Origin of the sequence: Bartonella sp. AP30XZML (assembly GCF_042195945.1) — a bacterium.
Taxonomy (GTDB): Bacteria; Pseudomonadota; Alphaproteobacteria; order Rhizobiales; family Rhizobiaceae; genus Bartonella.
In genome coordinates this window covers 1-57,671 of the sequence record NZ_JBHIPJ010000120.1, presented here as the reverse complement: position 1 = coordinate 57,671, position 57,671 = coordinate 1, and the positions used below count along the sequence as shown (strand labels likewise).

47 protein-coding genes, 1 tRNA gene and 3 pseudogenes (1 of these 51 running past the window's edge) are annotated in these 57,671 nt (G+C 36.5%); 21 read left to right on the top strand and 30 right to left on the bottom strand.

The features are described 5' to 3' along the window. Positions 1-756, top strand: the 3' portion of a protein-coding gene (locus ACFIL2_RS10495; protein ID WP_375680223.1) for a tyrosine-type recombinase/integrase. It extends 282 nt beyond the left edge of the window; 756 of the gene's 1,038 nt are visible here — the last part of the coding sequence; its start codon lies beyond the left edge, outside the window; the stop codon is at positions 754-756. Positions 757-838: 82 nt separating this feature from the next. Here ACFIL2_RS10495 and ACFIL2_RS10490 read toward each other — a convergent pair. Next, a tRNA-Gln gene (locus ACFIL2_RS10490) sits at positions 839-913 on the bottom strand. Between the two features lie 877 nt (positions 914-1,790). Here ACFIL2_RS10490 and ACFIL2_RS10485 point away from each other — a divergent pair. Next, positions 1,791-2,393 carry a superoxide dismutase gene (locus ACFIL2_RS10485; protein WP_375655268.1) on the top strand — a complete coding sequence of 201 codons (603 nt, stop codon included), beginning with the start codon at positions 1,791-1,793 and terminating at the stop codon, positions 2,391-2,393. Between the two features lie 82 nt (positions 2,394-2,475). Here ACFIL2_RS10485 and ACFIL2_RS10480 read toward each other — a convergent pair whose 3' ends face one another. After that, the gene (locus tag ACFIL2_RS10480) at positions 2,476-4,569 is read right to left on the bottom strand and encodes a S9 family peptidase (RefSeq protein WP_375680222.1); all 2,094 of its coding nucleotides are present in this window, start codon (positions 4,567-4,569) and stop codon (positions 2,476-2,478) included. An 855-nt stretch (positions 4,570-5,424) separates the two neighbouring features. Here ACFIL2_RS10480 and ACFIL2_RS10475 point away from each other — a divergent pair. Then, positions 5,425-5,862 (top strand): MucR family transcriptional regulator, encoded by a 438-nt coding sequence (locus ACFIL2_RS10475; protein WP_012754848.1) that lies wholly within the window; start codon positions 5,425-5,427, stop codon positions 5,860-5,862. A gap of 98 nt (positions 5,863-5,960) precedes the next feature. On the opposite strand, the gene ACFIL2_RS10470 is transcribed toward ACFIL2_RS10475, so the two are convergent. Next, the gene (locus ACFIL2_RS10470) at positions 5,961-6,371 is read right to left on the bottom strand and encodes a SufE family protein (RefSeq protein ID WP_375611146.1); all 411 of its coding nucleotides are present in this window, start codon (positions 6,369-6,371) and stop codon (positions 5,961-5,963) included. 108 nt (positions 6,372-6,479) lie between these two features. Next, positions 6,480-6,855 (bottom strand): annotated as a pseudogene (locus tag ACFIL2_RS10465) (DUF5330 domain-containing protein). A 1,055-nt stretch (positions 6,856-7,910) separates the two neighbouring features. Here ACFIL2_RS10465 and ACFIL2_RS10460 point away from each other — a divergent pair. Then, positions 7,911-8,744 carry a peptidoglycan-binding protein gene (locus ACFIL2_RS10460; protein WP_375655270.1) on the top strand — a complete coding sequence of 278 codons (834 nt, stop codon included), beginning with the start codon at positions 7,911-7,913 and terminating at the stop codon, positions 8,742-8,744. A gap of 918 nt (positions 8,745-9,662) precedes the next feature. On the opposite strand, the gene ACFIL2_RS10455 is transcribed toward ACFIL2_RS10460, so the two are convergent. The 4 genes from ACFIL2_RS10455 to ACFIL2_RS10440 form a co-directional block, all read right to left on the bottom strand. Then, a complete protein-coding gene (locus ACFIL2_RS10455; RefSeq protein WP_375655271.1) occupies positions 9,663-9,788 on the bottom strand; it encodes a hypothetical protein in 126 nt (41 codons plus the stop codon). 718 nt (positions 9,789-10,506) lie between these two features. After that, positions 10,507-13,173 carry a pyruvate, phosphate dikinase gene (gene ppdK / locus ACFIL2_RS10450; protein ID WP_375634250.1) on the bottom strand — a complete coding sequence of 889 codons (2,667 nt, stop codon included), beginning with the start codon at positions 13,171-13,173 and terminating at the stop codon, positions 10,507-10,509. A gap of 172 nt (positions 13,174-13,345) precedes the next feature. Continuing rightward, on the bottom strand, positions 13,346-14,002 hold the full coding sequence (locus tag ACFIL2_RS10445) for a DsbA family protein (protein WP_375611143.1): 657 nt from the start codon (positions 14,000-14,002) through the stop codon (positions 13,346-13,348). Positions 14,003-14,084: 82 nt separating this feature from the next. Continuing rightward, positions 14,085-14,585 (bottom strand): DUF721 domain-containing protein, encoded by a 501-nt coding sequence (locus ACFIL2_RS10440; protein ID WP_375631604.1) that lies wholly within the window; start codon positions 14,583-14,585, stop codon positions 14,085-14,087. A gap of 142 nt (positions 14,586-14,727) precedes the next feature. Here ACFIL2_RS10440 and mutY point away from each other — a divergent pair, with 142 nt between their 5' ends. Then, on the top strand, positions 14,728-15,786 hold the full coding sequence (gene mutY / locus ACFIL2_RS10435) for an A/G-specific adenine glycosylase (RefSeq protein WP_375634248.1): 1,059 nt from the start codon (positions 14,728-14,730) through the stop codon (positions 15,784-15,786). 757 nt (positions 15,787-16,543) lie between these two features. On the opposite strand, the gene ACFIL2_RS10430 is transcribed toward mutY, so the two are convergent. Next, positions 16,544-17,632, bottom strand: coding sequence for a site-specific DNA-methyltransferase (locus ACFIL2_RS10430; protein WP_375613050.1), 1,089 nt, complete (start codon positions 17,630-17,632; stop codon positions 16,544-16,546). Between the two features lie 371 nt (positions 17,633-18,003). Between ACFIL2_RS10430 and ACFIL2_RS10425 the strand changes: the two genes are divergently transcribed. From ACFIL2_RS10425 to ACFIL2_RS10395, 7 genes are all read left to right on the top strand, one after another. Next, positions 18,004-18,699 (top strand): HAD family hydrolase, encoded by a 696-nt coding sequence (locus ACFIL2_RS10425; protein ID WP_375634246.1) that lies wholly within the window; start codon positions 18,004-18,006, stop codon positions 18,697-18,699. A gap of 2,000 nt (positions 18,700-20,699) precedes the next feature. Then, complete coding sequence (locus ACFIL2_RS10420; protein ID WP_375634244.1) at positions 20,700-21,056, top strand: hypothetical protein; 357 nt, start codon at positions 20,700-20,702, stop codon at positions 21,054-21,056. A 178-nt stretch (positions 21,057-21,234) separates the two neighbouring features. Beyond that, positions 21,235-21,597, top strand: coding sequence for a hypothetical protein (locus ACFIL2_RS10415; RefSeq protein ID WP_375634242.1), 363 nt, complete (start codon positions 21,235-21,237; stop codon positions 21,595-21,597). A gap of 209 nt (positions 21,598-21,806) precedes the next feature. Beyond that, on the top strand, positions 21,807-22,169 hold the full coding sequence (locus ACFIL2_RS10410; protein ID WP_375634240.1) for a hypothetical protein: 363 nt from the start codon (positions 21,807-21,809) through the stop codon (positions 22,167-22,169). A gap of 637 nt (positions 22,170-22,806) precedes the next feature. Next, a complete protein-coding gene (gene thrC, locus ACFIL2_RS10405; protein ID WP_375634239.1) occupies positions 22,807-24,204 on the top strand; it encodes a threonine synthase in 1,398 nt (465 codons plus the stop codon). An 83-nt stretch (positions 24,205-24,287) separates the two neighbouring features. Further along, positions 24,288-25,562 carry a M16 family metallopeptidase gene (locus ACFIL2_RS10400; protein WP_375680221.1) on the top strand — a complete coding sequence of 425 codons (1,275 nt, stop codon included), beginning with the start codon at positions 24,288-24,290 and terminating at the stop codon, positions 25,560-25,562. Between the two features lie 398 nt (positions 25,563-25,960). Further along, entirely contained in the window at positions 25,961-28,846 is a 2,886-nt protein-coding gene (locus ACFIL2_RS10395) for an EAL domain-containing protein (RefSeq protein WP_375680220.1), read from the top strand. A gap of 35 nt (positions 28,847-28,881) precedes the next feature. Here the strand turns inward: ACFIL2_RS10395 and ACFIL2_RS10390 are convergent, their stop codons facing one another. After that, the gene (locus tag ACFIL2_RS10390; RefSeq protein WP_375672015.1) at positions 28,882-29,466 is read right to left on the bottom strand and encodes a YqgE/AlgH family protein; all 585 of its coding nucleotides are present in this window, start codon (positions 29,464-29,466) and stop codon (positions 28,882-28,884) included. 71 nt (positions 29,467-29,537) lie between these two features. On the opposite strand from ACFIL2_RS10390, the gene ACFIL2_RS10385 reads away from it, so the two are divergent. Then, the gene (locus tag ACFIL2_RS10385; protein WP_375661881.1) at positions 29,538-30,416 is read left to right on the top strand and encodes a protein-disulfide reductase DsbD domain-containing protein; all 879 of its coding nucleotides are present in this window, start codon (positions 29,538-29,540) and stop codon (positions 30,414-30,416) included. 26 nt (positions 30,417-30,442) lie between these two features. Here the strand turns inward: ACFIL2_RS10385 and rnhA are convergent, their stop codons facing one another. From rnhA to cyoE, 4 genes are all read right to left on the bottom strand, one after another. Further along, positions 30,443-30,910, bottom strand: coding sequence for a ribonuclease HI (rnhA, locus tag ACFIL2_RS10380; protein WP_375634233.1), 468 nt, complete (start codon positions 30,908-30,910; stop codon positions 30,443-30,445). 5 nt (positions 30,911-30,915) lie between these two features. Next, entirely contained in the window at positions 30,916-31,875 is a 960-nt protein-coding gene (locus tag ACFIL2_RS10375; RefSeq protein ID WP_375672016.1) for a homoserine kinase, read from the bottom strand. Beyond that, the gene (ispH, locus tag ACFIL2_RS10370; protein WP_375636191.1) at positions 31,875-32,930 is read right to left on the bottom strand and encodes a 4-hydroxy-3-methylbut-2-enyl diphosphate reductase; all 1,056 of its coding nucleotides are present in this window, start codon (positions 32,928-32,930) and stop codon (positions 31,875-31,877) included. Before ispH ends, ACFIL2_RS10375 begins: the two co-directional genes overlap by 1 nt. A 178-nt stretch (positions 32,931-33,108) precedes the next feature. After that, positions 33,109-34,044, bottom strand: a complete 936-nt coding sequence (cyoE, locus tag ACFIL2_RS10365; RefSeq protein ID WP_375634227.1) for a heme o synthase — start codon at positions 34,042-34,044, stop codon at positions 33,109-33,111. Positions 34,045-34,388: 344 nt separating this feature from the next. Between cyoE and ACFIL2_RS10360 the strand changes: the two genes are divergently transcribed. Both ACFIL2_RS10360 and tldD read left to right on the top strand, forming a co-directional pair. Further along, positions 34,389-34,928, top strand: coding sequence for an invasion associated locus B family protein (locus tag ACFIL2_RS10360; protein WP_375611128.1), 540 nt, complete (start codon positions 34,389-34,391; stop codon positions 34,926-34,928). Positions 34,929-35,038: 110 nt separating this feature from the next. Beyond that, the gene (gene tldD / locus ACFIL2_RS10355) at positions 35,039-36,463 is read left to right on the top strand and encodes a metalloprotease TldD (protein ID WP_375634225.1); all 1,425 of its coding nucleotides are present in this window, start codon (positions 35,039-35,041) and stop codon (positions 36,461-36,463) included. 556 nt (positions 36,464-37,019) lie between these two features. Here tldD and ACFIL2_RS10350 read toward each other — a convergent pair. From ACFIL2_RS10350 to ACFIL2_RS10315, 8 genes are all read right to left on the bottom strand, one after another. Further along, a complete protein-coding gene (locus tag ACFIL2_RS10350; protein WP_375634223.1) occupies positions 37,020-38,273 on the bottom strand; it encodes a class I SAM-dependent RNA methyltransferase in 1,254 nt (417 codons plus the stop codon). Next, a complete protein-coding gene (locus tag ACFIL2_RS10345) occupies positions 38,270-39,013 on the bottom strand; it encodes a TlyA family RNA methyltransferase (protein ID WP_375655278.1) in 744 nt (247 codons plus the stop codon). The genes ACFIL2_RS10350 and ACFIL2_RS10345 overlap by 4 nt, the downstream gene beginning before the upstream one ends. Positions 39,014-39,029: 16 nt before the next feature. Next, positions 39,030-40,937: a 1-deoxy-D-xylulose-5-phosphate synthase gene (gene dxs / locus ACFIL2_RS10340; protein WP_375634219.1), complete on the bottom strand. Its 1,908-nt coding sequence runs from the start codon at positions 40,935-40,937 to the stop codon at positions 39,030-39,032. A 241-nt stretch (positions 40,938-41,178) separates the two neighbouring features. After that, positions 41,179-41,433, bottom strand: coding sequence for an exodeoxyribonuclease VII small subunit (locus ACFIL2_RS10335; protein ID WP_375618413.1), 255 nt, complete (start codon positions 41,431-41,433; stop codon positions 41,179-41,181). 7 nt (positions 41,434-41,440) lie between these two features. Beyond that, positions 41,441-42,544 carry a 3,4-dihydroxy-2-butanone-4-phosphate synthase gene (gene ribB / locus ACFIL2_RS10330; protein WP_375634292.1) on the bottom strand — a complete coding sequence of 368 codons (1,104 nt, stop codon included), beginning with the start codon at positions 42,542-42,544 and terminating at the stop codon, positions 41,441-41,443. 15 nt (positions 42,545-42,559) lie between these two features. Beyond that, entirely contained in the window at positions 42,560-43,648 is a 1,089-nt protein-coding gene (gene aroC, locus ACFIL2_RS10325) for a chorismate synthase (protein ID WP_375634294.1), read from the bottom strand. 148 nt (positions 43,649-43,796) lie between these two features. Beyond that, entirely contained in the window at positions 43,797-44,615 is an 819-nt protein-coding gene (fabI, locus tag ACFIL2_RS10320) for an enoyl-ACP reductase FabI (RefSeq protein WP_273787904.1), read from the bottom strand. A 127-nt stretch (positions 44,616-44,742) separates the two neighbouring features. Beyond that, positions 44,743-45,648 (bottom strand): DnaJ C-terminal domain-containing protein, encoded by a 906-nt coding sequence (locus tag ACFIL2_RS10315; protein ID WP_375634213.1) that lies wholly within the window; start codon positions 45,646-45,648, stop codon positions 44,743-44,745. Between the two features lie 326 nt (positions 45,649-45,974). Here ACFIL2_RS10315 and pdxH point away from each other — a divergent pair, with 326 nt between their 5' ends. After that, positions 45,975-46,598, top strand: coding sequence for a pyridoxamine 5'-phosphate oxidase (gene pdxH / locus ACFIL2_RS10310; RefSeq protein ID WP_375680219.1), 624 nt, complete (start codon positions 45,975-45,977; stop codon positions 46,596-46,598). 236 nt (positions 46,599-46,834) lie between these two features. On the opposite strand, the gene ubiA is transcribed toward pdxH, so the two are convergent. Beyond that, positions 46,835-47,839: a 4-hydroxybenzoate octaprenyltransferase gene (gene ubiA / locus ACFIL2_RS10305; RefSeq protein ID WP_375680218.1), complete on the bottom strand. Its 1,005-nt coding sequence runs from the start codon at positions 47,837-47,839 to the stop codon at positions 46,835-46,837. A 90-nt stretch (positions 47,840-47,929) separates the two neighbouring features. Here ubiA and purD point away from each other — a divergent pair, with 90 nt between their 5' ends. Next, positions 47,930-49,204, top strand: coding sequence for a phosphoribosylamine--glycine ligase (purD, locus tag ACFIL2_RS10300; RefSeq protein ID WP_375680217.1), 1,275 nt, complete (start codon positions 47,930-47,932; stop codon positions 49,202-49,204). Positions 49,205-50,287: 1,083 nt separating this feature from the next. Here purD and ACFIL2_RS10295 read toward each other — a convergent pair. From ACFIL2_RS10295 to ACFIL2_RS10285, 3 genes are all read right to left on the bottom strand, one after another. Next, a complete protein-coding gene (locus ACFIL2_RS10295; RefSeq protein WP_375680216.1) occupies positions 50,288-50,815 on the bottom strand; it encodes a DUF6101 family protein in 528 nt (175 codons plus the stop codon). A 144-nt stretch (positions 50,816-50,959) separates the two neighbouring features. Further along, the gene (locus tag ACFIL2_RS10290; protein ID WP_375640655.1) at positions 50,960-52,369 is read right to left on the bottom strand and encodes an FAD-binding oxidoreductase; all 1,410 of its coding nucleotides are present in this window, start codon (positions 52,367-52,369) and stop codon (positions 50,960-50,962) included. 2 nt (positions 52,370-52,371) lie between these two features. After that, entirely contained in the window at positions 52,372-53,334 is a 963-nt protein-coding gene (locus ACFIL2_RS10285; RefSeq protein ID WP_375620641.1) for an L-threonylcarbamoyladenylate synthase, read from the bottom strand. 277 nt (positions 53,335-53,611) lie between these two features. On the opposite strand from ACFIL2_RS10285, the pseudogene ACFIL2_RS10280 reads away from it, so the two are divergent. Both ACFIL2_RS10280 and ACFIL2_RS10275 read left to right on the top strand, forming a co-directional pair. Next, positions 53,612-53,892, top strand: a pseudogene (locus ACFIL2_RS10280) (type II toxin-antitoxin system RelB/DinJ family antitoxin). Between the two features lie 9 nt (positions 53,893-53,901). Next, positions 53,902-54,174 (top strand): type II toxin-antitoxin system YafQ family toxin, encoded by a 273-nt coding sequence (locus tag ACFIL2_RS10275; protein WP_375640660.1) that lies wholly within the window; start codon positions 53,902-53,904, stop codon positions 54,172-54,174. A gap of 61 nt (positions 54,175-54,235) precedes the next feature. On the opposite strand, the gene ACFIL2_RS10270 is transcribed toward ACFIL2_RS10275, so the two are convergent. Further along, on the bottom strand, positions 54,236-54,454 hold the full coding sequence (locus ACFIL2_RS10270; protein ID WP_375634205.1) for a hypothetical protein: 219 nt from the start codon (positions 54,452-54,454) through the stop codon (positions 54,236-54,238). Between the two features lie 328 nt (positions 54,455-54,782). Here ACFIL2_RS10270 and ACFIL2_RS10265 point away from each other — a divergent pair, with 328 nt between their 5' ends. Both ACFIL2_RS10265 and ACFIL2_RS10260 read left to right on the top strand, forming a co-directional pair. Continuing rightward, positions 54,783-55,949 (top strand): tyrosine-type recombinase/integrase, encoded by a 1,167-nt coding sequence (locus tag ACFIL2_RS10265; RefSeq protein WP_375680215.1) that lies wholly within the window; start codon positions 54,783-54,785, stop codon positions 55,947-55,949. Between the two features lie 201 nt (positions 55,950-56,150). Then, positions 56,151-56,351, top strand: coding sequence for an AlpA family transcriptional regulator (locus ACFIL2_RS10260; RefSeq protein ID WP_004860538.1), 201 nt, complete (start codon positions 56,151-56,153; stop codon positions 56,349-56,351). Positions 56,352-56,503: 152 nt separating this feature from the next. Here ACFIL2_RS10260 and ACFIL2_RS10255 read toward each other — a convergent pair whose 3' ends face one another. The 3 genes and pseudogenes from ACFIL2_RS10255 to ACFIL2_RS10245 all read right to left on the bottom strand — a co-directional run. Then, positions 56,504-56,896, bottom strand: coding sequence for a hypothetical protein (locus ACFIL2_RS10255; RefSeq protein ID WP_375681734.1), 393 nt, complete (start codon positions 56,894-56,896; stop codon positions 56,504-56,506). 169 nt (positions 56,897-57,065) lie between these two features. Continuing rightward, the gene (locus tag ACFIL2_RS10250; RefSeq protein ID WP_375639609.1) at positions 57,066-57,467 is read right to left on the bottom strand and encodes a hypothetical protein; all 402 of its coding nucleotides are present in this window, start codon (positions 57,465-57,467) and stop codon (positions 57,066-57,068) included. Further along, a pseudogene (locus ACFIL2_RS10245) lies at positions 57,464-57,671 on the bottom strand (hypothetical protein); the annotation flags it as partial. The gene ACFIL2_RS10250 and the pseudogene ACFIL2_RS10245, both read right to left, overlap by 4 nt.

Genomic DNA, 57,671 nt, shown 5'->3' with positions numbered 1-57,671 from the left:
AAATATCGAATTCTGAATAATGTTTCTAAACATATCGGTGATCGTGCATATAAAAGCATAAACAAACAACACATGCTTGAAGCCGTAGACAGAAGGCGAGAGACCCCCGCAGCTGCAAAACATTTTTTGACCTCTTTAAACGGTCTCTTTAATTGGGCGGTTGATAATGCCCTTTTAAATAGAAATCCTGCCTTTAATATAAAAGCACCAAAATCTTTAAACAGTGATGGATTACTGCCATGGCTAGAAGAGGACATAGACAAATATTATCACCGTTGGTCACATGGTACACATGAACGCGTCTGGATTGATGTTCTTCTTTATACAGGCTTGCGTCGTGGTGATGCCGTTCGTATCGGCTGGAAAGACGTCAAAGATAATATCATTTATCTCAAAACAGAAAAGAGCCAATTTAAAACAGATGTTTTTCTTCCTATTTTACCAGAACTAGAGGAAACCCTTAAAATTGGTCCCATAGGTAATGAAACATTTATTTGTGGTAAAGGTGGAAATAAGCTTGTCAAAGAAAGTTTTGGCAACCTCTTTCGTGAAGCATGTAATGCGGCGGGTATTAAAAAATCAGCGCACGGATTGCGAAAATTAGCAGCAACACGTGCAGCCAATGCTGGTGCGACAGTTTCGCAAATGAAAGCGCTTTTTGGCTGGACAGAAGATAACATGGCATCCCTCTATACCAAAACAGCCGATAGAAAACGACTTGCAATAGAAGCAATCAAAAAACTTCAAAAAAGTTAGGGATAGGTGGAAAATAAGTTAAAAGAATCAACGGAATCAAAATTCCCGAACTTTTATATAACCCATTGATTTAATTAAATATTGGCTGGGGTACCTGGATTCGAACCAGGGAATGCCGGTACCAAAAACCGGTGCCTTACCACTTGGCTATACCCCAAAAAAACACGCTTTATAGCGACGTCTTGCACTTTATAGCGATTCCTGTGATTGGACGCAATATCTGAAAATCAAAGACTTTACTTTTTTATCATAAAATTTCTGAGTTTTGTATGGCATTGCCATCGATACAAATTCGTAGCAGAAACTGATATACAGTTGTGATTTTAACATAAGAAAAAACCATTTATCCATCAATTATTTTGCTCTTTGTATTGATTTTCTAGGAACAGAAAATGAAAATCTTGCAGTTTACTCATGTATCTAATAAATTTGCATATGATTTACTTTTCTTGATATATTAAAATCCCATCTTGCTCAATTTAAGAAAAAAGCTGTCACCACATTGGCAATCGGTAAGTGTATAATAGTGCTGCTGTGCTCTTGCATTAAGCATAAAGATGGTAATGTCCACTAATTTTTACATTATATTATTCATGGGTAGCACCATAAAATAAAATCAAGCACATTGAAAAATATTTCCTAAAAAATAACACTTAATATTCTGTTGAAAACATTATGATACACCAATAAACTGGAAGAGTTTTGCAAAAATTAAAAACATTTTATATGGTATTTGAAAAAATAGAGATACAAAAACAAGGAATAATAACTATTTCCATTTACTTTTTATTCAAAAGATAATGATATTTATTACCCACTCATAGATGTAAAAAAATCTTCAGAAGCAATCTTTATGTAGACCAATACCCTTTTTGATTGATGAATATACATTTCCTAAAAGCTTCTTTTACAAAAAGAGAAACATTAAAACTATTTCATACAAACTAGGTATTCAACATTTGCTTTTAAATGCGGTAAATGGCAAATTAGGCTTATGAAATAAGCTTAACAATTAGAATCGAGGAGATTTTTAAATGGCTTTTGAATTGCCCCCGTTGCCTTATGATTACGATGCCCTTTCGCCTTATATGTCACGCGAAACGCTTGAATATCATCATGATAAGCATCACCTTGCTTATCTTACCAACACCAATAATTTTGTGAAAGAGTTAGGCTTAGAAAATGAAAGCCTTGAAGATATTGTTAAAAAAAGTTTTGGAAAAAATATTGGTTTGTTTAATAATGCAGCGCAGTATTACAATCATAACCACTTTTGGCTTTGGATGAAAAAAAATGGTGGTGGCCAAAAACTTCCTGAAAAGTTAGCAAAAGCTATTGACGCTGATCTAGGTGGTTACGACAAATTCCGCGCTGATTTTATTGCTGCTGCTAGTGCCCAATTTGGTTCTGGATGGACATGGGTTGCTATTAAAGATGGCAAGCTTGAAATTATGAAAACGCCTAATGGTGAAAATCCCTTAGTGCACAATGCTCGCCCTATTTTGGGTGTCGATGTGTGGGAACATTCCTATTACATTGATTATCGCAATGCTCGACCGAAGTACCTCGAATCCTTTGTAGACCATTTAATTAATTGGGACTATGTTTTGGAACTTTATGAAGCATGTGAATTTTAAACTATCTAGATAATTTTTTAGTGTATGAAAGTCTCTATAATCCAATAAATTATCGGAGACTTTCATACAGAAGTATTATGGATTAGCAAAAGTCTTTTCCTGCTATCTTTAGAATATATGCATAGATATAGGCAACTTCTTCTAGCTTTGAAAAACGTCCAGCTGCACCAGCGTGCCCTGAATCCATATTAATACGTAATAAAACTGCATTATCGTCTGTTTTTAGGTCTCGTAATTTTGCCACCCATTTTGCAGGCTCCCAGTAAGTTACACGAGGATCTGTTAATCCTGCCATCACAAGTATAGGGGGATAGTTTTGAGCTTTGACATTATCGTAAGGGGAATAGGAAGCAATAAGCTTATAATCTTCTTCTGATTCAAGAGGATTCCCCCATTCGGCCCATTCTGGAGGTGTGAGTGGCAATGAAGCATCTAACATTGTCGCTAAGACATCAACAAAAGGCACATTCGCTACGATCCCAGCAAAATCCTGGGGAGCTATATTGGCAATGGCTCCCATCAACATCCCCCCTGCTGAACCACCATGAGCAATCAGCCGGTCGTGAGAAGTGAATTTATTGTTTACAAGGTAACGCCCACAAGCAATAAAATCTGTAAATGTATTGTGCTTAAAGAGATGCTTTCCTTTCTCATACCACTCTACTCCCTTTTCTTTTCCTCCACGAATATGAGCAATCGCGTAAATAAAACCTCTGTTTACTAAAGAAAGTACATTACTATTGAAACTGGCAGGAATAGAGATCCCATAAGCACCATAACCGTAAAGCAGACAAGGCGCACCACCATCAAGGAGAGTGTTTTTGTGGTAAAAAAGTGAAATAGGAATCTTCTCACCATCGTCTGCTATTGCTGTAATCCGTCGTGTTACATATGCATCTTTATTATGCCCAGAGGAAATTATTTGCGTTTTTAAAAGCATTCGTTTACAATTTTTCATCTCATAATCAAACACTTGATCAGGTGTTGTCATAGATGAATAGGAAAAACGAATAGTTGGACTGTTATATTCTGCAACTCCTTGCAAACTTAAAGAATAAGCCTCTTCAGTAAAAGCAATGGAATTCACTTGTTTAGTGGTACGTTCCATCATTTTTATACGTGGAAGCCCCTCAAAACGTTCGATCCAGACAAGAAAATCTTGATAAGCATCATGGGATAATATTAGGCACCCAAGCTGATGTGGGACAAACTCAGACCAATTTTCTGATTGTGGAGATGTATATGGCGCTACCATAATTTTGAAATCTTTTGCATTATCTAAATTGGTCAGAATATAAAAGACATCACCACCCTCTGTAAGTGAATATTCAATACCTTTTTGTCGTTTCCGTACACATTGGGGAACAGTAAAAGGCGCCTCAGCAGGAATTAACCAGATCTCGGATGTTTCATGATCATGAATATTAATATAAATAACATCATTAAGCTTAGAACCGCTTACATCTAAGAAAAAACCTGGATTGTCTTCACGAAAAATAAGCTTATCTTGTGATTGATCTGTGTTTAATTGGTGATAATAGAGCTCTGAAGGTCGGTGGTTTTTATCCATCTTAGTATAGAAAAAACCTTCAGACCTAGCATCCCATACAATTTGACCAGATGTATCAGTAATTGTGTCCGTACAGTCAGACAATGTCTCAAAATTACGAATTTTAGCTGTATAGAATTCTGATCCTTTGTCATCATAGGTCCATACCACATGTGTATGGTCAGGAGATTCTTGAACTGAACCAAATTTGAAATATTCTTTGCCTTCTGCCAAGACATCACCATTAAGGTACACGTTTTTTTCTCCGCCATTCCTTGGTGTCTGAAAATAATGTGGTTGTTGGCCTCCGGTAACATAAGAGAATCCGTAAGCAAAAGGACCATGTTTTATAGGAACAGAACTATCATTCTCTTGGATCCTGTTTTTCATTTCGGTAAAAAGCAAATCTCGTAATGGTTTTGTATCAGCCATTTGAGCTGATTGATAAGCATTTTCTTTTTCAAGATAATGTCGAATATTGGGATCAAGACAGTTAGGATCTTTAAAAACATCTTGCCAGTTAGACGCACGTAGCCAATGATAGGGATCATCACGAAAAATACCATGATATATTTCCTTATGAGTGATTCTAGATGCTTTGGGAGGAATTGCAAAAGTGCGAGTCATACACAATCCTATATTAAAATATGTTAATAGCTTCGTTTATATGTTAGAATCACAGTGATTGATGCAAGTGTAAAAGTCTATAAGTTCTATTCACTTGCAAAAATAGCACCATGATAATTTTTAAAACTAATACCTTTCTGTTCATTACATATCACAGCTATTGTTTTCTAGGGATATAACACCACTTTTATAATGAAAGTGACTGGTAAAACAATTAAACTATGAGAAAAAGAAGTGATTTTTTTTGAAACAGTATAATCGCATAATTTTACAGAAAGGAATAAATATATCTAAAATATTATTATTACTGTATAAAAATAAAAATGTCATATCTCCTTTTAATGAATAGTTTTATATTATAAATAAATATTATTATGTCATATTTATAATATATAATGTTTTTTATTATTAAATTTTATAAATATAAATAATAAAAATTAATTTAAAACTTATTAAACATAAACTTACTAAACTATAAGTATTCAAAACAAAATATAATAATTTATATATTATATTTTTATAATTAGTAATTTTATTTTTACGTTCTCAAAAAAAATAAATAAATTTTATCATATATTTTTTTATATTTGTGATGTATTATATATTATGTATGATATGTTATAGGGTAAAAATATATTTTAGCATGTAATAATTTCGTTTTTCTTATTGTATATTATGACAAAAAATGGGTATTTATTTGATTTTTTTGTGTTTTGGCAATTTTATAGAATAATTGAATTGACAAAAAAGATTTTTGTACAATATGAAGCTCATGTGCATGAGATCTTTATATCATGAGTATATGCACTATATCTCGATTTTGAATTACTCAATTTTAAATTAAAGGAAACAAGAATGGAACATCGTGCAGTCTTAGAGACTGAAAGCAATTTAGTTATTACATTGGTTGCTGATATTGTTGCTGCCTACGTGAGTAATAATTCTATTCGACCGACTGAAGTGCCAAGTTTAATTGCTGATGTCCATGCTGCTTTTCGTAAAGCAGGGAATCTAGAGTTAACAGAAGTCGAAGTTGAAAAACAAAGGCCTGCCGTTAATCCGAAGCGTTCAGTATTTCCTGATTATCTCATTTGCCTTGAAGATGGAAAGAAGTTTAAATCTCTAAAGCGTCATCTCATGACACATTATGGAATGTTGCCAGAGGAATATCGTGAAAAATGGCAGTTAGATAGTTCTTATCCTATGGTGGCGCCTAATTATGCAAAAACACGATCAGCTTTGGCCAAAGAAATGGGGCTTGGACGCAAAAGCAAACGGAAAAAAACTAAATAATCTTATTTTGCGAAAAAATGGTTTCATGTATAAAGTTGATTTTAGTATACATGTTTTGTGTGAAGCTTTTGTATATATAGCAATTTCTACCAAGGGGATTACATATAGCTTTCGTTACGAATCCGTTTAATCATTGATTTCAGACCATTTGATCGTTGTGGTGTAAGATTTTCATTTAAACCAAGTTTTTCAAAGAGCTCTTGAGCATCAGAATTGCGAATTTCAGAAGCTTTTTTGCCTGAATAAAAAGCAAGAAGTATGTAAATGAGTCCACGCACAATATGAGCATCGGAATCACCTTGAAACGTCAATATTGGATCTTTTGAGTTATTACGTGAAGATAAAAGCCACACTTGGCTAACACAACCAGGAACTTTGTGAGCATCGTTTCGAGCGCTTTCTGGAAAAGGTGGCAATTCATAGCCAAGCTCGATGACATAACGATAACGATCTTCCCAATTATCCAAAAGCGAAAAGTTTTCTATAATATTACCGATTGTTTCCGCCATTATTTTAGTCCTGTTTCGTTTGAATAATCATTCTTGAATACACTTATAAAAAATAAATATTTATTCTTCCTAACATAAATAACACGAAGAACGTTAAAAATCCTTATTTCAAGATAACATTGCATGGTTTTGTAAGAACTCTTGTATTTCGATTTTGTAAGAAACATTAGGGGAAGTCTCTGATATCATTTTTGTTTCCTAATATGTTCCCTAAATATTCATAAGCAGCTCTTGCACCGTAATATGCGCGCTCGCCAAGTGAACTTAAAAAGGATTTTCCTACTTTGCAGGTTTTTATATTACGGTCACAAAATGCGCCTAAGTCATTTAAGGCTTCCTTAAAAGCAATAATCACATCGCTCGTTGTTGTCTCATTATTTTGGGGGCTAGAAGAATGGTTACTGCTTGGATCTGCTACAAAAAATGAAATAATGACAAAAATAAAAAATAAAAAAAATGATAATTTGATTAAAAAACGTATCATGGATAATCAATGTACCGCAGTGGTAAATACAATAAAAGAAACATTTTATACACTGTTGCTTTATAAACAATTTATAAAATGTGCTTTTTATAAAATTGAGTATTCATGTATTGGATCTATATCATTGGCTTTTTTATAAATATGGCACAATTCCGCTGTATAAAATGGGATACATTGTCTATTCAGTAAAAAATTAACATCAAAATTATACACTTACAAGCTGGTCATGTTAATGAACATACTATGATAAAAAATGAGAGAGATAATCATGTTGTGTACATAATTATTTTAAATAATAGTCCACCATATTAGCTTAGTTGAAAAGGCTAAAAAGAGTAAAATTCTGTTATTCTGACTCTAGTGTCGATAAAATATTTATATTATCTATAAAATTTTTACTGGAATGTTATGAAAATGGTCAACATGTCGATAAAAACATCAAAAAAATAACTGCATCTCTTATGATTACATCTCAAGCCAGTTTTTTTTCTATAACATTGTAAACATCAATTTAATTGATAATTATGAAAATTATTTAATAGAAGGAATTTATACCAAAATATAATAATATTAAGAGATAATTATTCTTACCAAACCGTTTATGGATCAGTAACCATCTATATGTAAATTATAAAGAATAGATAACGATTGTCATCTTTTTAGCGTTATAGGCAAATATTTTCAATTTTATTTTAAATAATAGGCAAACATATGCCACAAAATGAAGAATAACGTGGCATTATTGTTTAGATAATTATATGTGATAATGCAGTTTGCAAACACCAAAATGATCTTGAATGCTAATCATTTGGTACTCTCTTTATACACATTAAAGATTTGTAAAAAAATGAAATGAATAAAAGTTGGTAAGAACTCTTGTTGATTTATCAACTTATAAATTGATATAATGAAGCTGCTCATTCTAGGAGTTTGAAAGGAAAAATCAATAATGTCAATGCACTTCTCTCTGGCTGGAAGTAAGAACTGATTCATATTCGTTTCCTAATTTATATTTGTTTCTTTGTAAAAAATAAACGCAACTGAAAATAAAAGTAATGGCAACAAAACGAAAGACATACCGAAAAAAAACTGTAAAACACCGTAAATACTACAGTAGTATTGTTATAACACTTCTTCTTATAACTTTTCATTTTATTTTTTGGAGTGCAAAAACTCTTTATTTCTATACACGAAAAAATACTTTATTTTTTGTTGGATTTCTTCTTTTTAGCATTAGTTTTTTATTTATTTCATTTAATGCTTTATTTTCGCAAATGACAACGCATCAAAATATTTTAACTCAAATGAAATTTTCCTCTGTTCAAAGTATAGGTAAGAGCTCTACTTTATCGGAAAAAGAAGAAAAATCACAAGAACTCTTCCGTGTAGCTTCTGTACATTCTCAAAGTCATAACCACACAAATTCACCTTTACCCTCTCAATCAGCAAGCATGCTGGAAAAGCAAAAAGAACTAGCAAAATTAGGATTTTATGATGGTCCATTAGATGGACTGGAAGGACCTAAAACACGCCGAGCCATCACTTTATGGAAACAGCAAACTGCTCAGAGAATGCAAAAGAATGTTCTATCTAATCCCGCAGCAGATGAAATCGCGATATTAATTAAGCAAAGCGAAATAGAAACAAACAATACAAAAAATATGACACACTTAAAAGAAGCTATTTTAGAGCCTTCTGTTGAAGATATTATACAAGTGCAAAAAGCTTTACATATTTTTGGGAATGAGGAGGTTATTGTCACAGGAATAGAAGATCAAAAGACGATAGAAGCCTTAAAACAGTTTCAAAAAATATTTGATCTTCCTGTAACAGGTAAAATTAATCACACAATTTTAATGAAAATGCGTGAAATTGGTTTATTAAATTGAAGCTAATCATAATAATCTCTTAATTTATAATGATAATTCATCTTTCGTTTGTTTAATGCTCCCCTCAAACATTCCTTCATCTCAAGCCCTCTTATATTCAATCAATCAGAATGGTTTTCTTACACATTACATATTGAGCCGTATAATTTGCTTCAAAAAAACCACAACCGATTGCAGAAAAAAGAATATTGCAAAATAGCAAACGCGCTTGTTCTAGCATTTTTATTGCCTCTGATGATAAAAGGACACGAAATTTTTGTAGTATCACGTAAACCTTTCATATTATCGAACCACGAATTGTCCATATATTATCGTCAATTTGATCTTTATAAATATGATGCAAAGAATTTGTGCAAACACCTGTAAGGATAAGTAGACATAAAGCTAGTTGTGTTATGGTTGTTGTTTTGCAAAGTGTCTGATAAAAAACCGGCACTTCTCTCTAATCTACTGCTGGAAAGTTATGTGTTTTATGACATTGTCTTCTTAAGAGAGCGTGTGCGTTTAGTATTGCCTATAAATCAACATCCAAACCTAACGCAGCAGTATGTTTGAAACAAATGTTAAGACAGTTTAGTACTTCTCTCAGCTGTTATAGCTTTTGTATGCCAAATGGAAGCAAGAATATTGCGCATCTCTGTTTGTATAATCTCTTAAAACAGGAAAACAGCCTAATTTGGGAAGAATATGAAAATTTAAGGTAAAAACCAGTTTTCATCTTTGCCATTTCCTTTTAATTCAGCTTTACGCCTTTCAAAGACATCTAAAGCAATATCTTTAAAATAACGGAGATTACCTATTGCCTCATGCTCTTATTTATCACATGTCTTTTTAGTCTCACTCCCCCTCACCTAAAACAAAATGTCCCAAACGGAATATACTTGGATTGCCATTCACGGGCTTTCTTAAAAAACATCTCTAAAGCACCCAAAACCACTTCGCAACAACGCCCGTGAATAATAATAGCAGCCCCCCCACAACAACTGCGCGACAGCGCACATCATCTTTACGCTTGTGAAGAAGCAAGCCGGCACCATTACACACTGTACCTACCTTCAATTTGTGATAGCTCTCACTTGAGATGATTCATAAGAGGCATATCCTTGCTTTATTTTTTTATCCACAGACGCTCATCCCGCCTGTAACATACAAAAAACATGGTTTTGATTGATTCATTATAAAAGAAGTTGAAATAAGAAGATCTTATGATATTTACAGCTTTCATTCAATATGAGAAATAAAAAATTATCTTTATAAATCAATAGATTGTGTAACTTTGATATTCCTTTATAAATGTAAAGATGGGAGTGCATAATGGAGTTTATAAATTTTGGGAAGATTTTTATAAACTTACGGGGAGTTTTACATAATCCCCATTCCACGAATATCAATGTGAAATGGAGCATCCACTGAGAAATGTCTATCTCAAACAGCATGATGTGCAAAAAAAAATGCATTTGTTTGGAGCATTCTATTTTGCGTGAGGAGCTCATTCCCCTATAAAAAAGCAAACGCATAAATTGACTGCACAATAACACGTTTCTCTCTATCAAGAGGTTCGCCAATAGAAAGTAGTATTAATAATACATCTTTGTCTATCCTGCTTTATATTTTCTCTCATAAACCTCTAAAAAAACACTTTCTCGCGTAACACAACTTATCGTGCATTTTAGAAGCATTTTTATTCCCTTTATTAAAGAAAATAAAAGAATATATAAAAATTTATTTCAGTAATAACGATACAACAAAAAATATTAACCCATTACATCCTTTTTGCTATTGCGGCCTGAGCTGCTGCTAAACGAGCAATTGGCACCCGAAAAGGAGAACACGAAACATAATCTAGGTTATTTTCTTCGCATAAAGCAATAGAGGCAGGATCGCCTCCATGTTCACCGCAAATTCCCAATTTTATTTTTGCACACTTTGAGCGTCCACGCTGTGCAGCAATGGTAATAAGTTCCCCTACTCCATCACGATCAATAGACACAAAAGGATCTTGCTCTAAAAGACCTTTTTGAAAATAGGTTGCCAAAAAAGGAGCTGCATCATCACGGGAAATCCCAAAAGTAGTTTGTGTCAAATCGTTTGTTCCAAATGAAAAAAATTCAGCAGTTTCAGCAATTTCATCTGCTCGAAGCGCCGCTCTTGGAAGTTCAATCATCGTCCCAACCATATATTGAATAGTGCTTCCCTTTTCTTTCATCACTTCCTCAGCAACCTGATCAATACGCGCTTTCACAAAATCGAGTTCAGATTTAAGCGCAACCAGTGGCACCATAATTTCAAGCATAACAGGAGATCCAGATTTTTGGGCAGCTTCTGCTGCTGCTTCAAAAATCGCCCGCGCTTGCATTTCTGCAATTTCAGGATAAGTAATAGCTAAACGGCATCCTCGTAATCCAAGCATAGGATTAAATTCGTGCAACTGCTGAGTGCGTTCAGCAAGCACTTCAGCAGAAACCCCCATAGCTGTTGCAACATCAAGAATTTCTGCTTTCGTTTTAGGCAAAAATTCATGTAATGGTGGATCTAGCAAGCGGATAGTAACAGGTAAACCACACATAATTTCAAATAATTCACTAAAATCTGAACGCTGCATTGGCAAAAGCTTATCTAGTGCTTTACGACGACCACTTTCATCATGACTTAAAATCATTTCACGCATGGCAACGATACGTTCATCAGAAAAAAACATATGCTCCGTACGGCAAAGACCTATACCTTCAGCCCCAAAAGAGCGTCCCATACGGGCATCAGATGGTGTATCAGCATTAGCGCGAACTCTTATACGTCGCATCCCATCAGCCCATTCCATTAATTTTGCAAAGTCTCCGCAAAGCTGAGGCTGCAACATTGCAACTTTCCCTTTGAAAATTTCTCCACTTCCACCATCAATTGTGATAACATCACCTTTTTTTAGGCTTTCTCCTGAGGCAAACAACGTATTTGTGTTATAATCAATCCGCACACTGCCAGCACCAGAAATACATGGTTTTCCCATCCCCCGCGCAACAACAGCAGCGTGACTTGTCATACCGCCACGCGTTGTTAAAATTCCTTCTGCAGCATGCATACCATGAATATCTTCTGGGCTTGTTTCTACCCGGACCAAAATAACTTTGCGACCTTCCGCCGACACAGTTTCTGCCTCTTCTGAAGTAAAAACAATTTCACCAGTTGCGGCTCCAGGAGAAGCAGGTAAACCACGTCCTATAACAAAACGTTCTGCTTTGGGATCAAGTGTTGGATGCAAAAGTTGGTCAAGCGACTTTGCATCAATACGCATCACAGCCTCTTCACGGTTTATTAACCCCTCCTCAACCATTTCAATTGCCATCTTGAGAGCCGCACGAGCCGTGCGTTTTCCTGAACGAGTCTGAAGCATCCATAATTTACCTTTTTCAATGGTAAATTCGAGATCTTGCATATCCCGATAATGCTGCTCAAGATTCTGCGCAATCTGACATAATTTCAAAAAAGCCTCAGGCATAATTTTTTCTAACGACGGTCTATTTGAACCAGAAACAATACGCGCATTTTCTGTAATATTTTGAGGCGTTCGAATGCCCGCCACAACATCTTCCCCTTGCGCATTAACTAAAAACTCACCATAAAGTTCTTTTTTCCCTGTCGATGGATTGCGTGTAAAAGCAACGCCCGTTGCCGAATCTTCTCCCATGTTACCAAAAACCATAGCTTGCACATTAACTGCCGTTCCCCAACTTTCAGGAATGCTATGTAAACGGCGATAAGTAACTGCACGTGCTGTCATCCAACTTGAAAAAACGGCTCCAATCGCCCCCCATAACTGTTGTTCAGGATCTTGTGGAAAAGGGGTTCCTAATTTTTCTTCAACATAGGCTTTATAAGAAATAATAACATTCTTCCAATCATCTGCTGTCATTTCTGTATCAATAGTGTAACCATTGCATGCTTTTACTTCATCAAGAATCTCTTCAAAATACGAATGGTCTAGCCCCAAAACAACGTTAGAATACATTTGGATAAAACGCCGATAACTATCATAAGCAAAACGTTCATTATTGGCTTGTAAAGCAATTGCTTTTACAGTTTTATCATTCATGCCAAGGTTCAGCACTGTATCCATCATCCCTGGCATAGAAGCCCTAGCCCCTGAACGAACAGACAGCAAAAGTGGTCTTTGTTCATTCCCAAATTCACGTCCTGTTTGTTCAGCAACGTATCTTAGTGCTTGCTTAACAGATTCCTGTAGCTCTTCTGGATATGATTTGTCATGGGCATAATAAAAATTACAAACTTCTGTTGTCAGCGTAAATCCGGGTGGTACGGGCAAACCAAGATTACTCATTTCTGCCAAATTAGCCCCTTTACCTCCGAGAAGGTTACGCTCACTTGCACTTCCTTCTGCCTTTCCATCTCCAAAACTATAAACCCATTTTTTCACTGTACAAATCCTCCCATATCAGCTTCAAAACATCATTCAACCCAGGCTCACTTAAAAGCAATGATTTGATTCAAAATTGGCTCAACGATATCGCTTCATAAATGCATAATATTAATCCTTCCAAAAGAGATAATGACCAAAAATCACTATCCATCTTCTGGAAGATTAAGATTCAGTTTTTTAGAAAACTATCAATCACCGAAAAAAATTCTTCTACTTTCATGGCACCTTCATATTTACTACCATTAATAAAGAAAGTAGGTGTTGCTGTGACACCAAGCTCTTTACCGCGTTCAAAAGATGCATTTACTTCATCTAAAATGGACTGATTTTTCAAACACGCAGTAAAACTTTCATCTGTAAAACCAGCCATTAAGCCAATTTTCTTCAATGGTGTTAGAGCATTTTTTCCGAAAGCCCATTCATTTTGTTTTTGAAATAAAACTTCTATCAAAGGAAAATAGCGATCTTCCGGTGCACACCGTGCCAACATAAAACCTGCTGTTGCCCGAGGATCAAAAGCATATTCTCGGAAAATAAGTTTTACTTTTCCTGTTTTGATATATTTTTTACGAATTTGGGGAAGTATATCATTATAAAAATGCGCACAATGGGTACATGTCAACGAAGCATACTCAACAATGACGACTGGTGCATCCGCCTCTCCCTCAAAGCGATCCTTTACTTTACCCGATTGAAGAAGCTCTGCCATATCAACAGTTGCCACTGATTTGGGATCACGCGCTAAAGCAACTGTTACACTGTTTTGTACAATCGTTATGAAGAGAAAAATTATCCCGAAAGATAAAAAAGAACGATATTTTACCATAAATAATACTTTTCTGTTGTTATTAACGAATAGGAATCCAATGCTTTCTCATATATTAAAGAAAAATATATAAAATATCTTTCTATTTATTATTTTTTTCCAAAAAAATGCAACAGCCAAGTTGATAAAGTGCTTGGTGCAAACTTTTATCTTCAATTCCTTCAAGCATTTTTTCCACGCATTTTTTGTCTTGTTCACTCAAAGGCGGTTTTAGAGGCAAGTGATTCATAAAAACCGACATACTCCTTTGCTCAATCTTGATGCGATCAATAGCAATATAGCCAAAAAATCCGTTAATTCTATGAAGTAATTCCTCTGTTTCATGCATCAATTTTAACGCAGCAAATCCTTCACATGCGACAACAAGTGTTGCTGGCTGAAAAACTTCATCTTGATCTGCACGACGTTTCCAAATAATTTTAAGCGGCATTGTATGTTCACTGATATCATAGCCCGCAATTTGTGGCCAATGTTCTATAAGCGCTACATTAAGCCCTGTCCGTTTGCGTAAAACTGGATCAAGTATTTTGTATACCGTCTCAGAAAGAGAATAAAAGATACGTTTTTTAAGTTGTTTTCTCATTTTTAGATCATTGTTCAACCGCTTACTAAATTAAAATCATTTGTTTCATCTAAAAATTGTTGCCTCCTCAATTTATGAAATATCAACAAAATAAATAATTTTTTCTTTTGCATTTTATATCTCCCTATGCTTGAAAGCAATCATGTATGAAATTTCTTCGCACCTCCTTGCTTGGTACGATCAAAATCACAGACATCTTCCGTGGCGGATTACCCCAGAAAAGCAAAAACAAGGTATCCGTCCTGATCCTTATCAAGTTTGGCTTTCTGAAATCATGCTTCAACAAACAACCGTTGAAACAGTTAAGCCTTATTTTAAAAAGTTTCTAAAACTATGGCCTGATCTTTCCTCTTTAGCAAAAGCCTCACAAGATGATATCATGAAAGCATGGGCTGGACTTGGTTATTATTCACGCGCACGTAATCTTAAAAAATGTGCGCGACAGCTTGTTGAAAACTACGCGGGACAATTTCCACAATCTGTAAAAGAATTGCGAACTCTAGCCGGTATTGGAGATTATACTGCCGCAGCCATTGCTGCGATTGCTTTTAACCACCCTGTAGCAGTGGTTGATGGTAATGTCGAACGTGTGGTAGCGCGACTTTTTGCTATCACTTCAATATTGCAAAAAGCAAAAGTTGAAATTAAAGAAAAAACACAAAAAATTACTGCTTTAAATCGTCCTGGTGACTTTGCTCAAGCAATGATGGATTTGGGAGCAACAATTTGTACTCCACGCAAACCATCTTGTTATACCTGCCCTCTTCAATGTTTATGCAAAGCAGAAAAGATGCAACAAACGGAGTCTTTTCCAGTTAAAGCCCCTAAAAAAGAACGCCCTTCAAAAACAGGTATTGCTTTTGTGGTCCTTAATAAAAAGAAACAAATTTATTTGGAAAAACGACAGACGCAAAAGCTCCTTGGTGGAATGACCCAAATTCCTAACAATATTGGCATAAACAACGAAAATGGGCTCCAAAATGCACCCTTTACTGCCAATTGGCAATTCAAAGGACAAATTACGCATGTTTTTACTCACTTTTCTCTAAAACTCGATGTTTACTATACTGAGAATGTTCATGAAATGAATTATGAAAATGGTTGGTGGTGTAACATTCAACATCTTGCCGAAGAAGCACTACCTACTGTTATGAAAAAAGCCATTTCCGTAGCACTTCCCAATTCTTTCAGATTTAAATAACCTTCCCTATTCATAAAAATGTTTTCTAATGGAGACTTTTGTATCTCTAGCGATCATTTATTAATCTGTAAAAGAAAAATTTTAAAAAATGAAATAACCAATTTTTTCTACAGACAAAAATTAAGGAGGGATAGAAACGCTTAGAAGCTTTAGATTTAAATTTCAGGATCTATCCTTTTTTGCTTATGAAGGAGCAAGTCAGCACCATCATTATATTTACCAGCCTCCTACAACAACCCTTGGCACTTGAAACGGTTCATAAAAGGTACTTTTTAATTCTTTCTTTAATAATTTTATTCACACGCCACCCCCGCTTATGACATGCAAGCAAGTAAATTTTATTGATTCAATATGAAACAGGTCTGAAATAAGAAAATTTGACGATATTCGGGGAGGACGTCAATATGAATAACGCTAAATTAGCTTGATAAACCAATACATCTTACGCACTTTACAGATGTACGTATTCAAAAACGCACTTAATTTTGAACTTCTGAATGAACCTTTTAATTCTGATATTTCATTTTTATAAGCTTATATTGAAATTTTACTGTTTTGGAACTAAAATCAGAACATAGAGTGAAAATTTCTCATTTTAATTTCTTCTAAAAGAAGCATAAAAATACTCGCTTGCCGCTTATAAGCGGATTAGTGTTTTAATAAAAAACATCTAAGAAAGGCAAAAACACCCTCCCGTCCATCTCAATCAAGATCAGGTACATTGATGATCACTCTAGAATGAAGCGATCAGCTTAGTTCATAAAACACCCGTTTTTAACATTTGTGAACGTATGATCATTCTTAAATGATCTATGGACTTCAACCGTCCATTTTCCTCATAATACCAAAAGGTCCAACCATTACAACTCTGCGAATCTTGAGCCTTTCTTCCCATTGCGTGAATTGAGCCCGCTTCACCACCATGCATAATCGTACCATCAGCTCTTACAATAGCAGATACTTGCTTCTTACGATCATACAGAACTTCTCCAGGATAGAGTAAACCTGCTTCAAGCAAACTGTTGAATGCTACGCGTGGTTCTGCTTTTTTTCTATCCAAAATCGCTAGTTCTGGTTGCGCTAAAGGTTGAACCGCTGCAATTCTCTCACATGCTGCATCGATGTAATCTTGCTCGCGTTCAATCCCAACAAAATCACGCCCTAAAAGCTTGGCAACAGCACCTGTTGTTCCCGAACCAAAAAACGGATCGAGAATAACATCTCCAGGTTTACTAGAAGCCATAATAATACGCGCTAATAACGCTTGCGGTTTTTGTGTTGGATGTAATTTACGCCCTGAATCATCCTTTAAACGTTCAGCTCCAGTGCAGAGAGGGAAAAGCCAATCTGAACGCATTTGTAGATCTTCATTTGCCGCTTTTAAGGCATCATAATTAAATGTGTACTTTTTATCTTTTTGATCTCGCACAGCCCAAATAAGCGTCTCATGAGCATTTTGAAAACGGCGCCCTCGAAAATTAGGCATCGGATTATTCTTGCGCCAAATAATATCATTAAGCATCCAAAAACCTAAATCTTGTAATGCCGTCCCAACTCGAAAAATATTATGGTAAGATCCGATAACCCAAAGTGTTCCGTTGGGTTTTAATACACGACGACAAGCAAGCAACCATGCACGAGTAAAAGCATCATAAGCAGCAAAACTCTCAAACTGATCCCATGCATCATCAACCGCATCAACAAGCGAATGATCTGGACGATATAAAGCTCCGTCCAATTGCAAATTATAGGGTGGATCCGCAAAAATCATATCAACGGAATGTTTTGGAAGTTTTTCTAGAACGGAAACACAATCTCCTTTAAAAATTTTATTGCGCCATGGCATCTGTGAGGGAGTACGAAGAAAATCTTTTTGAAGCTGAATAACTGTCATGAAAAACCCAACAAAATTAACTGAATTTGCCCTATAATCAACCAAAATAGTTTATAGGCCCGCATTACCAATCCATATTTACAAAATAGCGTAAACGTATCGTTAAAGTTCTACAAAATTGATAATTGTTTTTGTTTTTTTAAGTAAAAAAACTTTCATATGAATGAAACCTTATTTTTCTTTTTTTCAATGTACTGTTCCCATATCTTTTATTTCGTAAAAGAATTAAGAATCATTTTCAAAGCGTATTTTTATGAAATAAGATCCTCTCAATATCGTTTTCATGAAAGTTGTCCATCTCGTAACATGTAAAGGAATATCTTATGCCTCAGATAGATCTTATTATTTTTGATTGTGACGGAGTTCTCGTCGACTCTGAATATCTTGCAGCAAAAATTGGATCTCAATTGCTCAAACAAACAGGATATGAAATATCACCCGAAGAATTGAGTGAGCGTTTTGCAGGGCTTATTTTTCGCGATATTCTTAAACACGTTGAACAGGAAACAGAAAAACCAATTTCCGCTCATCTCATAGATCAGATGACTAATATTTTTCGTACACAAATAAAAACTAAATTACGGGCTATTGATGATGTAAGAGAAGCCATAGAAATTATTCAAACACGCTATCCCTACTGTATCTGCTCTAATGCAAAAAGCGTAGATATAAAAGAGATGCTCACCACGGTTGATCTCTATGACCTTTTTGAAGGTAAAATATTTTCAGCACCTGAAGTTGGAACAAAAAGAACGAAACCGGCCCCTGATGTTTTCCTTTTTGCCGCACAACAATTACAGGCAGAGCCCCAAAACACTATCGTTATAGAAGATTCCCTTCATGGTGTACACGCAGCCACAGCAGCAGGCATGCGTGTCATCGGCTTTACGGGAGGATCACATAGCTATCTTGGCCACTCTAATGCACTTGCAGAAGCTGGTGCAGAAACAGTTATCGCAAAACATGCTCATTTAGGAGAAGTCTTAGAAGCAATGGCAGTATGGAGGGATCTATTATAAAAAATCTCTTGAATATATTAGTTTGTAAACTCTTATGTAAGAAGCATTTTTACTCAAATGCCCTTCTCTTCTCGTTGCTTCTTTTATAATAACTTCAATAAATGCGTAATTCACGATACGGGTGAATTGCATTTCAATGTGAAGGAAAAAATATAGCACCTCGTTGAGCAATCAATAAGTCAGTTAACCATTGCACGCGCTTTAAAAAAGCAAACAACAGGGAGGAAAACTCATAAAAATCAAACCCTGCTTATCTATCTCAAATCCGATATCTCACTCCCAACCTCAGCAGCCCATCCTGATAAGTTATTATATTTTTCAAAAAAGGAATATGACGATGCCCTGCTCGATAAGATGTGAAAATTGCTAGCCTCTTCCATCTGATCAAAAAAATCACACACTATGGTAAAATTTTAGAGTATGTGCGTATTGGTCATGGAAAGCATATTAAAATTCGCGGAATCTATGGAATACAAGAGTTTATTGAAAACAACAAAAGCGTCCTTGTTGAGTTAGAAGAACTTATATTTACTCAATCCAAATCTCATAAACTTGTTGAAGGCTTATTTACTTTGCTGCTTAAACAGTATTTTAACAGCTTCAATCGGTACAACCTCCCTAAGATTACAAAAAACAAAAAGAATACATTCTTATAAAGATTTGCATTTTATAAAAAACATTTCATACCAAGTAATTTACAGACAATATATTGATTTATAATCATAATTTATCATTATTCAAATTAAGCAAAAAAAACGAATATTGTAAGATTCTCTCATTTCAAATCTGGATATGCTGAATTAAATAAATAAAGAAATAAAAATGCCTTTTAATGAATCATCTCAAAAGGCAAAAATTATAGCAACATTAGGAGCGAGAAAAGTGTATGGCAATGCCATCTTTCTTCTTTATAAACGTCAAAAATTCTGATGCCCTAAGAATTTTATATTATGGGGGCTTTATCATCATATCTATCATTGCAAAATAGGCTTGAGTACCTTGAGAACGGTTTCTTTAAAAAAGCACATAAATATGAAACATATAATCATGTTAAACAAGCGACAGAGATACCAATAGTTGCTTAAAATTTTCCGAAAGCACTTAATAGCCTTTTTAAATAAGCAATGAAATCAGATCTTTTCAAAAGTAATCCACTTTCTAAAAATAAAAGCGGCTTTTCAGTTTGGAAAAAAGAAAGTGTTGAAAATATTATCTAATGCTGATCTTTCGGCACTCATAAATATGTCTAAATTATATTCTTCTATACACCGCCTTCCATCATAGTAATATGCTGTTCACATTGGCGAGAAAAAGATAATATCATTTATCTCTATCCAATTCGAGCTCTACTTTATACTATGAGAAAATTGTACATTTTTTAGTATCTATAACATATTATTATCTATAAGATAAATGTATATATTTAATAGTAAATTAAGAATTATTATTCTGCTATCACGATGCACTTAAATAACCATTGAATAATAACTTAAATAATATCTATATAACACACATTATACAATAATGACTATCTATAATAAATACTATAAATAATAAAATTTTATCGTATCCTTTCATATTTTAATTGTTAATAATATTTTTATAACTACATCATAATTTTCATGTTTTCTATTATACTATCGATAATAAATAAATTTTTATATATTTAATATGTAAAAATTTTGATCACTTTTATTATCTATAAATGTATTTAAAAAATATATTAATATCGTTTTATAAAAATTATACGATAACCATATGTTGTTTTATATATAACACATAATAAAATATTGTATAAAGTTTTTAAAAAATATAATTTGTAATTATTACTGTTACTTTTTTACAATAACGTTTATAAAAATTATAGTTATATTTTTATATGTATTTTTATTATTGACTAAAAATACATATTGAACTATATGGCTTGTATATAGTGTGATATACATAAACATTATGTATATTTATTACATATATAACTTAAAAATATTTGAGGTAAATTTATGGTAAAAATATTTAAAAATTATATTTTAAGCATTTTTATAGCGAGCACTTTTTTTATTTCACAAACTGTAAATGTTAATGCAAACTATTTGAAAAACGATACTCCAAAAGAGGAACTTTCTGTTTTCCCAATGGAACAAGTAAAATATGCGAAATCCGATGTAGTTTCTACGACTGCTTTCTATGCTCCGTCTGTAAATTATCAAACAGAACATGGAACAATAGGTGAAGGAAAATTTGAAAAGGTCGTTGGGCCTATGACTATAGGAATGGGACTATTGTACGCTGGATATGCACTGAGTTTTATAGGATCGATAATAAGTTGGATAAAGGACATAGTATTGATGTTCAAATAATTCAACCTCGTCTATAACTCTAGAATAATAGCTTCATTATGAGTCAATAATTAATTGTAAATAATTACATAATAAAGCTTATTTTTCCATGAAATATAAATTTCGTAGATTACATCCAAATATCCAAAGTATAAATTTACGCATATATATTGAATATTATAAATATTTGAGGTAAATTATGATTAAATTATTTAAAAATCATATATTAAGTATTTTCATTATGTCTGCCTTTTCTCTTTCTCAGGTTGTAAATGTGCATGCAAACTCTTTACAAAATAGTACTCATCGTGAGAATATTTTTGTTTCTGCAATAGAGCAGAAAAGAAAGGATGTAGTCCATACTGTTTCTCTCTATAGACCTAGTCTAAATCGTGGAGTGGGTAATGAAGCTACTATTGAAGGAAAATTTGAAAAGGTTGTTGAACCTCTTACACTCGGGGCTTTTGGTATGGGGATGGCACTTGGATATGCATCAAGTACGATAGGCATGTTTTTAGGATGGATAATAAGTAAAATAATATTGTATTTTAAATCTCGTTAAAATTGAAATTTCATCAGAATAAGACCTTCTCATATGAAATATAAACTATGAACATATTCTGTGTTTATCCATTGTTGATGACAAAAACTAATGAATTACCACACTAAGAGTGAAAAAAGCTTTAAATGCTTCTGTTTCTCTCAATGTGCACTAATTCTGCCGATGCATCTATTCAATTCAGATTAAAATAAAAGTATTGGTGGTAAACTATGATTAAAGTATTGAAAACTTACGTATTAAATATTTTTATAGCAGTTGCTTTTTTGCTTTCACAAGTTATAAATGTTCATGCCAATCATTTGAAAAATGATACTCAATGGGAAACTGTCTCTCTAATAGAACAAGGAAAGAAAAAAACTATCGATATAGCTGCTCTTTATGTCCCAAGTTTCACTCATAGAGCAAAAAGTGAATCTGCCTTTGAAGGAAAATTTGAGAAAGTATTTGAACCCATTACGCTAGGAGTTTTTTCTACAATGGGAGCTTTAGGTTTTGGATTTTTAACCGGATCTGTTATGGCCATATTTAGTGCGATAATCGGATGGGCAATAGGAAAAATTAAAGGCAAATAATTCAAAGATACTTAGTTATTTTTTTCTATTTAAAATGAAAATACTTTACAGCCTGCTTCCCATCATTTAGCAGGCTGTTGTATGTTTTCTATGGATAAACTTTAGGTTACCATACTGTATAGCACAAATATAATATCTATTATTATACAAAGTGATAAATTAAGCTAAAAAAGATTATTCAAAGTATAGATTTGCGCACGAAATGCCATAAATTTACCTTATAAATCTTCCAATGTGAGTTCTGAGGTGTATCATTTTAACATTCAGTTCAGCAGATTTAATTGTTACAAAGTATTAAGAGCATAAAATAACTATAAATGATTGAGTTTTATACAAAAGTTCTTCAGTAAATGCCATTCTATCTATTTAATTGTATTATTTAAGAAGGTGTACAAATGAAGATACGTTGTAAAATTTAAGTGAATGAATAATAGAGAGAAAATTTTCGACTGTAAAAGATTTTCTGTGAACATTTGGCGTTTATATCTCAAAAATAAAAATGCTTAAGGCTATTTCCTTTCATTATTGAGTTAAAAAGAAGAAAAGAAGCTCTATCCATTTAATAATTTAAATATTATGAAAAACGTGAAATAAATAACTTCACCAATTTGCCAGAAATAAAAAAAGGATAAGACTTATGGAATATATCAGCACGAGAGGTGAAGCTCCTGCTTTAAGCTTTACTGAAACAATCATGACAGGGTTGGCGAGTGATGGTGGGCTTTATCTTCCAGATAAATTTCCGCAATTATCATTTGATGCGTTACGAGCACTTCGTGGTCAGTCCTATACAACAATTGCTAAAACTATTCTGTGGCCCTTTGTGAATAACGAAATCGAATATACAGCTTTTGAAAATATGATCGCTGAATCTTATGCAACCTTTCACCATCCAGCAATCTGTCCGTTACGACAAACTGGAGCAGATGAATTTATCCTTGAACTCTTTCATGGTCCTACTTTAGCTTTTAAAGATGTAGCAATGCAGTTTCTTTCTCGACTGATGGATTATGTTTTGACTAAAAAAAATAGATGTGCAACGATTATTGCTGCAACATCAGGTGATACAGGAGGAGCTGCGATACAAGCTTTTGCTGGAAAAGAACACTCAGATATTTTTATTTTATTTCCTAAAGGACGTGTATCACCTGTTCAACAACGGCAAATGACAACCAATCAATGTTCCAATGTTCATCCCATTGCCATTGAAGGAAATTTTGATGATTGCCAAGCTCTTGTCAAAGCAATGTTTAATGATCATAATTTTCGTAAAAAAACAGCGCTTTCAGGTGTTAATTCTATAAATTGGGCGCGTATCATGGCGCAAATTGTTTACTATTTTTCATCTGCACTTTCTTTAGGAGCACCTGATAGAGCTGTTTCATTCACTGTTCCTACTGGAAATTTTGGTGATATTTTTGCAGGTTATGTCGCAGCCCGTATGGGATTACCCATTGCTCAACTGGTCATCGCAACGAATGATAACGACATCCTTGTACGTACATTGACCAGTGGTACTTACGAAACAAAACCAATAGTCCATACAACATCACCTTCTATGGATATTCAGGTCTCTTCTAATTTTGAACGTTTGCTCTTTGAAAGTGGCAATCGTGATCCAATGTGGATTCGCAATGCAATGGAAAACTTGAAAAAAACGGGTCTCTTTACTCTTGATGAAAAGCAACTCAAAAATATTCGTTCGCTATTTTCCGCTGGGAAAAGCAACATGGCTGCAACAGCTCAAAAAATTGATAGTGTCTATAAGGAAAGTGGCTATCTTGTTGATCCACATACAGCGGTCGCTCTTCAAGTAGCGCGTGAAAACAAAAAACCGCATATTCCAATGATCGTTCTTGCCACGGCTCATCCAGCTAAATTTCCTGATACTATTAAAAGCGCTTGTGGCCTTCATGCTCCATGGCCATCTCATCTCAATGATGTAATGAAACACGAAGAACATTTTATAAATCTTGCTAATGATGAAAAAATAGTAAAAGATTATATTTCTTTAAAATCGCGTGCATCTTATTAAAGTTAGCTGCATTAATTTAAATCAAGAAGATTCTGATACCCTTACAATGAGGTATTTAGCTTATTTAATGGAGTTGTAAATACATGGATGTAGATATCTGTCGCCTAAATAATGGTTTGACTATCGCCACACATACAATGCAACAAATTGATAGTGTTGCCCTCGGAATATGGGTTAAAGTGGGCTCACGCAATGAAACCTCCACACAGCATGGTATTGCTCATCTTCTTGAGCATATGGCTTTTAAAGGAACCGAAAACCGTACTGCTTTTCAAATTGCAACCGATATTGAAGATGTTGGCGGTGAAATCAATGCTACAACCAGTATTGAAACAACAGCTTACTTTGCACGTGTACTTAAAAGCGATATCCCACTTGCTATAGACATTTTAGCCGATATTTTAATGCATTCAAAATTTGACGACGATGAACTAGAACGAGAAAAACAAGTAATCTTTCAGGAAATTGGTGCTGCCCATGACACTCCTGATGATATTGTTTTTGATCACTTTACAGAAACAGCCTTTCGTCATCAATCCCTTGGACGCTCTATTTTAGGAACAGCTAAAACTATTCAATCATTTACATCTACTGATCTCCATGATTTCATCAATAAACAATATAGTGCAGATCGTATGATTGTCGTTGCTGCAGGAGCTGTAAAGCACGAAAGTTTCTTGCGAGAAGTTGAAAGTCGTCTTGGTACTTTTCGCTCCCATTCAACCGCACCTCTTACTAATCTTGCAAATTATGTCGGTGGCGACTTTCGTGAATATCGCGATTTAATGGATACACAAGTTGTTCTAGGGTTTGAAGGGCGTGCTTATCACGCGCGTGATTTTTATGCGGCCCAAATTCTTTCAATCATTCTTGGTGCTGGTATGTCTTCACGTCTTTTTCAAGAGGTAAGAGAGAAACGTGGATTATGCTATTCTATTTATGCTTTTCATTGGGGATTTTCAGATACTGGGCTTTTTGGTGTTCACGCAGCTACCGGACAAGAAGGGCTCAAAGAACTTATTCCTGTGATTCTTGATGAACTTTCCAAGGTCAGCAAAAATATTCACGCCAACGAACTGCAACGAGCACAAACGCAATATCGTGCAAATCTGACAATGTCACAAGAAAATCCCTCTAGTCAAGCACATCTCATTGCTCGCCAAATACTCCTTTATGGTCGACCAATTCCAATATCGGAAACAATTGAACGCCTCAATCTCATCACTCCTAAAAGATTAACTGATTTAGCACATCGTCTTTTTACAAACTCCACTCCAACACTAACTGCTGTCGGACCTGTAGGCCCCCTCATAAATTTTGATGATTTAACGTCAACTCTTTCATACAAGCTAAAGTAAAAACTTCTTTTTAAAGCAGCATCACAATAACGTCACATATTTTATCATAAAATTTACCACAAAAGCTCTCCTCATTAAATAAGTTTTGGAAATATTGGGCAAAGAGGTGTACAAAACTACCCAATTCATACTTCATGTGATAAAGATTCTAATAAGTGAAGGTATATCCGTGAAATCTGAAAATTCATGGTTTAACTTTGCCCTTTTAAAATATAAAACTTCATTCGCTTCAGGTTCCATTGAAGCAAATGGGTGTGTGGTCTATTTGTATATAAAATCACATAACTTAAGAAAAAGTGATAACAATTTATTATGTAAATAAATTATAAAAGGTGGACGTTTTTTCTCAAAAGTCGAAATGAAAATTAAACATCCTAAAATATTGAGAGTGGGACATTGTGAAGAGTTTGCGTAAAATAATTGACATCATTTTCATTGTAGTCGTTAGTTCTCTTGTCCATCTTACATCAGCACAAGCAATTGAACCAGTTAAAATTTCTTCTCAAGATGCTGCTCTTGATCTCTCAAAAGCAATTGAAATTCACCATACAAACAACTCTATTTTTCAAACAAGTACAGCACCAGGACCAGATGGTATTGTATGGCGTATTGAAGTGCAGGCAAAAAATGAAAAATTTTCCGGAAATTGGGCAGTTTTTTCTCTTGCAAATCCAACAGATGAACAAGTTGATCGTCTCATCGTTGCCCCCCATTACCGCATGGCACGTTCTGGATTTTTTTGGCCAGACCTTGGATCATCAAGGATTCAATCCATAACGCCAAGCGAAGGTTTTTCCCTCGATCGTCAACTTAGTGCAAACTCTGATATCTTTCGTATTACCCTTAACCCTGGTGCTGTTATTACATTTGTGGCCGAACTTAACTCTGCAAATCTACCGCAAATCTATTTATGGCAACCTGAAGCTTATAAAGATGCAATTAATTCTTATACGCTTTATCATGGTATTCTTCTTGGGATATCAGGTCTCTTAGCGCTTTTGTTAACTGTTCTCTTCGTCGTCCGTGGAACAGGGCTGTTTCCTGCAACAGCGGCAGTTGCTTGGGCAGTGCTTTTTTATATTGGTATTGACTTCAACTTTTTAAATAAATTCTTTGCAGTTACACTCACAACCCAACCAATCTGGCGTGCTGGTACAGAAGTAGCACTTACTGCTACACTCTTCATTTTTCTTTTTACCTATCTCAGCCTTAACCGCTGGCATTATCATTTTAGTTACGGTGCTATCGCTTGGACCATTGCGTTTTGCAGTCTAGGAGCCTTTGCTATTTATGATCCCATCAGAGCAGCTGGAATTGCGCGTTTGTCTTTTGGCCTTACCGCTGTGCTTGGTATAATATTAATCATCTATTTCTCAATCAGAAGCTATGACCGCGCCATTATGCTTATTCCAACATGGTTGCTCATTAGCTTTTGGTGCGTTGGAGCCTATGCCTGCATAGCTGGACATTTAAACAATGATATTATCCAGCCAGCATTAGCGGGGGGATTAGTGCTCATTGTTCTTCTCATAAGCTTTACTGTCCTGCAACAAACTTTTTCTAATGACGCTTTCCATGAAGGAATATTTTCCGACCTTGAACAACAAGTACTCGCAGCAAAGGGAGCTGGAAATATTATTTGGGATTGGAATATTGAGCGTGACCGTATTGTTGTACATCCAAACATGGCAACCCTTTTTGGTACTGAAATTCATAACCTCAATGGACCTATGCGCAACTGGATTTCAGCCTTGCACCATGATGATCGTGAACGCTTTCAAGCCGTATTGGATATCATTCTTAAAAATAAAAAAGGGCGCATTGATCAAATTTTTCGGCTTTCTTCCGGTGGTGGTTATTATCATTGGTTTTCTCTTCGTGCACGTCCGGCTATGCAAAAAGATGGAAAAATCACACGTGTCATTGGAACCATTGTCAATATTACTAACCATAAAAAATCCGAAGAACGCTTATTGCATGATGCAATCCACGACAGCTTAACCGGACTTCCTAACCAACAAATTTTCTTTGATAGACTACAAAATTATACCTCTTTAGCGAAAGCAAATATCAAAATTAGACCGACTGTCTTTATGATTGATTTTGACAATTTTCGCCAAATTAATCGCAAATTAGGCATAGCAGTTGGGGATACTGTACTGCTTATAATCGCACGTCGTTTAAATCGTCTTATTAACTTTCAAGACACCTTATCGCGTCTTTCAGCAGACCGCTTTGCAATTATTTTACTCAGTGAAACCGAACCACAAAAAATTGCAGCATTTGCAGATCATTTGCACAAAACAATTTCAGCACCTATTTCACTTTCAGAAAATAAAATAATCCTTTCAACCTCTATCGGATTGGTTACATGGAGTGAAAGCCGATCGACGGCTAAAGATATTTTTAATGATAGTGAGTTAGCGATGATTCGCGCAAAACAAATGGGTGGGAACCATATTGAACCTTTTCGTCCTAATTTTCGCACTTTGGGTCTCGAACATAATACTCTGGAGAAAGATGTTCATTATGCCATAAAACGTAATGAGATGAAAATCCTCTACCATCCTATTCTTAATTTATCAGACGGACATATTATTGGTTTTGAAACAATTGTAGAATGGCATCATCCCACTTATGGAAATTTAAATGTCTCTGATTTCATAAAAATCGTAGAAAATGAACAAATTGTTATGGATTTGTCACAATTTATCATCGATAATGCCATTATTGATCTTATAAATGTACAAGAAAAGTTTTCCCAACAATCTTTCTTTATTTCAATTAATTTACCAAGCGCAGAAATGATTCATCCTCGTTTTATCAGTCAATTGCGTGCCGCTTTGCTTCGCCATCCGCTCCACAAAGGGCGTCTGATGATTGAAATATCTGAATTTGTCTTAAGAAATAATCCTGAACAATCAGCGCACTTTCTTGAACAAATTAAAACACTTGGAATGAATCTCGCACTCGATAATTTTGGAACAGGTTATTCGTCTCTGACCTATCTCGTACGTTATCCATTTGATATGGTTAAACTTGATCGTTCACTTATCTCAATCGACTCTCTTAAGAAGAAAATTGTTCTAAAGTCTATCATTAATATGGCAACAGATCTTAATTTGCAAATTATCGCAGAAGGTGTTGAAAATGAAAAAGAAGCAATCTTCCTCCGTCAAGAAGGCTGTAAATATGTTCAAAGTACACTTGTGACAAAACCGATTGCCATAGAAGAATTAATTACGCTCGTTCAGAGCCATTTCCCTTATAAAATAAAAACATAAGGGATAAAATAAAGTTAAAAAGCTTAGAAAAAACTCTACGCGTGTCCCATTTCAGAAGCAAGATAAGTTGGATCGATACCCATGCGTGTTAAACTTTTATCATATTTGCAGCTTAAATCGCTTTCAAAAAGAAAACTAGGTGATGTAGAACTGATTAGCCACCCATTTGTAGAAATTTCTGCCTCAAGTTGCCCCGCTTTCCATCCAGCATAGCCTAATGCGACCAGTGCATGTTGCGGACCTTGTTCGCAACTGATCGCTTTTAATATATCAATTGTCGTAGTAAAACAGATCTTATCTGCAATAAAAACAGTTTCTTCACAAGCATAATCATCTGAATGAAGAACAAAACCACGCGAAGGATCAACAGGACCACCATAGCGAACTGGAAACTGTTTTATTGGTTCAGAAAGACTTTTTTTTTGGCCACTGTCTATGATTCCTAAGTGAAGCAAAAGCTCCGGAAAATCAATATGATGCAATTGATTGAGAATGATGCCCATCGCACCGGCATCAGAATGCGCACAAATATAAATAACAGAACGAATAAAGCGTTTGTCATTCATCCCAGGCATTGCTATGAGTAATTGTCCACCTAAAAAGCCATTACACCGCTTCATTAATCTGTTATTCTCCATAATTTACATGATAAAAGTTTGTTCATTTAGCACACTAGGAAAATAAAACTCCAATGAAAAAAAGTTATATATTTACAAATTTACAAAATATCGCAACTTTCTTTTATAAAAAGCTTTTAGTTACTTTAAGCCTAACATTCATAGTTTTAGAATTACTTAACATTCCTGTAAATGCTCAAACAGAACAAAAACTCCAGCTTTTCGCAACATCTTGGTATGAATCAGATGGTGGTCGTATCCGATTAGCGATCACTGAACCTTCTCTTTCTGGAATAAGAGAAGGCATTATTGAAATTGAGCTTAAACCAGGATGGAAAACTTACTGGCGTAATCCAGGTAATTCTGGCATGGCACCATTTTTTAATTTCAACCAACAGATTTCTTATGAAATCTTTTATCCTACTCCACAGCTTTTTGAAACAGAAAATGATTGGTCATTAGGTTATAAAGATAAAGTAATATTGCCCTTCAATCTTTCTAGTTCAAGCAAAAATTTAAGTGGTGCTTTCACTCTTGGATTATGTCACAAAATCTGTCTTCCATTTACTGTTAACTTTGATTTTTCGCCATCTGCTCTTAAAAATAAACAGCTTCCTGCTTCCTTCTTAAAAAAGGCGCAAGATTCTTTGCCACGCATGGCGCAGAATGCACTAAAAATAAGTGCCGAAAAAAATAACAGTACCCTTCTTATAAAAATACAAAATAATAACAAAACCACTCCTTCCTCTCTCTTTTTAGATGGAGGAGAAATGCAAATTGGAGCAGCAAGAAAAGTCAGTGATAACGCAGAATATACACTCTTTAATGCTCCACTCTATTTCGCACCAGAAGAAATAAACCAAAAAATTTTTTATACAGTTTCTTTTAAAGATCACGCCTTAAGTGGAACATTCATATTCCATACGCAGCCAACCCCTCTTGCGTCTCCGTGATAAAAGAAAAAGCTCTCAAACAGCAATTATGCTGGAAAACGTCCATTTTCACGATATTGAGTAATTGCTTTGCGAGCAAGGGCATCTGCGCGTTCATTTTCTGGATGTCCCGCATGCCCTTTTACCCAGTGCCATCTAACTGTATGACAAGAACTAGCATCCTCAAGAGCTTGCCATAGCTCCATATTTTTAACAGGATTTTTTGATGCGGTGCGCCAATTATTCTTTTTCCAATCTTCAATCCACTTAGATATACCGTTACGTACATAAACTGAGTCTGTATAAAGATCGACCAAACAGGGCTCTTTAAGCACCTTTAATGCACAAATTGCCGCCATGAGTTCCATTTGATTGTTTGTCGTATGGACCTTACCGCCATAAAGCTCCCGTTCATGACCATTCCAGCGTAAAATTGCCCCCCACCCTCCAATTCCAGGATTCCCTGAGCAAGCACCATCTGTATAAATTTCAACGACTTTTTGTTGAGTTGCCATAAAATTTAAAAACCTAATTCACTTAGCGAATTTACATTACTGAAAAAACAAAGCTTGTGCCAATACTCCCATGGATCTTTCTTAATAACAAAGCTATTAGGCGGTGTATTAAACCAATCATATAGACGTGTGAGTAAGAAACGTAGAGACGCACCACGAGCTAATAAAACCATCTTGTCCAATTCTAAAGGGATCAATGGTCTTATTTTTTGATAATTTTCCAATAACTTACGTGCTTTGGTAAGATTATAGGAATGATCAGGCTCAAAGCACCAAGCATTTAAACAGATCGCTAAATCATAAGCAAAAAAGTCATTACAAGCAAAATAGAAATCTATCATCCCAGAAAGACGATGATTCACAAAAAAAACGTTATCATTAAATAAATCTGCATGAATAATGCCTATTGGTAAATTGAACGGCCAATTTTCCTGTAAAAAAGCCAATTCCAACTCAATTTTTTGTCCAAATTCTTTTAACAATGCATCTTCTTTGGTTTGACAACGTTGCCACAATACCTGCCAATCCATAACAGAAAGAGTATTTTTACGACTGAGTGTAAAATCCTGTCCTGCTAAATGTAATTGTGCTAACCCCATCCCCACTTCGCCACAATGATCTATGTTGGGCTGGCGGATCCACTCTCCTTCCAGAAAAGTAATAATAGCAGCAGGACGTCCTGCTAATTCACAGATCATCATTCCATCATTTTGAATAACAGGTTTAGGACAAGGAATTCCACGTTGTCCTAAATGCTGCATCAAGCGACAAAAAAAAGGTAAATCATCTTCTGAAATACGCTTTTCATAAAGTGTTAAAATAAATCGCCCTTGTGTTGTCTCTAACATAAAATTGGAATTTTCAATCCCCTCTTCTATACCTTGATAAGACAAAAGTGATCCTATTGCATAACGTGTTAAAAACACTTTTAAATCATTTGGGTGAATATCTGTATAAACGGCCATTATTCTGCTTTCGTTGTAGACATGTCTGTATTCTGATTTTCATTTTTTGCATTATTTGCTTGACCATTGACGAAAGCCATATCTTGAGACGTTAAAATGACGTCACGTAATTCGCGACTCACTAAAAATTTTTCCGTTTCTACCGCTGTTTCAGCTAATTCTATTGTGACATCATAACGCTCACGAAACGCTGAAATAATTTCATCAATAATAATTTCAGGAGCCGAAGCCCCTGCTGAAAGACTGACAATAGAAAGAGATTTTAGGTTTTCAAAATTAATTTCATCAGCGCGCTGAACTAAAATAGCTTGTCGCGCACCAGACTTTTCGGCAACCTCTACTAAACGTCGTGAATTAGAAGAATTTGGTGCTCCAACAATCAAAAACAAATCACTCCCCTTTGCCGCTGCTTTAACCGCATCTTGTCGATTCGTTGTAGCATAGCAAATTGATTCAGCCGCTGGGGCTGCTAATGTAGGAAAACGTTGTTGTAATATATCGATAATTCCTGCAGTATCTTCAACAGAAAGCGTTGTTTGTGTAACAAATCCTAATTTATCTGGATCATTGGGTTGATAATGCAAAGCATCTTCTATCGTTTCAATAAGCGTCACAACCCCTTCTTCAAGCTGTCCCATTGTCCCTATCACTTCAGGATGACCAGCATGACCAATCAATATAACATGACGACCATGACGTTGATGTCGTATCGCTTGTTTATGAACTTTCGAGACCAACGGACATGTTGCGTCGAGATAAAACAAATTATAGCATCGTGCTTCTTCTGAAACAGATTTTGGTACACCATGAGCAGAAAAAACAACTGGTTGATTGCGATGTTCTTCTGGAATCTCATTAAGTTCTTCGACAAAAACAGCACCCCGTTGCTGTAATCCCTCAACCACGTAGCGGTTGTGTACAATTTCATGACGAACATATACTGGAACACCATATTTTTTTAATGCAAGCAGAACAATCTGGATAGCACGATCAACCCCTGCACAAAATCCACGTGGACCACAAAGACGTATCGTTAAAGGGGGAAGTCCAGACATAATCATCCTTAATCTCTATAGCTTTATCATATTCAAACAACCTATCATTATACATGAATAAGCAATGTAAAAAAACGCGCAATATCATCTTTTGTATAAGAACACACTCTATCGTATTTTCTTACAGCATTTTCTTGAAGAAAAGCTCTTTTAAAATTTGCTCCTTCATTTTACGCGACTAAAGAGCGATAAAATACCAAACAAGAGATTCAATCAAAAGAATTCCAAAGATAGCTGCCAAATAAAGTAATGAAAAGAAAAACGTTTTTTTGGCCATCAAAATAGTTTCATTATGTGTATCAGCTTTCCACAAACGATAGGCAAAATAAATAAAGATAATGCTTAAAATTGTTGAAAAAATACCATAAAAAATTCCGCCAAGACCAGTAAAACACGGAGCAGCAGCGCATAATGCCATCAAAACAGTATAAAATAAAATCTGTTTTTTTGTTGAATGCTCACCTCGTACATTAGGCATCATAGGGATACCTGCAGCCTCATAATCAAGAGATGAAAATAAAGAAAGAGCCCAAAAGTGAGGAGGGGTCCACATAAAAATGATTAAAAATAATAAAAAGCTATCAATACTCACTGTCCCTGTTGTCACGGACCATCCAATCATTGGTGGAAAAGCCCCAGAAGCACCACCAATAACAATATTTTGTGGTGTGATACGCTTTAACCAAATTGTATAGATAACGACATAAAAGAAAATCGTAAACGCAAGAAAAAATGCCGCAAACCAATTAATGAAGCTCCCCATAACCAATACCGAGAGCATAGAAAGAACCATGCCAAAAATAAATGCCTTTTGGGAGCTGATTTTACCCATGGGAATAGGACGCTTTTTAGTTCGTTCCATCACAGCATCAATGTCAGCATCATACCACATATTCAATGCTCCCGCACCACCACCGCCAACAGCAATACATAAAATTGCTAAAAAACCATACAACGGATTGATAGGAACAGGCGATACAAGCAAACCAACCAGAGCCGTAAAAACCACAAGAGACATAACACGTGGCTTTAATAATGTGATGTAATCACCAATACCGGATTTTGGTGGCGTTGATTTACCATTCACAACAGATAACTCTTCTGAAACTGACATTCCACTCAAAGCCCTTTTCCATTTCTGTCATTCACAAACCCAATATTATCTGACAAATATTATCTAGCGTATGGAAATGACCAATTAAGACCAATCGTATTTTTAAGAAAATATGAAATATCTCTTTCGCACGTATCCCCTAAAAGTAAATGGAAATATTGGCAATAAAAATACATTTTTTCAATCAACGTTCTCTCCACATTACAAATGTATCATAAAAATATATCATATGAATTAATATATTTGGGTAAATACTGATTTTGTGTTATAGTTTTTTATGGGGAGTTCATTTTTTTATGTAAATCTATGCATGGTTGTGGGTGTTGAGTCGGATAGGATTTTCTGTGATACTTTATAAATTACTCAAAAAAACTTTTTTTATTGGTGCTGTTCTTTACACACTTTATAGTAGTTTTATCAGTCATGCATTTGCACAAACACCCTATGCACAAGATGTCCCTGCTCCACAAACCTATGGTGCATGGACAAAAGTGTGTTCTCTACCACCAGGTACACCTAACATGCAGTGTGAAGTTGTACAAAACGTTCACACACAAGGGCGTCAAGATATTACCTTGCGCGTTACATTTTATAAACTTCCTCAAAAGCAAGGTGCCTTGATGCGTGTTTTTGTTCCGATTCGCGTTGAATTACGTCCTGGCGTTGGAATTAAAATTGACGATAAAAATATGGGCAGAATGGAATATCGTCGTTGTCTTGGTGATAATTGTGTTGCTGAAGCCTTTCTTAAAGAAGACATATTGCAGCTCTTTTTAAAAGGAAAAATGGCAACCTATTTTATCTTTACAACTCCTGAACAAGGGATTGGAGGTTTTGTTGACCTTCATGGTCTTGGCGACGCCTATGCAACCTTACCGACATGAATGAAATCAATACATTTTAAACAATCAAAATCTCATCGTATATTTTGAAAGATTCTTAAAATTAGATTGATAAAAATCTTCTAAGCCCCCATAAAAATAGGATAATTCTTATGAAATCGCTGATTGATCATTTTGATATTGCTTCCTCTAAAGTGCAATCACTTATACAGGAAACACTTCATCATGCTGATGATGGTGAGCTTTACCTTGAGTATACAGAAAGCGAAGCTCTTTTATTTGATAATGGACAGCTTAAAAACGGCTCATTTCATCAAGATATGGGATTTGGACTACGCGTTGTTGCTGGAGAGGCTACTGGATATGCTCACTCTAGTGAGTTATCAGCTGCTGCACTCAAACGTGCCAGTGAAGCTGCTAAAGCTGTTACCTATAATAATCATGCAGGGACTTATAGCATAGCACCTCAACAAACAAACAAAAGACTTTATCAACCGCATAATCCCCTTGATTCTCCATCATTTGAAGAAAAAAGTGCTCTTTTGCAAAAAATTGATGCCTATTTACGTGCTAAAAATGATAAATTGCATCAGGTGACTGTTTCTCTTTCCGGCTCGCTACAACATGTTGAAATTTTACGTGCAGATGGTTATTTGGTTCGTGATATTCGTCCCCTTGTGCGACTTTCTATATCTGTGGTCGCAGCTGAAGGCAATCGACGTGAAAATGGTTTTTATGGATGTGGAGGGAGACAAGCATTTAACCAATTTATTCATGAAGACAATTGGAAAAAAGCTGCAGATGAAGCCTTACGTATGGCTTTAACAAATTTAGAAGCAGAAGCAGCGCCAGCAGGAACATTTGATGTTGTTTTAGCCAATGGATGGCCCGGTGTTATGCTTCATGAAGCCGTAGGTCATGGATTGGAAGGTGACTTTAACCGCAAAAAGACTTCTGCTTTTGCTGGACTTCTTGGCCAACAAGTTGCCGCAAAAGGTGTTACAGTTGTTGATGATGGTACAATTCCCGAATGCCGTGGTTCACTTACTGTTGATGATGAAGGAACCCCATCAGGATATAATGTTCTTATTGAAGATGGAAAACTCGTTGGCTTTATGCAAGACAGACTAAATGCTCGACTTATGGGGGTTAATCCAACTGGAAATGGACGGCGTGAATCCTATGCACATGCACCAATGCCGCGGATGACTAATACGATCATGCTAGGAGGCGATAAAACACCTGAAGAAATTCTATCATCATTCAAAAACGGTATCTACGCTGTTTCATTTGGCGGAGGACAAGTTGATATCACTTCTGGAAAGTTCGTCTTTGAATGTACTGAAGCTTACAGAGTAGAAAATGGTAAAATTGTAGCGCCTATTAAAGGTGCAACCCTTATCGGTAATGGACCAGATGCCATGAAACGTATTACAATGATTGGCAATGATAGCAAACTTGATAATGGTATTGGTATGTGCGGAAAAGCAGGGCAAAATGTCCCTGTTGGTGTTGGTCAACCTCATCTTCGAATCAATAATATGACAATCGGTGGAACTGCGCTTATAGAGGAATAAGCTTGCTCATTCCTTCCCAGTATTGCCTCCTTCTCGTCTATTACGACCATTTTGTGAGGGGGATGTTACAATGAATTGATTTATAAAGATAATCTAGCGTTATTCATATTTTATTAGAACCTTGAATACCGTAAGATTCTCTCATTTTAAATCTGTGTCTGTTGGATCAATCAAAATCATTCGTTTATACGTTACAGGCGGGGAGAGTTATATGGATAAAAACTGTACAAGAAAGAACTAAAGATTCCTCTTATGGGCCGTCTCAAGTACCAAGAGTTTTAAGAAACATTAGGGGATGGCAAATATAACGACGGCACAGGCTTATTCAGACACATCTTCTTCGTAATACATTAGTCTTTTGTGGTTTTTTTGTGTGGGGTAACTTGTCTTTTATATTTCATAATAAAAAAGCTTAAAAGAAAAAAAACACTTTCTACATTCAGTGCTCTTAACTCAACGAGAAAAAGATTATTATTATAGATAAATTTTGGAGAGATTTTATAATAATACACAGGTCAACTTTTAAAAAATCTTCATAGCATTAAAAAAAATTAGGCTAAAGTTTCCAACCTTTCTTTTTTTTCTTTTTGCTCAAAACAGCAACAATTTCGACATGTGGTGACCATAAAAATTGATCAATCGGTATGATTTTTTCTACTGTATACCCCCCTGCAACAAGAAGAGATAAATCACGAGCAAATGTAGTAGGATTACAAGAAATTGCCACAACACGTGATACTGTTGTCTTCGCTAATTCACGTACTTGTTGCTCTGCACCAGCACGGGGAGGATCAAAAACAACACTCTCAAAACATTCAAGTTCCTTTACAGAAAGGGGATGTCGGAAAAGATCACGTTTTTCACAAGTGAACGTTTTTAAACCAGTCGCAAAACGTGCTGCTGTATTTAGATTTCTTAATGCATCTTCATTATTTTCTACTGCATGAACATTCATCTTTTTTGCCATACGCAAGGTAAATGTTCCTACCCCTGAAAACAAATCAACAGCATTCTTTACTTTTTTAAAATGAGTCAAAATAATATTGCCCATTATATTTTCAGCTTCACAAGTTGCTTGCAGAAAACCACCAGAAGGAAATTCAACACGGACATCTCCAAAGTAAATCTCTGGTTTTTCTCGTTCAACCAAAACTTCACCGTCAACAGATAAACGTATAATCCCATATGAAAGAGCAGCACTGATCATTTTCTGACGAAGTGATTCATGGTGTATAATGCAACCGCTTAAAGCAACATCTAAACCATTTTCAACACATGTTATCGTAACATGAAACCGTTTGGCAGAGCTGCTTAGAAAAGCACAGAGCTCTCTAATATTATGCAACTGAGAAATAAGCTCTGGACGGCTTACTGGACATTCCTCAAGAGCTACAATCTCATGAGAGAGATAACGGTTAAAACCAACTTTTTGCCCCTGTGGGGTCATAGATGCTGTTAGAGTAATCCGCCGTCGGCTATAAGGTTTACATTCTATTAAAGGCGCAACAACATTATTAAGTCCATACTTTTTAAGCGCATCAACAACCAATTGTTGTTTCCATACGCGATAAGCATCCATATGCCAATGCTGAAGAGTACACCCTCCACATTCTCCAAAATGCTGACAAAGAGTATCAATGCGTTCTAATGATTTTTCTTTTAATGCTATATATGTTGCATATTTTCCATGAACCGTAATTTCAGCACACTCTCCTGGTAAAGTAAAAGGAACAGAAACGAAGCCGTGAGACGTCTTAGCAGTACCATAACCATTTGCTCCGATATGATCGATTATGACATTGTCATTCACTCTTGTTTTTCTCCGAATAGTAAATATTCCACGTTGCCATCACCACCTGTAATAGGGGAAGAAATTAAACTTTTTGCACTCCACCCTGTTTGTGTATTTAACCAAACAAAAAGCGCCTCAGCAATTTTTTTAGCACTTGATGGACTTAATATTCCTCCCTTACTAAAGTGTTTACGACCAACCTCAAACTGAGGCTTTACCAGTAAAACAGCTTGGGCTCCCTTCTTGGCTAAAGACAACACGGGAGGCAATGCAAGTTTGAGCGAAATAAAGCTAACATCTGAAACGATAAGATCAATTTCTCGCCCACCTAAATGTTCCTGTTTAAAATCTCTGACATTCAAGCCTTCTAATAACGTTATAGCACTGTTGCCCAATAAACGTTTATCAAATTGATGATGCCCAACATCAACGGCAATGACATGATCTGCTCCACGCTCTAAGAGAACTTGCGTAAAACCACCTGTTGATGCACCAACATCAATGGCTGTCACTTTATCTGTTATAATTGGAAATGCATCAAGTGCAGCAATCAATTTTAACGCTGCCCGAGAAACATAATTCTGTGCTGGATCACAAACGGTAATCTCTGCATCATCAAAAACGATTTGCCCAGCTTTAAAAACGATTTCTCCGTTAACTTTAACAGTTTGGCGCATAATTGCATCACGTGCGCGTGAACGTGTCGTAAAAAAGTTTTTTTCAACTAAAAAAATATCGAGTCTTTTTCTGGAAGCCATCTCATACTCGAATTTTCTATTCTGTTCGAATCTCGCGTCCCAAAACAGCAAAAACCGTGCTTAAAATACCCATAGCGTCAAGTCCGACACGTGAAAGAACTTTTTCTGGTGAACCATGATTCAAATATTCATCAGGAAATTTTAGTGTACGAACTTTCAAACCATGCTCTAAGAGCCCTTCTTGCGCTAAAAATTGTAATATGTGCGCTCCAAATCCACCGATTGCCCCTTCTTCAATTGTCACCAATACCTCATGCTCACGTGCCAAACGACGCATCAAATCCTTATCTAAAGGTTTTGCAAACCGTGCATCTGCAACCGTTGTAGACAATCCTTCAGCCTCCAACGCATCAGCAGCTTGCAACACTTCTGACATCCGCGTTCCAAAACAAACCAAAGCGATTCTATTTCCTTCACGCAGAACGCGCCCTTTTCCAATTTCTAATAACTCACCACGTTGCGGTAAATCTATACCAATCCCCTCACCACGCGGATAACGAAAAGAAATTGGTCCCTGATCATAAGCTGCAGCTGTACGCACCATATGCATCAGTTCAAGCTCATCAGAAGGTGCCATAACAACAAAGTCAGGAAGAGTGGCCAAAAAAACAATATCAAAACTTCCAGCATGTGTTGCACCATCTGCCCCCACAAAACCTGCTCGGTCAATAGCAAAACGTACCGGTAATTTTTGAATTGATACATCATGAACAATTTGATCATAAGCACGCTGTAAAAAAGTAGAATAAATTGCAACAAAAGGCTTATACCCTTCACAAGCAAGTCCTGCCGCAAAAGTTACGGCATGTTGCTCAGCGATACCAACATCAAACATTTTTTCAGAAAATTTTTTCGCAAAAGAATCAAGACCTGTCCCTGTTGGCATCGCTGCTGTTATGCCAACAATCTTATCATCATGGCGAGCTTCTTCTATTAAAGCTTTAGAAAATACCTTGGTATAGGGTAGAATATTACTTGATGCTTTTACCTGTTTTCCTGTCGTGACATCAAAACGATTAACACCATGATATTTATCAGACGAGGCCTCTGCAGGTGGATATCCCTTTCCCTTATGGGTTACAACATGCACCAAAACAGGACCATTAGGATATTCACGAACATTTTTAAAAACAGGTAATAAATGCCCCAAATTGTGCCCATCTATGGGGCCAACATAATAAAAGCCAAGCTCATCAAATAAAGTTCCCCCAACCAAAAGGCCACGCGCAAATTCCTCTGAACGACGGGCTTTATCCAAAAAAAACTTTGGCAATTTTTCGCTCAACATCTTTACGCGTTCACGCAAATGACGATAAGAAGGACGAGACACTAATCGTGCAAGATGTGCACTCATAGCACCTGTAGGTGGTGCTATAGACATATCGTTATCATTAAGAACAACAATCAAGCGTGCATTCAAAGCACCAGCGTTGTTCATTGCTTCATAAGCCATGCCCGCAGACATTGCACCATCACCAATGACAGTTATGATATTGCGTCTTGTCTCTGCTTTCAAAGCACTTGCCACCGCCATACCAAGCCCCGCTGAAATAGAAGTAGACGAATGCCCCGCTCCAAATGGATCATACACACTTTCTGAACGTTTTGTAAAACCCGATAATCCGCCCTCTTGACGTAATGTGCGAATTTTTTCTCTACGCCCCGTTAAAATCTTGTGTGGATAGGTTTGATGACCAACATCCCAAATAATCCTATCCTCTGGTGTATTAAAAATATAATGTAATGCAACAGTGAGCTCAACAACACCAAGTCCCGCGCCAAGATGACCACCTGTTACAGAAACCGCATCAATTGTTGCGGTCCGCAACTCATCAGCCAACTGTACCAAATCAGACTCAGGCAATGCCCGCAAATCTTGCGGAAAACAAACACGGTCAAGCAATGGTGTTAAGACCTGAGACAAAAAAAATCCTTTCTATTATCTTAACTCAAGAAAACACAATGATAAAAATATATCTTCTCTACTCTTTTATTTACAGTTTTGCATCTTTTTTACTGAAAAATGCTCTTTTCTATTTGAGATGAGCTATAATTTCCTCATTTTTAACTTATTTTATAAAAAAGAAATCAATAAAACTTTCTATTTATAAACTAAGGTTATTGCTTCTCTTAAGTCCCACAATAAATATCCAAAAAGATTTAAATTATTTAGCATCAAGTGGTTCCACTCCTTCTGGAGAACCTTCTTCTGAAAGCTGGATTTTTTCAACTTTAGCTTCAGCAACTCTTAAGAGTTTTTCACAATGCTTTTTAAGCGCTTCACCGCGTTCATAAATATCAATGGATTGTTCCAAAGGCACATCGCCACGTTCCAAATTTTCGACAATAACTTCAAGTTGCTTAAGCGCTTGCTCAAAGCTTAAGGTCGTAATATCCCCCTCTTGTATCTCTTTTTTCATATGAACCTCAAAAAATATCTGTTCTGGATATACGAACTCCAAAACCTTCCAAACCTACATAATGATGCTCTTTAGAAGCATAAACAATAACAGAGCCTATTCCTAAATATTTTAAAATTTGTGATCCTAAACCAATTTTGCGCCATTCTTCTTCGCGTTCAATCGCCTGCACATGGTTTTCTGAACTGTTTCTTGTCATGTTTTGAATACCAACAGTTGATTGTATAACAGATCCTTCACGCAAATAAATAAATACGCCACGTTTTTCTTTTTCCATCATACGCCGCATCATCACCATAATATCTGAAGTTTGACAAAAAACGTCACTTATAATGTTTTCATGATGTAAATGCACAGGAATATTCTCACCCTCACGGACATCACCAAAAACAATTGCAATATGCTGAACGACTTCCCAAGGGAGTTGATAACTTTGAACAATAGCGGGACCTACAGATGTTTCAATAAGCATTTCTCCAACATGCTTGATCAATATTTCCTTACGTTGGCGGTAAGAAATTAAATCTGCAACCGTTATAATATGCAACCGATGTTCTTGCGCAAATTTCATAATCTGATCGCCATGTTTAACGCTTCCATCATCATTGACTAATTCACCGATAACACCAACCGGCGGCAAATTAGATAATTTACATAAATCAACAGCGGCCTCCGTGTGACCTGAACGCATGAGCACCCCCCCTTCATGCGCAATTAAAGGAAAAACATGCCCTGGACGAACAAAATCATCCGCACTTGCATTTGAATTCGCAAGATTACGTACAGCTAATGTACGGTCATGCGCTGAAATTCCTGTTGTTATGCCGTGTTTAAAATCAACAGTAACCGTAAATTGCGTCCCATGTGCAGAGTTATTATCTGGTACCATAGGAGAAAGATTAAACCGTTTTGCTTCTTTTTTTGGCATAGGTGTGCACACAATACCTGTTGTGTGACGAAGAATAAACGCCATCTTTTCTTCTGTACAATGCGCTGCAGCAACAGTTAAATCACCCTCATTTTCACGGTCATCATCATCTGTCACCACAACAATTTCACCGCGTTCAAAAGCTTTAAGTGCAGAAACAATTTTTTTTTCATCATACGCCATTGTTCACCTTTTCAATCACCCAACTTGACCGCGATGTCTTAGATAATGGTCAGCAATAGCACAAGCAACCATCGCCTCACCAACAGGAACGGCACGAATCCCAACACATGGATCATGACGTCCCTTTGTTATAACGTCTATATCATGACCATCAACATCAATGGAACGACGAGGTGTTAAAATTGATGAAGTAGGCTTTACAGCAAAACGTGCAACAATTGGCTGTCCACTCGATATTCCCCCTAAAATACCACCAGCATGATTGGATAAAAAAAGCGGTTTTCCATCATTTCCCATTCGCATTTCATCGGCATTTTCTTCTCCCCTCAAGCGGGCTGCCGCAAAACCATCACCAATTTCCACACCTTTTACCGCATTAATCGACATAAGTAACGAGGCAATATCTTGATCAAGCTTTGCGTAAATAGGGGCTCCTAAACCTGCCGGAACATTTTCTGCAACGATCTCAACAACCGCACCAACAGATGTCCCCTCTTTACGGAGTTTACTGATATAGTCACTAAAAATGTGAACCATCTCTGCATCAGCTGTAAAAAAAGGATTATTATCAACCTCTGACCAATCCCAACGATCACGATTAATATTATGAGGACCAATTGCTATCACTGCTCCTCGTACAATCAAACCAGGAACGATTTTACGAGCAAATGCACCTGCTGCAACACGTGCTGCCGTCTCCCGTGCCGAAGCACGTCCCCCGCCTCGAAAATCACGAATGCCATATTTAATATCATAAGTATAATCCGCATGTCCTGGACGATACTGATGAGCAATTGCTCCATAATCTTGAGAGCGTTGATCTGTATTTCGAATCAACAGAGAAATTGGTGTACCTGTTGTCACCAATGTCGTTCCATCGTCTTGAACAACAACTCCTGAAAGGACCTCTACTTCATCTGGTTCTCGGCGCTGCGTTGTATATTTTGATTGTCCTGGCTTGCGTTTATCAAGATAAGCTTGAACTTCTGCAAGAGTAAAAATAATTCCAGGTGGACAACCATCAATGACACAACCAAGAGCAGCACCATGACTTTCACCCCATGTTGTTACACGAAACAAATGACCAAATGTATTATGCGACATGAAAAAAGATCCATTTCTCTGTCAAATATATACAACGATAACGTATGTTGTGTGCTATACACAAGACAACTCTTTTCTCCCAAATACTCTTGGACACCTTAAATTTGGTCAAATTACTGCTGTCTAATAAAATCTTATAAACCAAACTTTATTCTTTAACGACAGAAATGTCTGGTGCATCAACTGCCTTCATACCTATGATATTATAACCCGAATCGACATGATGGACTTCACCGGTAACAGAACGAGACAAATCTGAAAGAAAATAAAGCGCAGAATCACCAACCTCTTCAATTGTTACCGTACGACGTAATGGAGCATTATATTCATTCCATTTTAAAATATAACGAAAATCACCAATACCAGAAGCCGCTAACGTTTTAATTGGTCCAGCAGATATAGCATTAACACGAATATTTTGGGGACCTAAATCTACCGCTAAATATTTCACGCTCGCTTCAAGAGCGGCTTTGGCAACCCCCATTACATTATAATTGGGAACAACCTTTTCTGCACCATAATAGGTTAGTGTCAAGATTGAACCACCATCTGGCATCAATTTTTCTGCACGCTTCGTTAGAGCTGTTAGGGAATAAACGGAAATATTCATCGTCATCATAAAATTTGATTCGCTGATATCAATATAACGACCACTTAATTCATCTTTATCAGAAAAACCAATAGCATGAACTAAAAAATCAAGTTTTCCCCATTTCTTCTCTATTTCTCTAAAGACCGTATCAATAGAGACACTGTCAGAAACATCACAATGTCCACAAACAAATCCCTTTAATTCTTCAGCCAAAGGCTCGACACGCTTTTTCATTGCTTCACCCTGATAGGTAAAAGCAAGCTCTGCCCCTGCGCTACTTGCCGCTTTAGCGATTCCCCAAGCGATGGAGCGATTATTGGCCAACCCCAAAATTAAACCACGCTTACCGTACAATAAACCATTACCCTTAGCCATCAGCACTGCCCCATTGTTACTTAAAATTAGTATTATTCACCTGCCTATGACACAGGTCAACTTTTTCTTCAAGCAATTGGTTTAAAATCAAACAAAAACTACGCTTTTATATATAAAATTTTTAAAATTAATCTTGTTGCATTTGCAAAAACTGTTCTAGTGCGGCGGCATTTTCATCTCCCGGCAACATAATGCGAACATGCACATAAAGATCATCTCTTGTACCATTTTTTAAACGAAGCCCTTTCCCTTTCAACCGTAAAACGCGATCAGAACTTGACCACGCAGGAATCGTTAAAACCACACGCCCCTCCAACGTCTCAACTTCTTCTTTTGCTCCCAAAACAGCATGTTTAAGAGAAACTGGTAAATCAAGATGGAGTGCTTTTCCTTCAACCCGAAAACGAGGATGTTTTTGAATCTGAATGGTTATCAACGCATCTCCTGCTTGCCCGTGAGGTACCTCTTCTCCCTGACCTTTTAAACGAATAGTCTGTCCGTCTTCAATATAATCTGGAAGTTTAATTTTTAACTTTTTTCCATTTGGAAAAACAGCCTCCACCTTTTCTGCGCCAACCATCTGCTCTAATGTTATGGCAAGATTAGCACGAACATGTGCTCCTTGTTGGGGACGGTTATAGTGTGTGGAATTCGAAAAGCTACCTCCTCCTCCAAACAGATCCCGAAAAATATCACTCGCATCAAAACTTGCACCACCTGAAGAGGAAAAATCAAATCCCTTTGCTCTTCCTGAAAAGGGATTTTGTTTATTGCTAAAATTTTCACCAGCACCATAGGCTTGATAAAGCGGTTTTCCTTCCATATCAATTTCACCTCGGTCAAATTGTGCCTTTTTATCTTTATCACCTATAATTTCATAGGCTTGATTAATTTCAGCAAATTTCTCTTTAGCCTTTGTATCATCTTTATTATGGTCTGGATGATATTTCTTCGCTAATCTTCTAAATGCCGATTTAATCTCTTGCGATTTTGCGGTACGTGCCACACCCAGAATCGTGTAGGGATCACGCATATTGCCCTCTTTTCAATTTCTTCGTTTTCAAAATATCAACTGATACGTTGTTCAATATCCCTTATAGCTTCATTAGTCTATTCTAGAGAATAATTTCTTCTTTTCTCTTTATATGTCTATCAATAAACTAAAATACCAGATAAAATGAGACATTTATTTAATATAGCTCCTTGTAGTCTATGCTAAAGTAAAAAATAATTAAACTACCATAGAAATACACGATAGCATTGGCTTTTTGAAAATAAGAAAAAATAGTACTGTAACTTCTTGATGATAAAGTAAATGAGAAAATGCCTCACCCATGCTCACTGATATTTGGAGAAACTATGAGCACAAAAATAGCAACAGATGATCATTTTATGAAAATGCAAAAACCTTTTGAACTTTTCGCAAAGTGGCTTGAAGAGGCAACGATAAGTGAAATAAATGATCCGAATGCTATGGCATTAGCAACAGTTGACGAAACAGGACTCCCTAATATTCGTATGGTTCTCCTCAAAGACTACAGTCCCCAAGGATTCGTCTTCTATACCAATTATGAAAGCTGTAAAGGACAAGAAATTTTAAAATCAATGAAAGCATCCTTAGGTTTTCATTGGAAATCACTCCGTCGTCAAGTCAGAATTAGAGGAATCGTTGAAAAAGTAAGTCAACAGGAAGCCGATGCCTATTTCCAATCGCGACCACGTGGTAGTCGAATTGGTGCATGGGCCTCTAAACAATCTCAACCTTTAGACAATCGTTTTGTGCTCGAAAAAGCAATTGCTCAATATACTGCGCGTTATGCTCTAGGCAATATTCCACGACCACCTTATTGGTCTGGGTTTCGTGTTAAACCCCTTTCTATAGAGTTCTGGTGCGATCGCCCATTTCGTTTACATGATCGTTTGCTTTTTACACGGGATTGTGTTGAACACAGCGATTGGAAAAGACAAAAACTTTATCCCTAATCCTTCAAACTTCATCGTTATGAAGATTTTTTCTTCGCAACAATTAAACAAATATTTTTTATTCGAAAAATTCTAAAAGAAGATGATTTATTTTATTTAAATAGAAGAATTTTATTTTCACTGTAAAGGTTAATTGGTGATATTTTCTACTGTATTGCTTAAAAATAGATTAGCAACAAGCTTATTAAAAAAACATACTGTATTCAGTAGAAACTATGATTTTAGCTAACTTATTTTTAGACCGCAGGATAAAATATCATCCATATACCCCCACATACTAAACCAGCAAAAATCACAAAACCAATAAGCGAATTAGATTTGAAAAGCCTGAGGCATTGTGAACTATCATCTATATCAATGACTTTAATTTGAATAAACATATGGATGCTTGCCACAAAAATCCCCAAAAAACTAAGAACAGGAACTCCAGCTAAATAAAATGCTAGACTAACGAACATCACAAAACCACCATACAAAAATACTAAAGCACGCTTGGTTGCTTTACCAAAAAGAAGAGCCGTAGAACGGACACCAACAGTAACGTCATCTTCTTTATCTTGATGTGCGTAGATTGTGTCGTATCCTATGGTCCACAAAATTGATCCCACATAAAGCAAGATTGGTGCCCAGCTTAAACTTCCAAAGACAACAGCCCACCCCATTAATGCCCCCCAATTAAATGCAACGCCTAAAAAAAACTGCGGCCAATATGTTACGCGTTTCATAAAAGGATAAAATGCAACAGCTATCAATGACGAAATACCTAGAAAAAAACTAAACCTATTAAATTGTGATAAAACGACTAAACCAACAAAACATTGCACAAGGATAAAAACTCTCGCTTGAAACCGACTCACATGACCTGTTGGCAATGGGCGAGAACGTGTCCTTTCTACCTGAGCATCAATTTTATGGTCAATAAGATCATTCCAAGTACATCCTGCCCCTCGCATAGCAATAGATCCCAGAAAAAAAAGAAAAAGATACCAAACCCAATGAAGAAACATTGATAAAAGAATATCGTAATGCATGTTATAAGAGAAAAAAGCCATTGTTGTTGACCAAAAACAAGGCCACATCAACAATTGCCAACCGATAGGCCGATCCCAACGCGCCAATTGCGCATAAAACCATAAAGAACGGGGAAGGAAGCTGTAGACCCATTGTTTGGAAGATGCATCCATAACCCGTCCTTGGCTATCATAGGACTGAACATGCGCGATATTTTTATTTTTTTTCATCAAATGATTTACCTTTGGTCTTGCGATAGAGACATTTCATTCTTATGAGAAGGGGATGAGATTAATTATCTTTTATGAGAGGAGCAAGCAATGAATATTCTTCTTATTGGCTCAGGTGGACGAGAACATGCTTTAGCATGGAAAATAGCAGCATCACCACTGCTAACAAAGTTATATTGTGCTCCTGGAAATCCTGCAACAACAGAATTTGGTGAAAATATTAATTTGAACATTGATGACCATCCCCTTGTTATTGATTTTTGTAAGGCACATTCTATTGATCTTGTAATTGTAGGACCAGAAGCACCCTTGGTGGCGGGTATAACAGACTCTCTTAATAGCGCTAACATCTGTGTATTTGGTCCTACTCAAAAAGCTGCTCAACTAGAAGGTTCAAAAGCCTTTACAAAAGATTTATGTCGGAAGAATAACATTCCTACAGGAAGTTACCAATGCTTTAATGATGCCTCTAAAGCTAAAGCTTACATTCAGCAACAAGGTGTTCCCATTGTTATTAAAGCTGATGGCTTAGCAGCTGGCAAAGGTGTCGTGGTTGCAACAACTATGGAAGAAGCGTTTAACGCAGTTGATGCCTGCTTCAAAAGTACATTTGGAGATGCAGGAAACAAAATTGTTGTAGAATCTTTTCTTGAAGGTGAAGAAGCAAGCTTCTTCTGCCTTTGTGATGGTAAAGTTGTTCTTCCTTTTGGATCTGCTCAAGATCATAAACGTGTAGGTGATGGGGATACTGGAGCAAACACCGGTGGTATGGGTGCTTATTCACCAGCGCCCATCATGACCCAAGAAATAGTGAATCGTACTCTCAAAGAAATTGTTGAACCAGCTTTAAAAAGCATGAAAGAAATGGGTTCCCCCTTTAAAGGTATTCTCTTCGTCGGATTAATGATAACGCAAAAAGGACCCGAATTAATTGAATTTAACATACGATTCGGTGATCCTGAATGTCAAGTTTTAATGATGCGCCTCAAAGATGATATTTTGCCAATTTTTCTTGCTGCAGCTCAAGGAAAACTTGAAAATAAGCCTCTTCGGTGGTCTGAAAAAACAGCTCTCACCGTTGTTATGGCTGCTAATGGTTATCCAGACTCTCCCCAAAAAGGTACTGTTATCCGTAACGTTGATCAAGTAAACACTCTTCCCGATGTGAAAGTTTTTCAAGCTGGTACAGTGTTGCGTGATGGAGAACTCATTGCAAATGGTGGACGTGTACTCAATATAACAGCAACAGGAAAAACGATTACCCATGCACAAAAACGTGCTTATGAAGCTGTTGATTGTATTGATTGGCCAGAAGGTTTTGTTCGTCGAGATATCGGATGGAGAGCCGTTGCGCGAGAAAATTAAATCCTTTGAATATTCTTTTTTTACGATTTTCTTATTTTATATAAGAGCATGATACAAAAATTTTCTCACTGTTTTACGTTGACCATAATTTTGAAAAAATGAGTGTGCTTTCCTTTGAACAATCAAATATTGTAAATAGGATATCTACTCATGATAAAATAGGAAAATTTTCTGAATCTGAAGATGTAATATAAAATAATCATTTTACTGTTGTCTTTACTTTAAACGCATTTTCTCATCATTTTTATAAACACTTTCTTTCTTATAAAATCCTGAGGAAAAACGTATATACTATCATTTCTTTTATTTATCGCGTTTTTAGTGAAATTCCGCTTTTACGAAAAATGAAATGCCCAAAAAAGATAGTTATGTTATTCACATACAAATTCTTAAACAATATCTCTCATGCTTATCATTCCCATTTTACGACACTACCTGCAAATAGTATAAATCCATTCCGCCAGCTTTCTGGAATAAAAATAAAAACCTATACCATCATTGTATTTTCCAATTCTCAATATTACGATAACCCTTTCTATCTAAATGATTTTGATTATAAAAGAGAGATGAAATAAGAATATTCTGCAATATTCAAAGCTTTCATTCAACATGGAGAAATGATTTATAAAAAAATTCAAAAACACTTCCAGTAATCTTCTGGTGTTTTTAATAATGTGGCAAAAACCCAAAATTATACCGCAAAAAAACAGTTTCTATTGTTATGAAAACCGTTTTTACCTCTCTGAAAAAAGCGTTTTACATCATCGATTCCTGCTGCCAATGTATGTGTCAAAAAACTCTCATTTACAATCATTGACTTTCTCTTTGTTTTCAAGAACCAAAAGTCGCACCAAATCCCGTCTGTAAAGGTCTGAATTCTCATTAAGCGGGTTTCTCTTGCTTCCCACTCATATGCTGCACTTACACAAAGACCTACAAGCAAACTTAAGAATATTCGCCATATCTTCTAAAAACACTTCATGTGTGAAGTTTACATGCCTTATGTTACCTCCCCAAACAACAATGTTTTACAGCACAACAAGATAAATGCTGACGGTCGTACAAAAATAAATGCATATTAATTTACTGGAGTGCAATTCGATTCGCAATCACCAAACGCAAGCCTAACGGATTGCTATAACGAAGTAAAAAATGCTTTTGTTTAGAATGTGCTGTTGTACCAAAAAATCGATGTAAATCAGAACGATCTTTTACAACCAGAATGCGATTATCTTCATTGATCATAAGCATGGGAAGGTCATAAGTATCCGCCCATAACCGCCAATCCAGAAGAACATTATTCAAATCTCTGGAAACCAAAAGCGGTATACAAGCTTCCTCATCAGCATGAAGTAATTCTAATGCAACAGCTCTTTCTCCTGAACGCGTTTTTACAGTACGTGCTGCAATTCCTCGAAAATGATAAGGGGGTATTAAATGCGATAAGCTTGAAGGCATATCTGTTTTAAAAGAAACACCACGCTCATTTAACGAACAAATAACCTGATTACCCGTTTTGGATGAAAAATATGTCGTCGTTTGTGGCAAATGGCACGGATCTAACCGAAATTCAAGCACCGCTTTTGCCTGATTAAAGCATTGATTAGCCATATACATTATCCCAATTTATCTTAAATAACATACACCCTTTAGCAGCTTTTTCTCATTGGATTATTAAAAGTTTGAATAAAAAACAACTGGTTTCTTTTTTGGTTATTAAAATCTAAACAAAAATGCATGATCACCATTCTTGAATTATAATACTTTTCCAGGATTCATTATCCCTAAAGGATCGAACGTTTTTTTAATCCCTTGCATAATATCCAATGCGACAGGCGATTTAAAAGAACGAAGTTCTTCGCGCTTAAGCTGACCAATTCCATGCTCAGCAGAAAATGCACCTCTATAGTCCACCACTAAACTATGAATGCGATGATTCATTGTTGACCATAACTGCAAGAACACTGTCGTATCAGCTCCTACAGGTTGTGTAATATTATAATGTAAATTTCCATCGCCCATGTGTCCAAAACAAATCACCCGTGCTCCTGGAGCAATATCCTCAACAATAAGCGCTGCCTCAGCAATAAAATCAGGAATAGAAGCAAGTGGGATTGCAATATCATGCTTAATGGACCCTCCTGCTAACTTTTGTGCTAATGATATACTTTCTCGTAATTGCCAAAAAAAATCTTGCTGTTTTAAAGATTGCGCAACAACTGCATCTTCTATCACCGCATTCTTTAAAGCTTCTTCTAAAATAGTACTCAATACCGATAACGCCTCATCATTGCCTTGCAACGATGAAATGTTCATTAATACATACCATTCATGTTTCCGCTGAAGAGGAGGCTTCTCACACATCTTATAATCTAAAGCCATTTGCAAACTGAGATTTCCCATGAGCTCAAAACCTGTCAACATCCCTCCTCCATACTCTTGAGCCAGAGATAAAAACTCTAAAGCCTTCGCCGGACTATATAATCCCACCAAAGCAACAGCTTTTCCTTTTATTTTTGGAAACATCTTCAAAACGGCTGCGGTTATAACACCCAATGTACCTTCTGCACCAATAAAAAGATCTTTTAAATCGTAACCGCTATTGTCTTTTTTAACAAAACGCAAATCATCTAAAATACGCCCATCCGGTAAAACAACTTCTAAACCAAGACAAAGATCACGCATATTGCCATAGGCTAAAACAGCTGTCCCTCCAGCATTCGACGAAAGATTTCCTCCTACTTGGCAAGAACCTTCAGATGCCAAAGAAAGAGGGAAAAAACGACCTGATTCATCCACTTTTTTCTGTAAATCCTGTAAAATAACACCAGCCTCTACAACAACAAAATTTCCTTCAATATTTATAGCTCTAATCTTATTTAATCGCTCCATGGATAAAAGAACGCCCTCTCCTCTTTCATCTGGTTGTTGTCCCCCCACAAGCCCTGTATTTCCACCCTGTGGCACAATCGGTGTGCGCGTTTTGCTCGCTAACTGCATAATCGATGAGACCTCTGCGCAAGAAGATGGACGTAAAAGTAAAGGTGTTTTTCCATGAAAAAGCCCACGCTCTTCAAGCAAATACGGTGCAATCAACGCTTGATCTGTTATAGCATGCTTAGCACCAACAATTTCCCTAAACCCTTCAATTAATTCCTGCTCCATGTTCATTTCTCCTTTGGAGCCGCAGCCCGTATAAGACGATCATTGATAGCCTCCCCTAATCCGTATAATGGAATAGGTTCTACTGCGATACATCTCACTTTAAATGAATCTAATTCCTTCATATATTGAAATAAATGAGAGGCTGCCTCTTCTAACTTTCCATCTTCGCTAAGGTTTAAAATAGAAACGGCATTTTCAGCCCCCATAACACGCTTTGAACCAAATGCTAAAAGCGCTTCACCATTTTCCACCTTTTCTACATTCAAACGAACCGTGGCATTGGGAGCATAATGCGACTTTAACATCCCAGGAGCTTCAATCGCCGCCCTTTGATCTATCCGTTTTAAAGGCTTCCCCACAACTTCTTCAATTTCATCAGCCGCAAGCCCCCCTGGACGCAAAAGATAAATATTTTCACCACAAATTTTAATAATCGTTGATTCCAGCCCTATTTTAGCAGGTCCTCCGTCCAATATCAAAGGAACAGATTCCCCCAAAGATGCAAAAACAGCCTCAGCTGAAGTAGGGCTAAGACGCCCCGATTGATTCGCACTAGGAGCAGCAAGTGGGCGGCCAAAATGTTGTACCACTTCCGCAAAACGACTGTCTGGAAAACGAACAGCCAAGGTATTCAAACCAGAGGTTGTTAAAGGATGGATATTATGCTGTTCCTTTAAAGGCAAAACCAATGTCAAAGGACCTGGCCAAAATTCCTCCATTAATTGGCGTGAAAGAAAGTCAATTTTAACATAACGTTCCGCCATTTCGATGCCGCTGACATGCGCAATAAGAGGATTAATTTGCGGACGACCCTTTGTAGAATAAATAGAAGAAATTGCTCTCCCATTGGTTGCATCGCCCGCTAATCCATAAACAGTTTCCGTTGGTAATGCTACTAACTTCCCTTGTTCAAGAAGCGCTATTGCCTCTCTTATCGAAGCACTATCGAGTGGTAGAATCGTCATGACACATCATTTCTATAACACTCTTTTAGTGATATTATGCTCTTTTTTATTCATATATCACATTGATTTATATGTTTTTTTAAGTATGGGGTTCATAAATAAAGGTTAGGGAATAGGATTTTCCAATATTCTTCTACAAAACATATCTTATTCTGCTAACTTTCTCTAATAATTTTTTGAATTTTGCTAAGTTCTCTTGTGAAAAGCTATTGTTGAAACTCTTGACATAGACTTAACGTACAGTACATTGTGCTACAATTGAATAGGGGATTTAGCAATGGGAAAAATTCAAGCCCGCATACCTGATCAAGTTCAAGAAATTGCAAGTGCAGTTATTAAGTCTACGGGTTTAACTGTATCGGATGTAGTACGCATGTTTATGACCCGCATTGCTAGAGATCGTACATTACCGCTTGGATCTTTCAACCAAATCCGGAAACATTACGAGCTATCGAGGATGTCGAAATGGGATGCGTCGAACGTACATTATTAGACAGCTTAAGGACCATGATACGCGAAGATAGAACCGAAATGCGTAAATCTGAAAAGAAAACCTAAGCTTGCTATATTGTCTATACGCGTTCATTCCGGTCTGACCTTAAACGTGAAAGCAAAGGTAGGTATGCTAATACACTAGAGAAGGATTTGCTGCTTGTGGTCAAAGCGTTAGCGGAGAATGAACCGCTAAAAGCGCATTGGAGAGATCATGCGCTAACAGGTCAATGGCGCAATTGTCGTGATTGTCATATCAAGCCAGATTTAGTTTTGATCTATCGAAAGCCGAATACCAAAACACTCGAGCTCTTACGACTTGGTTTGCATTCTGAACTACGCTTATGATTGGATCTCCAATTCATAGTAAAAAGAATTTTTCGAAGTTTTTGCTTGTATGACAGTTTTTCTAATTCTTTGAGAACCACTGCTTCAAATGAGCGAAGATGTTGTCTATCGCATCCATGAGGCATGCAAAATCAAGGATAAGCAAAAAAAGAAAAAATGCTATCCACTTCATCAAGCGAGACATCATTTTCACGCTTTGATAGGTGATGATCATTTCTTGAAGCATTTCTTTTTCTGCTTCTGTAAGCTCTGTGTATTTTTTGGATTTTTTTCTAACCATGTTTCCACCCACACAAGCGTTGACCCTGCTTGTTATGCTTTAAGATCTCTCTTGCTAAGTTTGAGCTAATGGTGTTCAGATCTTGCCGGCTTAAATAAATAGGTAACCAACCAACACAAGAAGAAACATATTTATTTGTCGCGCAACCAGTGTGTAATGCATTGATTTATAATCATAATCTAGCGTTATTCATATTGAATGAGAATCCTGAATAACGTAAGATTCTCTCATCTTAAATCTGTGTATCTTGAATCAATTCATATCACTTGCTTGCACACCACAAGCGGGGCTGACGTGTGGGTAAAAACTATAGCAGAAAGGAGTAAAAATGGTTCTTATGAATCGTCTTAATGCAAGGGCTGTCGCAACATTGGGAGCTGGCAAATATAATGATGGTGCCGGCTTGCTTCTCCATAAGCGTAAAGATGGAGGTGCTCAATGGATTTACCGTTTTACCATTCATGGGCGGCGCCGTGAAATGGGCTTGGGTGCCTTGAGAGATGTCTCTTTAAAACAAGCCCGTGAATTGGCAACTGGGTGGTGCTCTGTTCTTCGTGAAGGTCGTGACCCCATTAAAGAACGCAATAAACAAAAGCGTGAGGCAATAAGTAATCTCCATTATTTAAAAGATATCGCGTTGGATGCTTTTGAAAGCCGTAAAGCTGAACTAAAAGGAGATGGTAAAGATGGGCGTTGGTTTTTACCCTTAAAACTCCATATTCTCCCCAAATTAGGTTGCCTCCCCGTTTCAGAGATTACACAAACAGAGATACGCAATACACTTGCTCCCATTTGGCATACAAAAGCAGCAACAGCTGATAAAGCTCTTACCCGCCTTAATATTTGTCTCAAACATGCGGCTGCTTTGGGTTTGGATGTTGATTTACAAGCAACAGAAAAAGCACGCGCTCTCTTAGGTAAACAACGCCATAAAACGCAAAATTTTCCAGCTATGGATTGGAGAGATGTCCCTGCCTTTTATAAAACACTTTGCGAAGCATCAACCTTAACACAACTGGCTTTGCGTTTGCTTATTTTGACAGGCGTTCGTACCAACCCTTTGTGTCATATTCATAAAGACCAAGTTGATGGCGATATCTGGACAATCCCTGCTGAAAATATGAAAGGTCGACGTGATACTACAGAAGAGTTTCGCGTGCCTCTATCATCAGAAGCATTAGAAATCTTAAAACAAGCGCGCTTGCTTTCTCGCAATGATTTCTTCTTTTCTGCTAAAGGTCGCGGTCCCCTCGCTGCAAATTGTATGGCTCAATATATGAGAGACAATAAAATTGAGGCATGCCCCCATGGATTTCGTTCTAGTTTACGTGATTGGCTCGCTGAAACAACCGATGCCCCCTATGAGGTCGCTGAAACTATTCTAAGTCATACAGTTGGCGGCAAAGTAGAGCGTGCCTATCGTCGTACTGATTATCTAGAACAGCGCCGTGTTTATATGGATAAATGGGCGGCTTATGTCACGGGTCAATCTTAAGATATGGGGTGAATAACCCCATTATCTGTGGATAACTTTCTCTCTCTTCTCTCTCATTCTTTCTCAATAGGAGTCATAATTTATCACATTAGAAATTGTATAATAAAATATTGTTTTCTATAAATAAAACATCTTTCTAAATGAACCAAAATGTGGTTAATAAATGATTATGATTTGTTTTTATAGTGAAAGGATTTTAGAATGACAGAAAATGATATTCTTTTAACAGACCGTGAAAGTGCAAAATTGCTTCATATGAGTGTCTCAACTTTCCGCCGTCATGTAACCAATGGCTCTTTGCCAAAACCTTTAAAATTTGGTTTTTTATCGCGTTGGTTACAATCAGATCTTATCAATGTCATTGAGCAAGCAAAACAGCAACGTTATAATGACGCGGCATAAAAAGAAAGCCTTGTCACGTAAGAACGGACAAGGCTTTCTCAAACTCATCAACCTGGAGCTTTATTTGGTGTAAATTCAAGGCTTTCTCTGCTGAAGCAAGACTTAAGGCTGGCATTCAAGTTGTTCTGAATGCTTTTTACAATAAGGGCTATTTAAGCGTCTCTCAACACTTCGCTGAGGCATGACAGCACCANGCATTCAAGTTGTTCTGAATGCTTTTTACAATAAGGGCTATTTAAGCGTCTCTCAACACTTCGCTGAGGCATGACAGCACCAGGACGACATATGGGAAGATTGTCCGATTTATGGTTTTCACACCATTCTTGTATTGTAAAGCTAGGACGAAAACCTGATTGCGCCATACACATTTCAATACTGGCAAATTGATTCAAATCTAGCGCCACAACCTTATTAAGGTCCGGTACTCCACATTCTAAAAGTATTTTATTTCTCCATAATGCTGGAGAAAGTGAGGGAATTGAGTTAACACATCCAGTGATACTTAACAGAGCTATACAACTCAACAGTTTTAAGATTTTCTTCATTTTTCCCCTCTTTCAATGGATTTATTTACGATAAAACAGAGCTCATAAACCTATTGATATTTCCTGTCACCGCTGCTGAAAACAACAGTGAACAATATTGAAATGGTTAATTGAGGAAACAATCCCGCCATTCCAAGCGAAGGCAAGGAGGGGGATTGTTGATCATCACTTAAGGCTTGCATTCATCCGCATTTTTATACCTTTTACAAAAAGGGCTATTTAAGCGCTTCTTGACACTGCGCTGTGGTATGACAGCACCTGGACGACAAATCGGCAAGTTTTTCTCTTTAAAAGTATAACACCAATATGGTCCTCCCCATTTGTAGTGGAATCCTGCTTGAATCATGCAAGCATCGATGGAAGCCTCTGCATTGATGCTTAGCTTTCTATTTTCTGGAAAAACATCATAAGGGGTTGGCATACCACATTCTAACAAGGCTTTTCCTATCTCCGTAAAATCTGCACCAGGTTTCTCCCATGCACTCAAAACTCCTGGTGGAGGCTTGTCGATGTTACATCCAACAATATTTAACAGAATGAGACCACTTAATAATTTCAAGATTTGTTTCATTTTTTTCTTCCTGAATATTTTGAATAAATTGGCGTACGATTAGGTAATCCATAAGCCTGTCGACATATTGAACCTGCATTACCATAACAAGCATGGACACTTGGGTAGCCCTTAAATATTTGCCCTGCTTCTTTCCAAGGACCACTTCCAGGAGGTATTTGCTCAAAAGTGTAAGGATTTTTGCCAATCTTTGTACCCACAAAG

Excerpts from the sequence above, each read along its gene's own strand:
- ACFIL2_RS10485 (WP_375655268.1), top strand. The coding sequence starts at position 1,791 with ATGGCTTTTGAATTGCCCCCGTTGCCTTATGATTACGATGCCCTTTCG.
- ACFIL2_RS10480 (WP_375680222.1), bottom strand. The coding sequence starts at position 4,569 with ATGACTCGCACTTTTGCAATTCCTCCCAAAGCATCTAGAATCACTCAT.
- ACFIL2_RS10475 (WP_012754848.1), top strand. The coding sequence starts at position 5,425 with ATGGAACATCGTGCAGTCTTAGAGACTGAAAGCAATTTAGTTATTACA.
- ACFIL2_RS10470 (WP_375611146.1), bottom strand. The coding sequence starts at position 6,371 with ATGGCGGAAACAATCGGTAATATTATAGAAAACTTTTCGCTTTTGGAT.
- ACFIL2_RS10460 (WP_375655270.1), top strand. The coding sequence starts at position 7,911 with ATGGCAACAAAACGAAAGACATACCGAAAAAAAACTGTAAAACACCGT.
- ACFIL2_RS10445 (WP_375611143.1), bottom strand. The coding sequence starts at position 14,002 with ATGGTAAAATATCGTTCTTTTTTATCTTTCGGGATAATTTTTCTCTTC.
- ACFIL2_RS10440 (WP_375631604.1), bottom strand. The coding sequence starts at position 14,585 with ATGAGAAAACAACTTAAAAAACGTATCTTTTATTCTCTTTCTGAGACG.
- mutY (WP_375634248.1), top strand. The coding sequence starts at position 14,728 with ATGTATGAAATTTCTTCGCACCTCCTTGCTTGGTACGATCAAAATCAC.
- ACFIL2_RS10430 (WP_375613050.1), bottom strand. The coding sequence starts at position 17,632 with ATGCCATGGCGCAATAAAATTTTTAAAGGAGATTGTGTTTCCGTTCTA.
- ACFIL2_RS10425 (WP_375634246.1), top strand. The coding sequence starts at position 18,004 with ATGCCTCAGATAGATCTTATTATTTTTGATTGTGACGGAGTTCTCGTC.
- ACFIL2_RS10420 (WP_375634244.1), top strand. The coding sequence starts at position 20,700 with ATGGTAAAAATATTTAAAAATTATATTTTAAGCATTTTTATAGCGAGC.
- ACFIL2_RS10415 (WP_375634242.1), top strand. The coding sequence starts at position 21,235 with ATGATTAAATTATTTAAAAATCATATATTAAGTATTTTCATTATGTCT.
- ACFIL2_RS10410 (WP_375634240.1), top strand. The coding sequence starts at position 21,807 with ATGATTAAAGTATTGAAAACTTACGTATTAAATATTTTTATAGCAGTT.
- thrC (WP_375634239.1), top strand. The coding sequence starts at position 22,807 with ATGGAATATATCAGCACGAGAGGTGAAGCTCCTGCTTTAAGCTTTACT.
- ACFIL2_RS10400 (WP_375680221.1), top strand. The coding sequence starts at position 24,288 with ATGGATGTAGATATCTGTCGCCTAAATAATGGTTTGACTATCGCCACA.
- ACFIL2_RS10390 (WP_375672015.1), bottom strand. The coding sequence starts at position 29,466 with ATGAAGCGGTGTAATGGCTTTTTAGGTGGACAATTACTCATAGCAATG.
- ACFIL2_RS10385 (WP_375661881.1), top strand. The coding sequence starts at position 29,538 with ATGAAAAAAAGTTATATATTTACAAATTTACAAAATATCGCAACTTTC.
- rnhA (WP_375634233.1), bottom strand. The coding sequence starts at position 30,910 with ATGGCAACTCAACAAAAAGTCGTTGAAATTTATACAGATGGTGCTTGC.
- ACFIL2_RS10375 (WP_375672016.1), bottom strand. The coding sequence starts at position 31,875 with ATGGCCGTTTATACAGATATTCACCCAAATGATTTAAAAGTGTTTTTA.
- ispH (WP_375636191.1), bottom strand. The coding sequence starts at position 32,930 with ATGTCTGGACTTCCCCCTTTAACGATACGTCTTTGTGGTCCACGTGGA.
- cyoE (WP_375634227.1), bottom strand. The coding sequence starts at position 34,044 with ATGTCAGTTTCAGAAGAGTTATCTGTTGTGAATGGTAAATCAACGCCA.
- tldD (WP_375634225.1), top strand. The coding sequence starts at position 35,039 with ATGAAATCGCTGATTGATCATTTTGATATTGCTTCCTCTAAAGTGCAA.
- ACFIL2_RS10345 (WP_375655278.1), bottom strand. The coding sequence starts at position 39,013 with ATGGCTTCCAGAAAAAGACTCGATATTTTTTTAGTTGAAAAAAACTTT.
- ACFIL2_RS10335 (WP_375618413.1), bottom strand. The coding sequence starts at position 41,433 with ATGAAAAAAGAGATACAAGAGGGGGATATTACGACCTTAAGCTTTGAG.
- ribB (WP_375634292.1), bottom strand. The coding sequence starts at position 42,544 with ATGGCGTATGATGAAAAAAAAATTGTTTCTGCACTTAAAGCTTTTGAA.
- aroC (WP_375634294.1), bottom strand. The coding sequence starts at position 43,648 with ATGTCGCATAATACATTTGGTCATTTGTTTCGTGTAACAACATGGGGT.
- fabI (WP_273787904.1), bottom strand. The coding sequence starts at position 44,615 with ATGGCTAAGGGTAATGGTTTATTGTACGGTAAGCGTGGTTTAATTTTG.
- ACFIL2_RS10315 (WP_375634213.1), bottom strand. The coding sequence starts at position 45,648 with ATGCGTGATCCCTACACGATTCTGGGTGTGGCACGTACCGCAAAATCG.
- pdxH (WP_375680219.1), top strand. The coding sequence starts at position 45,975 with ATGAGCACAAAAATAGCAACAGATGATCATTTTATGAAAATGCAAAAA.
- ubiA (WP_375680218.1), bottom strand. The coding sequence starts at position 47,839 with ATGAAAAAAAATAAAAATATCGCGCATGTTCAGTCCTATGATAGCCAA.
- purD (WP_375680217.1), top strand. The coding sequence starts at position 47,930 with ATGAATATTCTTCTTATTGGCTCAGGTGGACGAGAACATGCTTTAGCA.
- ACFIL2_RS10295 (WP_375680216.1), bottom strand. The coding sequence starts at position 50,815 with ATGGCTAATCAATGCTTTAATCAGGCAAAAGCGGTGCTTGAATTTCGG.
- ACFIL2_RS10290 (WP_375640655.1), bottom strand. The coding sequence starts at position 52,369 with ATGGAGCAGGAATTAATTGAAGGGTTTAGGGAAATTGTTGGTGCTAAG.
- ACFIL2_RS10285 (WP_375620641.1), bottom strand. The coding sequence starts at position 53,334 with ATGACGATTCTACCACTCGATAGTGCTTCGATAAGAGAGGCAATAGCG.
- ACFIL2_RS10270 (WP_375634205.1), bottom strand. The coding sequence starts at position 54,454 with ATGGTTAGAAAAAAATCCAAAAAATACACAGAGCTTACAGAAGCAGAA.
- ACFIL2_RS10265 (WP_375680215.1), top strand. The coding sequence starts at position 54,783 with ATGGTTCTTATGAATCGTCTTAATGCAAGGGCTGTCGCAACATTGGGA.
- ACFIL2_RS10260 (WP_004860538.1), top strand. The coding sequence starts at position 56,151 with ATGACAGAAAATGATATTCTTTTAACAGACCGTGAAAGTGCAAAATTG.
- ACFIL2_RS10250 (WP_375639609.1), bottom strand. The coding sequence starts at position 57,467 with ATGAAACAAATCTTGAAATTATTAAGTGGTCTCATTCTGTTAAATATT.